Annotated in this window: 46 protein-coding genes, 1 tRNA gene and 1 rRNA gene; 43 read left to right on the plus strand and 5 right to left on the minus strand. The window is 41.4% G+C overall.

The features are described from left to right. The 12 genes from rrf to rsmI all read left to right on the plus strand — a co-directional run. A 5S ribosomal RNA gene (gene rrf, locus QMF37_RS18320) occupies positions 1–73 on the plus strand; the annotation flags it as partial. Between the two features lie 148 nt (positions 74–221). Beyond that, positions 222–1664, plus strand: coding sequence for an aminotransferase class I/II-fold pyridoxal phosphate-dependent enzyme (locus QMF37_RS16205; protein WP_283478874.1), 1443 nt, complete (start codon positions 222–224; stop codon positions 1662–1664). 50 nt (positions 1665–1714) lie between these two features. Further along, positions 1715–3241, plus strand: coding sequence for an exopolyphosphatase (ppx, locus tag QMF37_RS16210; RefSeq protein ID WP_071153219.1), 1527 nt, complete (start codon positions 1715–1717; stop codon positions 3239–3241). A gap of 78 nt (positions 3242–3319) precedes the next feature. Further along, the gene (locus QMF37_RS16215) at positions 3320–5431 is read left to right on the plus strand and encodes an RNA degradosome polyphosphate kinase (protein WP_078079992.1); all 2112 of its coding nucleotides are present in this window, start codon (positions 3320–3322) and stop codon (positions 5429–5431) included. 121 nt (positions 5432–5552) lie between these two features. After that, positions 5553–6203, plus strand: a complete 651-nt coding sequence (gene tmk, locus QMF37_RS16220) for a dTMP kinase (RefSeq protein ID WP_078079993.1) — start codon at positions 5553–5555, stop codon at positions 6201–6203. Between the two features lie 101 nt (positions 6204–6304). Then, complete coding sequence (locus QMF37_RS16225) at positions 6305–6634, plus strand: cyclic-di-AMP receptor (RefSeq protein WP_058386800.1); 330 nt, start codon at positions 6305–6307, stop codon at positions 6632–6634. Positions 6635–6728: 94 nt separating this feature from the next. Continuing rightward, a complete protein-coding gene (gene holB / locus QMF37_RS16230; RefSeq protein ID WP_078079995.1) occupies positions 6729–7721 on the plus strand; it encodes a DNA polymerase III subunit delta' in 993 nt (330 codons plus the stop codon). Between the two features lie 3 nt (positions 7722–7724). Then, a complete protein-coding gene (locus tag QMF37_RS16235) occupies positions 7725–8537 on the plus strand; it encodes a PSP1 domain-containing protein (RefSeq protein WP_071153220.1) in 813 nt (270 codons plus the stop codon). Positions 8538–8547: 10 nt separating this feature from the next. Then, positions 8548–8907: a DNA replication initiation control protein YabA gene (gene yabA, locus QMF37_RS16240; RefSeq protein WP_008433090.1), complete on the plus strand. Its 360-nt coding sequence runs from the start codon at positions 8548–8550 to the stop codon at positions 8905–8907. Positions 8908–8993: 86 nt separating this feature from the next. Next, positions 8994–9731, plus strand: coding sequence for a tRNA1(Val) (adenine(37)-N6)-methyltransferase (locus tag QMF37_RS16245; protein WP_071153221.1), 738 nt, complete (start codon positions 8994–8996; stop codon positions 9729–9731). Next, positions 9718–9987, plus strand: coding sequence for a GIY-YIG nuclease family protein (locus QMF37_RS16250; RefSeq protein WP_071153222.1), 270 nt, complete (start codon positions 9718–9720; stop codon positions 9985–9987). The genes QMF37_RS16245 and QMF37_RS16250 overlap by 14 nt, the downstream gene beginning before the upstream one ends. After that, positions 9984–10853, plus strand: coding sequence for a 16S rRNA (cytidine(1402)-2'-O)-methyltransferase (rsmI, locus tag QMF37_RS16255; RefSeq protein ID WP_071153223.1), 870 nt, complete (start codon positions 9984–9986; stop codon positions 10851–10853). Before QMF37_RS16250 ends, rsmI begins: the two co-directional genes overlap by 4 nt. A gap of 236 nt (positions 10854–11089) precedes the next feature. Here the strand turns inward: rsmI and QMF37_RS16260 are convergent, their stop codons facing one another. Next, the gene (locus tag QMF37_RS16260; protein ID WP_269465414.1) at positions 11090–11374 is read right to left on the minus strand and encodes an AbrB/MazE/SpoVT family DNA-binding domain-containing protein; all 285 of its coding nucleotides are present in this window, start codon (positions 11372–11374) and stop codon (positions 11090–11092) included. Between the two features lie 328 nt (positions 11375–11702). Here QMF37_RS16260 and metG point away from each other — a divergent pair, with 328 nt between their 5' ends. The 18 genes from metG to QMF37_RS16350 all read left to right on the plus strand — a co-directional run bounded on the left by metG (position 11703) and on the right by QMF37_RS16350 (position 31979). Next, positions 11703–13658 (plus strand): methionine--tRNA ligase, encoded by a 1956-nt coding sequence (gene metG / locus QMF37_RS16265; RefSeq protein WP_071153224.1) that lies wholly within the window; start codon positions 11703–11705, stop codon positions 13656–13658. Positions 13659–13859: 201 nt separating this feature from the next. Continuing rightward, positions 13860–14627 carry a TatD family hydrolase gene (locus tag QMF37_RS16270; protein WP_058386792.1) on the plus strand — a complete coding sequence of 256 codons (768 nt, stop codon included), beginning with the start codon at positions 13860–13862 and terminating at the stop codon, positions 14625–14627. A gap of 86 nt (positions 14628–14713) precedes the next feature. Further along, positions 14714–16042, plus strand: coding sequence for a G5 and 3D domain-containing protein (locus tag QMF37_RS16275; protein ID WP_071153225.1), 1329 nt, complete (start codon positions 14714–14716; stop codon positions 16040–16042). A 114-nt stretch (positions 16043–16156) separates the two neighbouring features. Continuing rightward, positions 16157–16714: a ribonuclease M5 gene (rnmV, locus tag QMF37_RS16280; protein WP_071153226.1), complete on the plus strand. Its 558-nt coding sequence runs from the start codon at positions 16157–16159 to the stop codon at positions 16712–16714. Beyond that, a complete protein-coding gene (gene rsmA / locus QMF37_RS16285; protein WP_058386789.1) occupies positions 16714–17592 on the plus strand; it encodes a 16S rRNA (adenine(1518)-N(6)/adenine(1519)-N(6))-dimethyltransferase RsmA in 879 nt (292 codons plus the stop codon). Before rnmV ends, rsmA begins: the two co-directional genes overlap by 1 nt. Before the next feature lie 163 nt (positions 17593–17755). After that, positions 17756–18019, plus strand: a complete 264-nt coding sequence (gene veg, locus QMF37_RS16290) for a biofilm formation stimulator Veg (RefSeq protein WP_006830753.1) — start codon at positions 17756–17758, stop codon at positions 18017–18019. Between the two features lie 148 nt (positions 18020–18167). After that, positions 18168–19031, plus strand: a complete 864-nt coding sequence (gene ispE, locus QMF37_RS16295; protein WP_078079997.1) for a 4-(cytidine 5'-diphospho)-2-C-methyl-D-erythritol kinase — start codon at positions 18168–18170, stop codon at positions 19029–19031. Positions 19032–19088: 57 nt separating this feature from the next. Continuing rightward, on the plus strand, positions 19089–19916 hold the full coding sequence (purR, locus tag QMF37_RS16300) for a pur operon repressor (RefSeq protein ID WP_058386787.1): 828 nt from the start codon (positions 19089–19091) through the stop codon (positions 19914–19916). After that, entirely contained in the window at positions 19917–20294 is a 378-nt protein-coding gene (locus QMF37_RS16305) for a RidA family protein (RefSeq protein WP_071153227.1), read from the plus strand. A 235-nt stretch (positions 20295–20529) separates the two neighbouring features. Further along, entirely contained in the window at positions 20530–20814 is a 285-nt protein-coding gene (gene spoVG, locus QMF37_RS16310) for a septation regulator SpoVG (protein ID WP_058386785.1), read from the plus strand. Between the two features lie 244 nt (positions 20815–21058). Continuing rightward, positions 21059–22432, plus strand: coding sequence for a bifunctional UDP-N-acetylglucosamine diphosphorylase/glucosamine-1-phosphate N-acetyltransferase GlmU (gene glmU, locus QMF37_RS16315; protein WP_071153228.1), 1374 nt, complete (start codon positions 21059–21061; stop codon positions 22430–22432). A 15-nt stretch (positions 22433–22447) separates the two neighbouring features. Then, entirely contained in the window at positions 22448–23410 is a 963-nt protein-coding gene (locus QMF37_RS16320) for a ribose-phosphate diphosphokinase (protein WP_058386783.1), read from the plus strand. A gap of 112 nt (positions 23411–23522) precedes the next feature. Beyond that, complete coding sequence (locus QMF37_RS16325; protein ID WP_071153229.1) at positions 23523–24167, plus strand: 50S ribosomal protein L25/general stress protein Ctc; 645 nt, start codon at positions 23523–23525, stop codon at positions 24165–24167. A gap of 166 nt (positions 24168–24333) precedes the next feature. Further along, on the plus strand, positions 24334–24897 hold the full coding sequence (gene pth, locus QMF37_RS16330) for an aminoacyl-tRNA hydrolase (RefSeq protein ID WP_058386781.1): 564 nt from the start codon (positions 24334–24336) through the stop codon (positions 24895–24897). A 69-nt stretch (positions 24898–24966) separates the two neighbouring features. Next, positions 24967–28500: a transcription-repair coupling factor gene (gene mfd, locus QMF37_RS16335; RefSeq protein WP_071153230.1), complete on the plus strand. Its 3534-nt coding sequence runs from the start codon at positions 24967–24969 to the stop codon at positions 28498–28500. A gap of 122 nt (positions 28501–28622) precedes the next feature. Further along, complete coding sequence (locus tag QMF37_RS16340) at positions 28623–30227, plus strand: putative polysaccharide biosynthesis protein (RefSeq protein ID WP_078079999.1); 1605 nt, start codon at positions 28623–28625, stop codon at positions 30225–30227. Continuing rightward, on the plus strand, positions 30224–31687 hold the full coding sequence (gene yabN / locus QMF37_RS16345) for a bifunctional methyltransferase/pyrophosphohydrolase YabN (protein WP_078080001.1): 1464 nt from the start codon (positions 30224–30226) through the stop codon (positions 31685–31687). The genes QMF37_RS16340 and yabN overlap by 4 nt, the downstream gene beginning before the upstream one ends. Position 31688: 1 nt before the next feature. Next, entirely contained in the window at positions 31689–31979 is a 291-nt protein-coding gene (locus QMF37_RS16350) for an RNA-binding S4 domain-containing protein (RefSeq protein ID WP_058386778.1), read from the plus strand. Positions 31980–32028: 49 nt separating this feature from the next. Here QMF37_RS16350 and argF read toward each other — a convergent pair whose 3' ends face one another. The 3 genes from argF to QMF37_RS16365 are packed head-to-tail and all read right to left on the minus strand — an operon-like array spanning position 32029 to position 37140. Next, on the minus strand, positions 32029–32982 hold the full coding sequence (gene argF, locus QMF37_RS16355) for an ornithine carbamoyltransferase (protein ID WP_078080003.1): 954 nt from the start codon (positions 32980–32982) through the stop codon (positions 32029–32031). After that, positions 32979–36077, minus strand: coding sequence for a carbamoyl phosphate synthase large subunit (locus QMF37_RS16360; protein WP_078080005.1), 3099 nt, complete (start codon positions 36075–36077; stop codon positions 32979–32981). The genes argF and QMF37_RS16360 overlap by 4 nt, the downstream gene beginning before the upstream one ends. Then, entirely contained in the window at positions 36070–37140 is a 1071-nt protein-coding gene (locus tag QMF37_RS16365; protein ID WP_071153231.1) for a carbamoyl phosphate synthase small subunit, read from the minus strand. Before QMF37_RS16365 ends, QMF37_RS16360 begins: the two co-directional genes overlap by 8 nt. Positions 37141–37421: 281 nt before the next feature. Here QMF37_RS16365 and QMF37_RS16370 point away from each other — a divergent pair, with 281 nt between their 5' ends. Both QMF37_RS16370 and QMF37_RS16375 read left to right on the plus strand, forming a co-directional pair. Continuing rightward, positions 37422–37844, plus strand: a complete 423-nt coding sequence (locus QMF37_RS16370) for an FtsB family cell division protein (RefSeq protein WP_071153232.1) — start codon at positions 37422–37424, stop codon at positions 37842–37844. 116 nt (positions 37845–37960) lie between these two features. Then, positions 37961–38383, plus strand: coding sequence for a S1 domain-containing RNA-binding protein (locus QMF37_RS16375; protein WP_058386773.1), 423 nt, complete (start codon positions 37961–37963; stop codon positions 38381–38383). Positions 38384–38548: 165 nt separating this feature from the next. Here QMF37_RS16375 and QMF37_RS16380 read toward each other — a convergent pair. After that, a tRNA-Met gene (locus QMF37_RS16380) sits at positions 38549–38622 on the minus strand. Between the two features lie 126 nt (positions 38623–38748). On the opposite strand from QMF37_RS16380, the gene tilS reads away from it, so the two are divergent. The 11 genes from tilS to lysS all read left to right on the plus strand — a co-directional run bounded on the left by tilS (position 38749) and on the right by lysS (position 50097). Next, positions 38749–40146, plus strand: a complete 1398-nt coding sequence (tilS, locus tag QMF37_RS16385) for a tRNA lysidine(34) synthetase TilS (RefSeq protein ID WP_071153233.1) — start codon at positions 38749–38751, stop codon at positions 40144–40146. A gap of 25 nt (positions 40147–40171) precedes the next feature. Continuing rightward, a complete protein-coding gene (gene hpt, locus QMF37_RS16390) occupies positions 40172–40723 on the plus strand; it encodes a hypoxanthine phosphoribosyltransferase (RefSeq protein ID WP_071153234.1) in 552 nt (183 codons plus the stop codon). 121 nt (positions 40724–40844) lie between these two features. Then, complete coding sequence (gene ftsH, locus QMF37_RS16395) at positions 40845–42863, plus strand: ATP-dependent zinc metalloprotease FtsH (RefSeq protein ID WP_071153235.1); 2019 nt, start codon at positions 40845–40847, stop codon at positions 42861–42863. Positions 42864–42978: 115 nt separating this feature from the next. Then, on the plus strand, positions 42979–43746 hold the full coding sequence (locus tag QMF37_RS16400; protein WP_071153236.1) for a type III pantothenate kinase: 768 nt from the start codon (positions 42979–42981) through the stop codon (positions 43744–43746). Between the two features lie 17 nt (positions 43747–43763). Further along, positions 43764–44645: an Hsp33 family molecular chaperone HslO gene (gene hslO / locus QMF37_RS16405; protein ID WP_058386768.1), complete on the plus strand. Its 882-nt coding sequence runs from the start codon at positions 43764–43766 to the stop codon at positions 44643–44645. Continuing rightward, positions 44629–45570 (plus strand): peptidyl-prolyl cis-trans isomerase, encoded by a 942-nt coding sequence (locus tag QMF37_RS16410; RefSeq protein ID WP_071153237.1) that lies wholly within the window; start codon positions 44629–44631, stop codon positions 45568–45570. The genes hslO and QMF37_RS16410 overlap by 17 nt, the downstream gene beginning before the upstream one ends. 131 nt (positions 45571–45701) lie before the next feature. Beyond that, positions 45702–46643 (plus strand): cysteine synthase A, encoded by a 942-nt coding sequence (cysK, locus tag QMF37_RS16415; RefSeq protein ID WP_071153238.1) that lies wholly within the window; start codon positions 45702–45704, stop codon positions 46641–46643. A 126-nt stretch (positions 46644–46769) separates the two neighbouring features. After that, on the plus strand, positions 46770–47582 hold the full coding sequence (folP, locus tag QMF37_RS16420) for a dihydropteroate synthase (protein WP_058386765.1): 813 nt from the start codon (positions 46770–46772) through the stop codon (positions 47580–47582). Continuing rightward, a complete protein-coding gene (gene folB / locus QMF37_RS16425; RefSeq protein WP_058386764.1) occupies positions 47582–47947 on the plus strand; it encodes a dihydroneopterin aldolase in 366 nt (121 codons plus the stop codon). The genes folP and folB overlap by 1 nt, the downstream gene beginning before the upstream one ends. Then, on the plus strand, positions 47944–48444 hold the full coding sequence (gene folK / locus QMF37_RS16430; RefSeq protein WP_058386763.1) for a 2-amino-4-hydroxy-6-hydroxymethyldihydropteridine diphosphokinase: 501 nt from the start codon (positions 47944–47946) through the stop codon (positions 48442–48444). The genes folB and folK overlap by 4 nt, the downstream gene beginning before the upstream one ends. A 168-nt stretch (positions 48445–48612) precedes the next feature. Continuing rightward, positions 48613–50097, plus strand: a complete 1485-nt coding sequence (lysS, locus tag QMF37_RS16435; protein ID WP_078080008.1) for a lysine--tRNA ligase — start codon at positions 48613–48615, stop codon at positions 50095–50097. Positions 50098–50509 lie beyond the last annotated feature (412 nt).

A 50509-nucleotide genomic window follows, 5' to 3' on the forward strand; every position in this document is an offset into this window, starting at 1 on the left:
ACACGGCAGTTAAGCTCTTTTGCGCTGATGGTAGTTGGGGGTTTCCCCCTGTGAGAGTAAGACGTCGCTGGGCACATGAAAAAAAGTCGTTACCGATTCCGGTAACGGCTTTTTTGTATGGAAAAATTAATAACATAGTTAGGCTATTCAGGCTCCGACTCACCGTTCTTGGCTGGAGTTGCTATAATGAAAGTAATTAATCAATGTGAGGATGAAAATTTATGACGCAACGACGCCCAATCGTAGATGCATTAATCCAATTTCAAAAAAGACAGCCTGTTTCTTTTCATGTACCCGGCCATAAGCATGGGATTTTATCAGGATTACCAGAAGAAATCCAATCAGCACTGTCCTACGACTTGACGGAACTGTCAGATTTGGATGATCTGCATTATCCACAAGGCATCATTCAAGAAGCGCAGCTTTTATTGGCGGAGGCTTATGGAGCGAAAAGGAGCTTCTTGTTGGTAAACGGCTCGACTGTAGGAAATTTGGCCATGGTTCATGCAGCGTGTGAAGAAGGGGATGTCGTTATTGTTCAGCGCAATTCGCATAAGTCCATTTTTCATGCACTGGAGCTTGCGTGCGTGCGTCCAGTTTACGTTTCACCACAATGGGACGAAGAGTCTATGACGGCCGCTGCGGTCTCTCTTAACGCAATAGAATCAGCGCTAGAGGAATATCCGGAAGCAAAGGCAGTCGTGCTGACCTATCCCAATTACTACGGAATTGTATCCCGAGAGCTTGCTGCTATTATTTCTCTGTGCCACGAGAAAAACATTGCGGTTTTAGTAGACGAAGCGCACGGTGCTCATTTTCAAGTAGGATCACCGTTCCCGACTTCAGCTTTAGAATTAGGTGCAGATGTAGTAGTTCAGTCAGCGCATAAAACCTTGCCAGCGATGACAATGGGATCATTTTTGCATATGGGTAGTGACCGTATAAATGTAAAAAAAATTCAAAAATATTTGCGAATGTATCAATCAAGCAGTCCGTCTTATTTGATCCTGGCTTCTTTGGATGATGCACGCTCATATCTTCAAAACTATTCGCAACCGGATATTCGAATGTTTAATGAAAAGCGCGATCGCTTTCTTAGCAGCTTACGTATGATTCCACATCTAACAGTGGTGGAGTCCGATGACCCATTGAAAATTATGATGCGAGTAGATCATCATAGTGGCTATCAATTAAAACAAAAACTAGAGCAAGTTGGAATCGAAGTGGAATTGGCTGATCTTTTTCAAGTGCTCCTAATTTTGCCATTGTTAAAGCAGTGGCATACTTACCCGTTTGCAGAAATTCGTAGTCGTTTAAAAGAAGCTATATCAATGCTTGAAGATGAAGAAAGGGAAGAAACAAAATTAGGACTAACAAAATTCGTCGATGTAACGGTTCCGGAATTGTCTTTTGAAGAAATTGATGTGGCGGACCAAGAGTGGGTTTCGTATACACAAGTGATTGGTCGAATTGCTGCAGGTATGGTGATTCCATATCCACCCGGAATTCCACTCATAGTCGCTGGTGAAAAGTGGACATTGGCCAAAGTGGAAGAGTTGATGAATCATCTGGCTTCAAATGCGCAAATTCAAGGAGATCATCGTTTAGAGTCTAAGCAATTATCGGTACTTCAACAAGGAGATCCAGTAATAAGTAAGGGATAGAGGGTATACTGTACTATCGTTTTAAATAGAGTAGGATGAGGGGGATTTTCATGGCTCAAGAAAAATACGCAATTATTGATATTGGTTCAAATACCATCCGACTTGTTATCTATACACGAGACAAAAGTGGTCGTTTTACTGAAAGTGAGAACGTGAAGGCCGTGGCTCGTCTCCGCAGCTACTTGAACGAAGAAAATATTTTAGAACAAGAAGGAATCGATATACTAATCAAGACCCTAAAAAGTTTTCAAGGAGTTACGCGCCATCATCAACTTGAAGCTATCAAATGTGTGGCTACAGCAGCAGTTCGTCAAGCAGTAAATCAAGATGACATTATAAAGGCAGTACAGAGCGAAACAGACTTTTCAATCCGTATCCTTTCTGAATTTGAAGAAGCGAATTATGGATACCTAGCAGTCGTCAACTCGACACCATTTACTAGTGGCATCACGGTAGATATCGGTGGAGGTAGTACAGAGATTACGTACTTTAAGAATCGCCAGCTGATTTACTTTTATAGTTTTCCATTTGGTGTGTTGTCCTTGAAAGAGCAATTCATTGAAGGGGATATGCCGACAAAAGAGGAATTGCGTGAGTTACGATCGTTTTTAAAAGAACAGTTTGATCAGTTAGAATGGCTAAATGACAAACGCTTACCGCTGATTGGAATTGGAGGAAGTGCTCGAAATTTAGCCCAAATCCATCAGGAGCACATTGAATACCCATTTTCTGGCGTTCATCAATATGTCATGAGTAAAGACGATGTTGAGGACATTAACGAGTTGTTCAATTCTCTTGAGTTTTCGGAATTACAGCGACTAGAGGGATTATCAAAGGATCGTGCGGATATTATCATTCCAGCTGTAGAAGTATTTCGTTACTTAATGGAATTGATTGATACAAAGCAGTTTGCTCTTAGTAGAAAAGGGTTGCGAGATGGTGTTTTCTATGAAGAGACGACCAAGGGCTTCGATTTATCCGTATTCCCAAATGTCGTGGAAGAAAGCTTCCATGAGCTGGCTGTCGATTATGACATTAATTTAACACATGCATTTCATGTCAGCACGAGTGCACTGCTAATTTCAAAAGAGCTAGAGAAATTGGGCTTGTTATCGTTGGACGAGCAGGATGACAAACGCTTAAAGTTAAGCAGCGCCTTATACAATTTGGGCAGTTACATCGATTCAGAATCGAGCCACCAGCATACATTTTATCTATTGAGTAACAGGACCATTGATGGCTTGCTTCATAAAGAGCGAGTCATTATCGCATTGATGGCTTCGTTTAAAAATCGAAATGTCTTTAAGCGCAATGTGGCTCTTTATGAAGAGTGGTTTACCAAAGATGAATTAGCCAAATACACGCTGCTCGGAGCTATTATTAAAGTGGCTTATAGTTTAAATGCGACGAAACGAGACATTGTGGAGACGATCACAGTAGAAGAAAAAGATGACGTGCTTGTTTTTTCTGTTCACTGTCGTGAAGACTGGAAACCGGAGCAATACCAAGTAGAAAAACAGAAAAAGCATTTGGAAAAACAACTAAAAAAATCAGTAGAATTTAAATTTGATAGCTAATCAATCGTTTAAAAGGTGAATCTCATTTTAGTACAAGGGATAGTCTGAATAAAATATAAGTAAAAAGGAGATTCAAAATTGGAGACGCAGAAAAAAAAGAACGTCGAACTCAAAAATCCGGCTTATTATAATAATCGTGAGTTGAGCTGGCTTGCTTTTAATGAACGTGTTCTACAAGAAGCATTCGATAAAAAAAATCCTTTACTCGAACGGTTTAAATTTTTGGCGATTTTCAGCTCTAATTTAGATGAATTTTTTATGGTTCGTGTAGCAGGTTTGCAGGATCAAGTGAAAGTTGGATTTACGAAGCCTGAAAATAAAGCTGGAATGACCCCAAAGCAACAACTAAATGAAATCGCAAAAAAGACTCATCAGCTTGTCGAGTTACAATATGAAGCTTTACAAAACACGTTATTGCCAAAGCTTCAAAAAGAGCATGTGGAATTTGTGAAAACAGCAGACTTAGACACCAATCAGTTAGACGAATTAGAACGATACTTTGAAGAATATATTTTTCCAGTACTAACGCCTATGGCCATCGATGCTTATCGAACTTTTCCAATGCTGTTGAACAAAAGCATCAACTTAGCGGTGAGGTTGGAAGACGAGGAAAAAAGAGACGAAGAAGGACAGAAAATTGCCATCGTTCAAGTTCCTGCTGTATTAGAACGATTTGTCCGTTTACAGTCAGAGAAAGGCAGTTTGAAATTTGTTTTGTTAGAAGACGTTATTAGTTTCTTTATTCGCAAGCTTTTTCATGGCTTTAAAGTAGTCTCGGTATCGGTGTTTCGGATTACCCGTAATGCCGATATGACCATTCACGAAGAAGGCGCGCGCGACTTGCTGAAGGAAATTGAAGAGGAACTCCGTAAACGAAAATGGGGAGCGGCTGTCCGTCTGGAAATTCAACAACCTGGATTTGATGACGTTATTTTAGACTACTTGACAGACGAGCTAGAGGTCGATAAAAAAGATGTCTACTTCATTGAAGGTTTTTTAGATGCAACGGTTTTTTTCAACTTTTATAAACAGATGGCCCCTACTTGGGAGCAGTTGGTTTTTGAAGGAAAGGTATCGCAGCTGCCGGTAGGAATGGAAACTGGCAAACAAATTTTTCAAAAAATTAGCGAGCAAGACGTTTTTCTTCATCACCCATACGAATCCTTTGAGCCCGTCGTTCAATTTATTTCAGAAGCTGCAGATGATCCGAACGTACTAGCGATCAAACAAACTTTATACCGTGTTAGCGGAGATTCACCAGTTATCAAAGCATTAAAAAGAGCTGCAGAAAATGGCAAGCAAGTAACGGTGCTAGTCGAATTAAAAGCACGTTTTGATGAGGAAAACAATGTGCAATGGGCAAAAGAGCTGGAGAAAGCAGGGTGTCATGTTATTTACGGCATGACTCACTTGAAAACCCACAGTAAAATCACGCTAGTAGTCCGAAAAAAAGAAGATAAAATTGAACGCTTTGTTCATTTAGGTACGGGGAATTACAATGACCAAACGGCTAAAATCTATACTGATATGAGTTTGTTCACGTCGAAAAGACAGTTCGGAATTGATGCGACTAATTTTTTCAACTATTTGAGCGGTTATACGGAAAAACCTGAGTTCCATTATTTATCGGTAGCGCCTTTTACAATTCGTACAGACATTATTGACTTGATTGATGCTGAAATCCGCTTTCAAAAAAAGCATGGAACCGGTCGGATTATAGCGAAGATGAACTCATTGACAGACAAACTCATTATTATGAAACTGTATGAAGCATCGAATGCTGGAGTGAAGGTCGAGTTAATCGTCAGAGGAATTTGCTGTTTACGACCAGGTATTTCAGATGTCAGCGAAAATATTCAAGTACGAAGCATTGTAGGGAGCTTATTGGAACATAGCCGCATCTATTTTTTCAATCACAACGGCAAAGAAAAGACGTTTTTATCCTCAGCTGATATGATGACGCGGAATTTGAACAACCGTATCGAAATTTTGTTTCCAATAGTTGATGAAACGATTAAAAAACAAGTTAAAACCATACTTGAATTGGGACTTGCGGACAATGTTAAGGCGAGAAGGCAGGATGCGACTGGTGTATATCATTACGTATCACGAAAAAATGATGAGCCGGCAATAGATAGCCAAAAAGAGTTGTTCCGAAGAGCTTATCAAGTAGCAGAAGATGAAGAATAAAGCTGTTGTTTAGTTATATCGTCATTACTGGTCACTATAAAAGAAGTACTTTTTCGTGTATAGTATAAAGAGCTCAAAACAGCAACTGAAGATTAATTTCATGAAATAAGGTGAATAGGAAATGAGTTATTTGATCAATCTGGAAGGCGGAGAGGGATCAGGCAAGTCGACGGTCTTAAAAATGCTAGCAGATGCACTAATAGAAAAAGGATTTTCCGTTGTCTGCACAAGAGAACCAGGAGGCATTGATATTGCCGAACAAATCCGTGAGGTCATTTTAAACCGACAAAACACTGCGATGGATGCGCGAACAGAAGCTTTGCTATATGCTGCAGCGAGAAGACAGCATTTAGTGGAAAAAATTATTCCCGCACTTGAAGCAGGAAGCATCGTTTTATGTGATCGTTACATCGATTCAAGTCTCGCGTACCAAGGCTATGCACGAGGAATCGGGATGGAAGAAATTTTTGCTATCAACAAATTCGCCATTGATGCGTACATGCCAGATTTAACTCTTTACTTTGACGTTAATCCGAAAGTAGGAATGGCCCGTATTGAAAAGGATGTACACCGGGAAATAAATCGACTAGATGTAGAGTCGATGAAGTTCCATTATAAAGTAAGAGAAGGTTACCTTTTGCTATTGAGTCAAAATCCAGAGCGCATCCGCTTGATCAATGCGGAAAATGAGCTAGAGAACGTTTTTTCAGATGCATTAGAAACCGCTATACGATTTATAGAAGAACGGCAAACGGCAGTTGATCCTTCTTGAGGAGCAGCTGTTTTTTTGTCAAACGGCTGTAAAGATGTACAGCGCGTAGCTTTGTTCATGTTATACTTATATAGAAGAAAGATAAAAAGGAGTGGATACTGATGAAACTCGTAGTAGCAGTTGTACAGGATCAAGACAGTAACCGATTATCCAATGCGTTAACAAAAAATGATTTCCGGGCTACAAAGCTTGCCAGTACAGGAGGGTTTTTGCGCTCAGGGAACACGACCTTTTTAATCGGTGTAGAAGATGATCTCATACCGAAGTTATTAGACTTGATTCGTGAAAATTGCCGATCACGCGAACAGATGGTAGCACCAGTGTCACCAATGGGCGGAAATGCTGACTCATATATTCCTTATCCAGTGGAAGTTGAAGTTGGAGGCGCAACTATTTTTGTCTTGCCGATCGAACAATTCCATCATTTTTAATCGATAAAAGACACGTGAATTTCCTAGCACCATAAATAATACCCGTGCTCCAATCGGAACACGGGATTTTTTACAAAGTCTGAAGGTGAAATTGATGCAAAAAACAACCGATGAATTTTTGGAAATGCAACCGGTAGTTATGAAACGACTACAAGGTGCTTATTCAAAAGAACGTCTAGCACATGCTTATCTATTCGAAGGGCCTGCAGGTTCAGGTAAAAAAGAGATTACTCATTTTTTCGTTAAGCTGCTGTTGTGCGAAATCCCTATTCAAAATGTTCCATGTGAAACATGTCGAAGTTGCCAACTTTATAATTCAGGCAATCATACGAATGTTGTTTTCATCGAACCAGATGGTCAAAACATTAAAATTGATCAAATTCGAGAATTGATTTTTAGATTGAATAAAACGGGCTTGAATACAGGTCGTAAAATATACGTAATTGAGCAGGCAGATCGGATGAATAATTCTTCTGCCAATGCTTTGCTGAAATTCTTGGAAGAACCAGAGTTTAACGTCACGGCAATTTTGTTGACGGAGCGACTGAATGCACTGATGAGTACAATCCGTTCTCGTTGTCAGTTAGTCTCGTTTCGTCCGTTGTCGCGACCAAAGTTAATAGAGAAGTTAATGGCTGAAGGAATGACTGAATCGATGGCTGCAACTGTCAGTATGCTAACACAAAGCGAAGAAGAAGCATTTACTTTAAGTCAGGATGAACAATTTGCACAAGCTAGAAAAACAGTGTTGAAACTAGTAGAAGTCGCTAGTATCAACGTTCATGAAGCTCTTTTAATGCTTCAGTCTGACTGGTTGCCATTATTTAAAGAAAAAGAAGATGCCGAAAGAGGTCTAGACATGTTATTATTTGCATATCGGGACATTGCTTCGGTAAAAGCAGGTCTTGAGACTGCACGCACATATCCAGACATGGAAGAAACTTGGAAGCAGATGGCTCTCCAACGCTCCTTTACGGTATTGTCCAGGCAGTTGCAGGCTATATTACAAGCCAAACAACAATTGCCGCGCAATATGAACCGGACGCTGTTGATGGAGCAGTTAATGCTGAATCTGCAGGAGGGGTAGCAATTGTATAATGTCATAGGTGTCCGCTTTAAGAAAGCGGGTAAAATATATTATTTCGATCCAGCTGAATTAGGGATTGAAAAAGACGATTACGTTATTGTCGAAACAGCACGAGGTGTAGAATACGGCAAAGTAGTAGTGCCAACGAAAACTGTTGGAGAAAACGATGTGGTTCTACCTTTAAAGCAAGTAGTAAGAGTAGCGACTGAACGCGACCGCCAACAGGTGGAAGAAAATCGATTAGAAGCAAGTCGTGCTTTTGAACTGGGTACGGACAAAATCGAAGAGCATCGTTTAGACATGAAGCTAGTAGATGTCGAATATACCTTTGACCGCAATAAAGTCATTTTTTACTTTACAGCAGAGGGACGCGTGGATTTCCGGAACTTGGTCAAAGACTTGGCTTCCATTTTCCGTACACGCATCGAACTTCGCCAAATCGGCGTTCGTGATGAAGCGAAAATGCTTGGTGGTATCGGTCCTTGTGGTCGTATGCTTTGTTGTTCGACGTTCTTAGGTGATTTTGAACCAGTATCCATTAAAATGGCGAAAGATCAAAATCTATCGTTGAACCCTTCTAAAATCTCAGGCTTATGTGGCCGTTTGATGTGCTGCTTAAAATATGAGAACGATGAATACGAAACAGCGAAAAAAGAAATGCCAGACGTTGGTACACGAGTAACCACACCAGATGGCGATGGTCGTGTTGTTGGCATGAATATTTTAGAACGAGTGTTAAAAGTTCGTTTAACTGAGCAGGAACAAACACTTGAATATACATTAGATGAGATAATGGGCCAAGGAACGAGAGCGTGAGGTGGTTTAAGTGAAGGAAAAGAATTTTTTGGATACGGTTATGGAGTTTGAACAACAACTTCAATCCATGCAAGAGCAATTCAGCGAATTAAAAGCAGTCGTAGCTCGGACGATGGAAGAACATCATGCCCTGCAATTGGAAAATCATCATTTGCGTTCACGCTTAGATGAATTTCATAAAGCAGTACCTGAAGTAGCAGCTGTAGATCCTGTAAAATTAAAAAAAGCTGTTATGGACATCGGTGAAGGTTACGATAACTTAGCGCGTTTGTATCATGAAGGCTATCATGTCTGTAATGTACATTTCGGCAGTTCCCGAAAAGGTGACGATTGCCTGTTTTGTTTGTCATTCTTGAACAAGCAAAACTAAAAAGAACGTATTATCCAAATTTTAAAGAGAAAGGCTTCCGACACTCCGTGTGGCGGCAGCCTTTTGTTATGCTAGGAGTTGAATAAATGTTAGTGGATGATGAACGACTTGATTATTTATTAGCGGAAGACTTACGGATTATTCAAAGTCCATCGGTGTTTTCGTTTTCGTTAGACGCTGTTTTATTGGCGCGATTTGCTTATGTTCCGTTAAAACGAGGCACAATTGTAGATTTGTGTACAGGCAATGGGGCAATTCCTTTGTTTCTGAGTGCCCGTACAGAATCTCGGATTATTGGCGTGGAACTGCAAGAGCGCCTCGTTCATATGGCACGCCGCAGTGTCGCTTACAACGAGTTAGAAAGTCAGATTGATATTATTGAAGGCGACGTTAAAGATATGCCAAAACAATTAGGGTTTGAAAAATACGATGTCGTGACGTGTAACCCTCCTTATTTTCCGGCACACGAAATGAGTGATAAAAACATCAGTGAGCATATGGCAATTGCACGGCACGAACTGTATCTAACATTAGATGAAGCCGTTTTATCAGCGAGCCAATTGCTCAAGCAAGGCGGAAAAGCAGCATTTGTTCACCGTTCAGGCAGATTGATTGATTTGATTTCGGTAATGCGGGCAAATCGCTTAGAACCAAAACGGATTCGACTGGTCTATCCAAAAGCCGGTAAAGAAGCCAATACCCTCTTAATTGAAGGAATCAAAGATGGCAAGCCGGATTTGAAAATCTTGCCACCGCTTATTGTTTACGGAGAAGACGGAGAATACACTGAAGAAGTGCGTGAGTTATTGTATGGCGACAAATAAGCATTTTTTTTACGTTTTAGAATGTGCAGATCAATCGTACTATGCAGGTTATACTAATGATCTTGAAAAGCGAATAGCTGCACACAATGCTGGAAAAGGTGCAAAATACACACGTGCTAAAGGACCGTCGAAGCTGATTTATCATGAATGCTTTGAGACAAAACAAGAAGCAATGAAAGCAGAATATGCCTTTAAGCAATTAACTAAAGGTAAAAAAATTCGTTATATTGCTGAAGAGAAGGAGAGCGGCAAATGAAATCTCAAAAAAGTTTTCAGCACAAACAAGCAACACTGTATCTAGTAGCAACGCCTATTGGCAATCTAGAAGACATGACAATGCGCGCATTACGTATTTTAAAAGAAGTCGATATTATTGCAGCAGAAGATACACGTAACACCAAAAACCTCTGCAATTACTTTGACATCCAAACAAAATTAGTTAGTTACCACGAGCATAATCAAGAAAGTGGCGGTTTTAAAATATTGTCTTATTTAGAACAAGGCAAATCTGTGGCGTTGGTTAGTGATGCAGGTATGCCCTGTATATCGGACCCAGGCGAAGACATTGTGAAACGAGCAGTTGCAGATGGCTTCCCTGTAGTGCCAATCCCAGGAGCTAATGCAGCACTCAGTGCGTTAATCGCTTCTGGAATAGCACCACAGCCGTTTTTATTTTACGGGTTCTTGTCACGCAATAAAAAGGATCGGCTAACTGAGCTGGAAGTACTAAGTCAAAAAGAAGAAACGCTTATTTTTTACGAAGCGCCGCACCGATTAAAAGAAAGCTTGAAAAGCATGCAAAAAGCAGTAGGTAACGAACGAAAAATTGTCTTGGCACGAGAAGTAACCAAGAAATTCGAAGAGTTTATAAGAGGCACAGTTGGAGAAGCTATTACATGGGCAGAAGAAAACGAAATTCGTGGTGAATTTTGTTTAGTCCTTGAAGGGAATGCCGACCCGGATCCTGTAGAAAACGTCAAATGGTGGGAAAACTTGTCCATTGAAGAACATGTTGATCAGTTGATGGAAACCAAAAGCCTGACATCGAAAGAAGCAATCAAAGAAGCAGCCATCGAGCGCCAATTATCAAAAAGAGAAGTATATCAGGCCTATCATACTTAGAAAAGCGCAAGCACCCATGTAGCTCTGCCGGGCGTAAGCCAGTCTGGCGAAGTGGCGTATTTTCAGCCGCACAGTCAGAATGGCTTACGACCCAAAGAGCTGGGTGCTGGAGTCTGGACAAAGAAAAGCGCAAGCACCCATGTAGCTCTGCCGGGCGTAACCAGTCTGGCGAAGTGCAAATACCTTCTATTTAGCAAATAAAAAACCGGATGCGCGGGCATCCGGTTTTTTGAATATTACTTGTTTAAGTTGTTTTGAATTTCTTTTACTAACATTTCAGCGCCTTCAGAGCTTAAGATCAATTTACCGCCAACTAATTTCATGTTTTCGTCTGATACTTCGCCTGTCACTGCACACGTCATGTTTGGTAAATACTTTTTCAAGATAATCTTGTCGTCATCTACATATATTTCCAATGCGTCTTTCTCAGCGATTCCTAGAGTACGACGCAATTCGATTGGAATTACCACACGTCCTAACTCATCTACTTTACGAACAATACCTGTTGATTTCATAATAATAGTCCTCCTTTTAGTTTATCAGTTAGATTCGTCAAAATTCGACATTTTCCACTTCTTGTAATAAATCATACCAACTACTGTCAATTAGGTCAATAAAAAACTATCGAAAAGATAATAAAAATTTATATTTAGTATTAACTTCATCTAGATTAGTAGAAAAAACGCTATTAATTAGACAAAGTAGCCCCAAAAGTAAAAAATTCCATTATAGACATGTTTAGTAACATGAAAACTTTACTTAAAAATGACTTTGTCGAATTGAAAGATTGTACAAAATTAGGGACTTGGTTAAAATAAGAACTATACAAAAAAACTGGAGGAATTTTTCGTGACTGCTAACAACACATTTTATTTGACTACACCGATTTATTACCCAAGCGGAAAATTTCACATTGGAACGGCGTATACGACAGTCGCTTCTGATGCCATGGCTCGCTATAAGCGATTGCGTGGATTTGATGTTCGATTTTTAACTGGAATGGACGAGCATGGTCAAAAAATCGAAGAAAAAGCGATAGAAGCAGGCAAAGCACCACAAGAGTTTGTGGATGAGATGGCAGAAGCTGCGAAACACGTTTGGTCGGTTATGGATATCACATACGATGATTTTATTCGTACGACAGAAAATCGCCATAAAGAAGGCGTGGAACGAATTTTTAAAACATTCCTCGACAACGGCGATATTTATAAAGGTCAGTATGAAGGCTGGTATTGTACACCTTGTGAATCGTTCTTCACGGAAAATCAGTTAGAAAACGGCAATTGTCCAGACTGTGGACGTCCGGTTCACAAAGTAAAAGAAGAATCGTATTTCTTTAATATGAAAAAATACGCTGCACGTCTTCTTGACTACTATGAAAACAATGTTGAATTTATTGAACCAGAATCGCGTAAAAACGAAATGATCAATAACTTCATCAAACCGGGATTAGAAGATTTATCGGTTTCACGAACTTCTTTTGACTGGGGCATTCCGGTTCCTGGGGATCCGAAGCACGTTATTTATGTGTGGGTCGATGCTTTGTCGAATTACATTACGTCGCTTGGCTATGGTTCAAAAGACGATAGCTTATTTAATAAGTATTGGCCAGCTGATGTTCATGTAGTAGGGAAAGATATTGTTCGTTTCCACACGATTTATTGGCCGATTTTCTTAATGGCTTTAGATTTGCCATTGCCGAAAAAAGTTTTCGCACACGGTTTTATTATGATGAAAGACGGTAAAATGTCGAAATCTAAAGGTAATGTCGTGTATCCAGAAATGCTTGTTGAGCGCTATGGATTAGACGCCACACGTTATTTCCTTTTACGTGAATTGCCATTCGGTTCTGATGGTGTCTTTTCACCAGAATCCTTTATTGAACGAACCAATTATGATTTGGCGAATGACCTCGGGAATTTATTGAATCGTACCGTATCCATGATCAATAAATACTGCGATGGTGCTGTGCCACAAATCAATGGTTTGCAGACGGAATTTGATGCACCGTTACAACAAGTAGCTGAGCAGACGGTAAAAGTCTATGAGCAGCATATGGAAAGAATGCAGTTTAGTATTGTGTTGAGCGAAGTATGGACATTGATTTCGAGAACCAATAAGTATATTGATGAAACACAGCCGTGGGTATTGGCAAAAGATGAAAGCGCAAAAGAACAATTGGATTCAGTTATGGCTCATTTAGCAGAAAGTCTTCGCATGACTGCGGTTATGTTACAGCCGTTCTTGCCAAATGCACCTAAACAAATTATTGAACAGTTAGGCTTAACGGAAGACTATTTGACGTGGGATAGCTTACAAGGCTTTGGTAAAATTCCAGCTGGCATTCAAGTAGTGTCAAAAGGAACGCCAATCTTTCCCCGTCTTGAAGTAGAACCAGAAGTAGCTTATATTCGTGAACAAATGCGCGGTTCAGTAGTACCTGTTGCAGAAGAGCCGGCAATCGTGGAAGTTCCAGATGTACCAGAAATTGCGATTGAGGATTTTGCAAAAGTCGATTTACGTGTAGCGACTGTTACAAATTGTGAAGCTGTACCAAAAACTTCTAAGTTATTAAAGTTGCAGCTAGATATGGGTTACGAGCAGAGACAAGTAGTTTCAGGAATTGCAGAGCACTATAAACCAACAGATTTAATCGGAAAAAAAGTGGTCGTCGTAGCAAACTTAAAACCTGTAAAATTACGTGGTGAACTGTCCCAAGGAATGATTCTTGCTGGCGAGAAAGATGGATATTTAACTTTGGCATCGGTTGCAGAGCAGCTTCCAAACGGCTCAAAAATCAAATAAGACTACTAAAAAAGACCTGTTTTGACCCACTTTCACCGGTGGGTCTTTTTTTTGTTTTGTAGTGTTTTTTACCTAATATTACAGAGAAATAAATGATTTTGACACTAAACTAACATGTTTTGTTACTCAATTGTAATGTTGTTGTGAAGAAAGACACGGGAAGAACCATTAGAATAAAGCTTAATGTGAGGAGAATGATTGATGTTTATCGATACCCATGTACATTTAAATGCAGATCAATATGATGAGGACCTGGTACAAGTCATTGAGCGCGCACAAGAAAACCATGTGGAGAAAATGGTAGTCATCGGCTTCGACCGAAAAACGATCGAACGAGCCATAGAATTGGCCGAAACCTATGAATTCATCTTCGCAGTAGTTGGTTGGCACCCCGTTGATGCCATCGACTGTACTGAGGAAGACTTGGAATGGATTGAAGAGCTTGCAGCTCACCCGAAAGTAGTGGGAATCGGGGAAACCGGATTGGATTACTACTGGGATAAATCACCGAAAGAAGTACAACAGGAAGTTTTTCGTAAGCAGATTCGGTTGGCTAAAAAAGTAGAGCTACCAATTATTATTCATAACCGAGAAGCAACTGAAGACGTTTTGAGAATTCTCAGAGAAGAAAATGCAAAAGAAATTGGCGGTGTCATGCATTGTTTTAGTGGCAGTGTAGAAACAGCCCGTGAAAGTATAGAAATGAACTTTATGATTTCTCTTGGAGGGCCAGTAACATTCAAAAATGCTAAAAAACCAAAAGAAGTCGCTGAATTAATTTCACTTGATCATTTAATGATTGAAACAGACGCCCCGTATTTGGCCCCACATCCACATCGTGGAAAACGAAATGAACCTTCTTATGTGCCGCTAGTGGCAGGAGAAATTGCACGATTAAAAGGAATTTCAATAGAAGAAGTAGCAAAAGCTACAACTGAGAACGCTAAAAGGTTCTACAAGTTTTCTTAAAAAAAGATAAATGATGAAATTAGTATCTGTTGATAGCTTAAACATGAATCTATATAATCACTCAGGTGAAGAAGGAGGAGTTATTTTTGTCAAACAAAACAAGTAATACCTATTCAACACAACTATTCAAAGGTAAATCATTGGCGATAACAATTGCAACTGTGTTGTTGTTCGCGGCGGTTTTAACTTTTGCTATATACGAAGGAACAAAAAATACAGTAACGGTAACAGCAAACGGTGAAAAAGAAGAAGTAAGAACACATGCAGAAACAGTAGGTGCCTTTTTAAAAGAACAAGACATCAAAACCGGAGAACATGATTTCGTTAGTCATTCAGCGGAAACAGTTATTAACAAAGACATGGCTGTTGAATGGGATGCAGCAGAACAATATGCTGTGACAGTTGATGGGAAATCAACTTCAGCTTGGACGACTAAAAACACGGTATCAGAAATTTTGGAAACAGCTAAAATTGAACTAACTAAACACGATAAAGTAACACCAGCGTTAGATGAACAAGTAAATGAGGATACAAAAATCTCAGTTGAAAAAGCATATGAAGTTACGATTCAAGACGGTGTTGAAGAAAAGAAAGTATGGTCAACTTCAACAACAGTGGCTAACCTCTTAAAAGAAAATCAAGTTACTTTAGGTAAACTAGATCGTGTTGAAAGCGAAATGGACGAATTGGTTTTACCGAATTCTGAAGTCAAAGTAGTCCGTGTTGAAAAACTAACTGACGTAGTCGAAGGTTCTGTAAAATATGCAGTCGAAACTAAAAAAGACGAAACACTTCTTAAAGGCAGTGAAAAAATCGTTCAAAAAGGTAAAAATGGCGTAGTCAAAAAAACGTATGAAGTAGTAAAAGAAAATGGTAAAGAAGTAAAGCGCGACCTTAAAACAGAAAAAGTTGTTACAGAGCCAACGAAACAAGTAACAGCTGTTGGAACAAAAACGATGGTTGCTAGCGTTTCACGTGGTACTCAACAAAAAGCAACACCTGTACAGCAAAAACAGCAAGTAACGCCTCAAAAAGCGGTGGCTAAAACAGCTTCAACAGAAAAAGCAGCGCCTACTAAAACAGTAGCTGAAAAAGCAACACCTGTTCAAGCAGAGCCAGCTGGCGGAAAAGAATTTTATGTATCTGCGACAGCCTACACAGCTAGCTGCACAGGATGTTCAGGAATTACTGCTACAGGCATAAACTTAAAAACGAATCCAGGCCTAAAAGTCATTGCAGTAGATCCTAGTGTGATTCCATTAGGTTCTAAAGTATGGGTTGAAGGATACGGTAATGCGATTGCAGGCGATACAGGCGGAGCAATCAAAGGAAATAAAATTGATTTATTTATGGCTAATAAATCTGATGCTTTGTCATTCGGACGCAAGCAAGTAAAGGTTAGAATTCTGAACTAATCGATTGTTAGTTTAACTGCAAGCTTTCTTGGGATATTTCCCGGGAAAGCTTTTTACATGTTTATAGGCAAACGTGTAGAATAAACAAGAAGCTTGAAAAGAGGAAAATTATAAATGAAGATAAATGAGATTATAGTAGTTGAAGGAAAAGATGATACGGTAGCAATCAAACGTGCAGTTGATGCAGATACGATTGAAACAAATGGTTCAGCAATTACAGCAGAAACACTCGTACGAATCGCTCATGCACAGCAGAAAAGAGGCATCATCGTTTTTACGGATCCGGATTATCCTGGAAGACGCATACGTGCTATTATTGAAGAACATGTGCCACTGGCTAAACACGCATTTTTGGCGAAAGAAAAAACCATTGCTAAAAACGGCAAAGGCCTAGGAATCGAACATGCCTGCGATGAAGATATTCGTGAAGCTTTGCACGCAGTTTATACGCCGCTACAGGAAGAGCGTGCAGTAGAAATTACGATGGAAGATTTAATTGATGCAGGTCTTGTGGCTCATCCAAAAGCAAAGCAGCGCCGTATTCAAATGGGCAATGACTTGCAGATTGGCTATACGAACGGCAAGCAGCTTCAAAAACGGCTCTATATGTTCGGTATATCCAAAGCTCAGTTTATTAAAGCGGTACAAGCGTTAACTCAGGAGGAAAACTAATGACTAAAGATATTGCCACACCTATTCGAACGCAAGAAATTATGGCGAAATATGGGTTGAAAGTAAAGAAAAGCTTAGGACAAAACTTTTTAATCGATCCGAATATTTTGCGTAAAATTGTTGGGCAAGCGAAATTGACCAAGAAGTCTGCAGCAATTGAAATCGGTCCAGGAATTGGTGCTTTAACAGAACATTTGGCAAGAGAAGCCGGAAAAGTATTAGCTTTTGAAATTGATCAACGATTATTACCGGTGCTCGAGGATACTTTATCGCCTTATGATAACATTGCCATTATTCATTCGGATATTTTAAAAGCAGATGTCCAAGCAGCGATTGATCGTGAACTGGAAGGGTACGATGACATCGTGGTCGTGGCCAACTTGCCCTATTACGTAACGACACCGATTATTTTAAAGTTATTACTCGAAAAGCTGCCAATTCGCGGCATGGTCGTTATGTTGCAAAAAGAGGTCGCTGAGCGCATTACAGCTAAACCAGGTACAAAAGCTTATGGGTCACTTTCTATCGCTATCCAGTACTACACACAGGCTGAAATGGCATTGACTGTTCCTAAGTCTGTATTTTTGCCACAACCTAATGTTGATTCGGCTGTTATCCGCATGACCAAACGCGACGTGCCAGAAGTCGTGGTAATTGATGAAGACTTCTTCTTTACCGTTACGAGAGGGTCGTTCGTACAACGCAGAAAAACCATTTTGAACAATCTTCAAGTTGCTATGCCTTTAGGCAAAGAGAAAAAAGAGTTGATTTTAACAGCATTAGCAGAAGCAGAAATTGATCCAACAAGACGTGGAGAAACGTTAACGATTAAGGAGTTTGGACTGTTGGCAGATAAATTGTATGCATATTTCGGATGAAATGGTTATTCTGTTACAAAATCGGCACAACTTCTTTCGGGTTAAAGAAATTTCGAATAAATAAATATTGACAGCGACTAAGGTTGGTTGATAAAATTATAAATTTGCTTGACAATTCCATCAAATTATGGTAGAATTATATCCATAGTGAGGTGTAGACAAAATGCCCAAAACTTTGGCGGATATTAAAAAATCGTTAGACCTACATTTAGGAAAACGATTGCTTTTGAAGGCAAACGGAGGTCGTAAGAAAACGGTAGAACGTGCCGGAATCCTACGCGAGACCTATCACTCCGTGTTCGTGATTGAGCTAGATCAAGAAGAGCATGCATTTGAACGCGTGTCTTACAGCTACGCAGACATCTTAACTGAAGCAGTAGAAATTACTGTGTACGAAGGAACTGAAGATGCACTTGTTGTGAAATAATTGAATTATATTTATAAGTTACTCCAAAACTTGCTACTGCTGATCTAAGCGGAAGGCGAGTTTTTTTGTTTCTATCGACACTTTACTTTCCATTATCTCGCGGTATGTTAAAATAGTGTTCATTAGAATATAAAAAGGAGGCAGTGGGATGCTCTACGTAAAAGCGCCTGCCAAGATCAATTTAACATTAGATGTTTTGCACAAACGTCCAGATAATTACCATGAAATTGAAATGATTATGACCACTGTGGATTTGTCGGATCGTATTGGACTGATGGGCACAGCCAAAGGCATACATATTCAATCAGCAGACCGGTTCGTGCCAGACGATTCCCGCAACCTCGCTTACCAGGCGGCGCAATTGATTAAAGATACCTTTAATATCAAAACTGGAGTTATCATTTCACTGGATAAAAAAATCCCGGTCGCTGCAGGCTTAGCTGGAGGCAGCAGTGACGCTGCAGCGACATTAAAAGGATTAAACAAACTTTGGCAGCTTAATCTGTCACTCGATGAACTGGCGGAACTGGGTGCTAAAATTGGTTCGGATGTTTCTTTCTGCGTTTATGGCGGTACAGCATTAGCCAAAGGTCGTGGAGAAATCATTCAACAATTACCAACGCCACCGAATTGCTGGGTCATTTTAGCAAAACCTACACTTGGCGTTTCTACAGCCGATGTTTATGGCGCATTCGATGTTCAAACCGCTCAACATCCAAATACAGGTGCCATGATTCAAGCACTTAACGACGGTAACTACGACGCTATGTGCGCTAACCTTGGTAATGCACTTGAAAGCGTTACGTTAAAGTTATATCCCGAAGTTGAACAAATTAAAGAGCAGATGAAGAAATTTGGAGCGGACGCTGTACTTATGAGTGGGAGTGGACCAACAGTGTTTGGTTTGGTGCACCAAGAAGCGCGTATTCCACGTATATATAATGGCTTGCGTGGCTTTTGCTCAGAAGTATACGCTGTGCGCTTGATTGGCGAACGGGAGCCACTTGCCTAAATACGGACATTTATGGTAAGTTTTCTATAAATCATTCGTGTTTAGGAGAGGGTAGTTTTGAAGTGGAAGCGCAGTGAACGGCTTGTTGATATGACGCATTTTTTATTGGAACATCCGCATAAATTGATTCCACTAACTTATTTTTCGGATCTGTACCAATCGGCCAAATCGTCTATTAGTGAGGATTTGGGGATTGTTAAAGAGACATTTGAAGAAAAAGGAATTGGCTTGTTGATGACAGTTCCTGGAGCAGCAGGTGGCGTGAAATATGTACCTAAGCTTCAAGAACGTGAAATCAGAGCAGTAATGGCTGATTTGATGGAAGAGCTAAGTCACTCAGACCGGCTATTGCCGGGTGGCTATTTGTACATGACCGACGTGTTAGGTAATCCGGAAATGATGAATCGTGTCGGTAAAGTGTTTGCTACAGCATTTGCTAAAGAAAAAATTGATGTCATCATGACGGTGGCTACAAAAGGCATTCCGATTGCCCATGCCATTGCGCGCCACTTAAATGTGCCCGTGGTAATTGTCCGTAGAGACAGTAAAGTTACTGAAGGATCTACAGTTAGCATCAATTATGTCTCGGGTTCTTCTCGTCGAATTCAAACGATGGTCTTGTCAAAGCGTAGTATGAAAAGCGGTCAACGCGTACTAATTACGGATGACTTTATGAAAGTCGGCGGCACGATGAATGGTATGAAAAATCTACTGGAAGAATTTGAATGCACATTAGCAGGTGTTGCTGTATTAGTAGAATCGGAACATTCGGATGAACGGCTCGTAGAAAAGTATTTATCTCTTGTTAAATTGCATGAAGTTAGCGAAAAAGAACGTACGATTGCATTAGAAGAAGGCAATTACTTTGAAAATGGGGGAATTTGAATGAATTACGTAGCGACAGATAAAGCGGCAGCCGCAATTGGACCATACTCACAAGGTGTGGTCTCGGGTGGAATTCTTTACAGTTCAGGTCAAATACCTTTAACAGCAGCAGGCGAATTGGTTGAAGGCACAATCTCTGAGCAGACGCATCAAGTATTTTCAAACTTGAAAGCGGTTCTTGCAGAAGCCGGTTCTTCTTTTGGAGATGTCATTAAAACAACTGTTTTTATCAAAGACATGAATGACTTTGCAGAACTAAACGAGATTTATGCAACTTATTTTGGCGATCATAAACCAGCACGTTCAACTGTTGAAGTAGCGCGGTTGCCAAAAGACGTAAAAGTAGAAATCGAAGTGATCGCAAAAGTTAACCAGTAAACTAGAATGAGTTATAGCAATGCAGATCGCCTCGTTAAATACGAGGCGATCTGCATTTTTTCATAGAGAGAATAAAAAATTATGTTCAAGCGTGAAGTGTATGTCGTTTCGGTCATTAGTTCCATTAAGTAAATTTTCTAATAAGTTTTGCAATTTATGAAGGATAATAGTCCCTTTTAGCGAATACCCATAATTAGGGTTGAAATACTGCGACTGAGAGGAGGGGGACGAGAGAATGGAAGTAACAGATGTAAGACTACGACGCGTACAAACCGATGGCCGAATGAGAGCAATCGCTTCCATCACGCTGGACGATGAGTTTGTTATTCATGATATTCGAGTAATCGATGGAAATGATGGCTTATTTGTCGCAATGCCAAGTAAAAGAACACCTGATGGAGAGTTTCGTGATATTGCACATCCGATCAACTCAAGCGCACGCACTAAGCTTCAAGAAGCTGTCTTAACTGCATATAAACAAAGCGAAAGTGAATCGGTATTGGAAAATGCCAACGTTTAACGGAGCTGAATCAAGAGCCTTCTACATTGAAATGGCTCTTTTTTTATTTGGCTTTTTTTTGTCATGGTATTGTCATGCTTTGGAACCTTGAAAAATCAAGGTTTTTCCGCTATAGTCAATAAGGAAAAGCAAATTTTTAATTGACATAGCCAGTGTGAGACTGGGTCTATCAATTGATAGAATAAATGAATGGATAGAACCAGTAACAAGAGTTCTTATCAAATCAAGAGTGGAGGGATAAGAAGTGGCAAATACATACGCAGTAATTTTAGCAGCAGGACAAGGCACACGGATGAAGTCAAAATTGTACAAAGTGCTTCATCCAGTCTGTGGCATGCCAATGGTGGAACATGTAACGGGCAATGTCGAGCAACTCGGAGTTGAAAAAATCGTTACTGTCGTTGGTCATGGTGCTGAAAAAGTTCAGCAGCAACTAGGTGACAAAAGTGAATATGCCTTGCAGGCAGAACAACTTGGAACAGCTCACGCCGTGCAACAAACAGCGTCATTGATTGAAGGTCTTAAAGGAACGACTTTGGTGGTTTGTGGAGACACGCCACTGATTCGACCAGAAACCATGCAGTCATTGCTTGATCAGCATGCCGAAACTGGTGCAAAAGCGACGATCTTGACGGCAATCGCTGATAATCCGACAGGTTATGGACGGATTCTCCGCAACGATGCGGGCATCGTCGAAAAGATTGTCGAGCAAAAAGACGCGTCTTTAGAAGAGCAACAAGTAAAGGAAATCAATACCGGTACTTATTGCTTTGATAACGAAGCGTTGTTTGAGGCGTTGAAATTAGTTTCAAATGATAACGTTCAAGGTGAATATTATTTGCCTGATGTGATTGAAATTCTGCAAAAGCAAGGCGAAATTGTAGCTGCCTATGCAACAGATAGCTTTGACGAAACGCTTGGTGTAAACGACCGTGTGGCATTGAGCCAGGCCGAAAACATTATGCGCAAGCGAATTGCTGAAAAACATATGAGAGCTGGCGTTTCGATTATCGATCCTGCTACTGCTTATATTAGTGCACAAGCCCGAATCGGAGCGGATACGATTATTCACCCGAACGTGACAATTGATGGTTTAACACAAATTGGGGAAGATTGCATTATTTCTTCGAACAGCCATATCGTCAATAGCGTCATTGGAGATCGTACAACAATTCGCAGTTCAGAAATTCATGACAGCAGCATTGGAACGGATACAGCTGTAGGACCGTTTGCGCACATTCGTCCTCAAACCGTTTTAGGCAACGATGTGAAAATCGGCAACTTTGTTGAAGTGAAAAAAGCAGAAATCGGCAACGATAGCAAGGTTTCTCATTTGAGCTATATTGGCGATGCTCACGTCGGCACAGGTGTTAATATCGGTTGCGGTACCATCACCGTGAACTATGATGGCAAAAACAAATTCCAGACTGTCATTGAAGATGATACGTTTATCGGCTGCAATTCAAATCTGATTGCACCTGTCACTGTAGGAAAAGGATCTTACATCGCTGCAGGATCTACTATTTCAAAAAATGTACCTGAGGATTCATTGGCAATCGCACGCGCGCGCCAGGAAAATAAAGAAGGCTATGCAAGTAGATTAAACGGAAGAAAATAGGAGGGTTCACACCTAATGGGCTATCAAAATGCAAACTCGAAATTGAAAATCTTTTCATTAAATTCGAACCAAGAGCTAGCTGAGGAAATTTCAGAACACGCGGGTATTCCGCTTGGAAAAAGTTCGGTGACACATTTTAGTGATGGTGAAATCCAAATTAATATTGAAGAAAGTATTCGTGGCTATGATGTGTTTATCGTCCAATCGACTTCTCAGCCAGTAAATGAGAACTTGATGGAGTTATTGATCATGATTGATGCAGTTAAACGTGCTTCTGCTCGTACAGTTAACGTCGTAATGCCTTATTACGGTTATGCGCGTCAAGATCGCAAAGCTCGTTCACGTGAGCCGATTACAGCGAAATTAGTAGCGAATTTATTGGAAACTGCTGGTGCAACGCGTGTAATCGTACTGGATTTGCATGCTCCTCAAATCCAAGGATTCTTTGATATTTTGATTGATCACTTAGTAGCTGTACCTTTACTTTCTGATTACTTCCTAAATGAAAGTGGCATTGATCTTGAAAATGTCATTATTGTTTCGCCGGATCACGGCGGGGTTACACGTGCACGTAAAATGGCAGATCGCTTGAAAGCGCCGATTGCCATCATCGACAAGCGTCGTCCGCGTCCAAACGTAGCGGAAGTTATGAATATCGTCGGTAATGTAGAAGGGAAAACGGCGATTATCATTGATGACATCATTGATACTGCTGGAACAATTTCAATTGCTGCTAGTGCGTTGATTGAAAGTGGCGCAAAAGAAGTTTACGCGTGCTGTACACACCCTGTTCTTTCAGGTCCTGCCGTACAACGTATTAACGACTCAGTAATCAAAGAATTGATTATCACTAATTCGATTGCATTGCCTGAAGAAAAGAAATCTCCTAAAATCAAACAATTGTCTGTAGCACGTCTATTGGCTGAGACAATTGTCCGTGTTCACGAACAAAAATCTGTCAGCACTCTTTTTGATTGATCAGCAGCAACAACTTTTCATGCTCTAGGTTTCATTAAGACAAGACATGGGTATATATAGATTATGTACTTATCGTGACTACGTACTTTAATATAACTGGAGGCTGAAAGCAATGACTGTAAAAATGACAGCACAAAAAAGAGAAAGCAACAATAAGAATTCGGCGTTAACTGAACTTCGTGCAAAAGGCGATGTGCCAGGAGTAGTTTATGGCTTTAAAACGGAAACTACACCGGTGACTGTATCTGAAATTGAATTGATTAAAACTTTACGTGAATCTGGACGTAACGGTGTAATCAGCCTTGAAATCGATGGCACAGCTAAAAATGTTGTGTTAAGTGATTATCAAATGGATGCTTTAAAAGGTAGCTTTAAGCATGTTGACTTTTTAGCAATTAATATGTCAGATGAGCTTGAAGTGGCTGTAGCAGTTCACTTGACAGGCGAATCAGCAGGCGAAAAAGAAGGCGGATTCATCACTCAGCCAAACCGTGAAGTGAATGTTCGTGTAAAACCTTCTGACATACCTGATGCACTAGAAGTAGATACTACTGAACTGGCGATTGGCGAAACAATCACAGTCGGCGATATCCGCGGAACGGTATCTTATGAAATTTTAGATGAAGACGACTTTATCCTTGTATCTGCAACAGCTCCGCGTACTCAAGATGAGTTGGATGAGCTGGAGACTGTATCTGATGAAGATGCAGAACCAGAAGTGGTTGGCAGCGAAGATTCTAAAGAAGAAGAAAAATAAAGTTAAATACAAAGAACGAGCAAGAGGTTGTCGAGAGACAGTCTCTTGTTTTTTTGTTTTTAAATTGTAAATTGGTTGTCCATCAAATCAAGGAGATCGCTTATGTTCTTCTTATCAAATGATTATGGTAAAATAGAAGTCACTGAAAAAGCAAAGGAAGATGGGTATGAAATTGATTATCGGCCTGGGAAATCCGGGGAAAGCATACGAAGATACGCGCCATAATATTGGTTTCAAGGTAATCGATTATTTAGCAAGTCAATGGAATACACCCTTGACGCAGTCTAAATTTAGAGGCATGTATTCTATTAGTCATCGACCTGAAGGCAAAGTGATGCTATTAAAGCCACTGACTTATATGAATTTATCTGGCGAGAGTGTAGGTGCGCTGATGGAATACTACGATATTGATATAAAAGACATTATTGTTATATACGACGACCTTGATTTACCAGCAGGTCAACTACGATTGCGGCAAAAAGGGAGTGCAGGTGGTCACAACGGCATTAAATCACTGATTCAGCATTTAGGAACACAAGAATTCAATCGTTTGCGTATTGGCATTAGTCGCCCACCAGCAGGGATGAAAGTGCCAGATTACGTACTGCAGCGTTTTTCAAAAGAGGAAAGGCCTGAGGTAGATGACGCCATCAAAAAAAGTGCAGCAGCTTGTGAAAACTGGTTATCTAAACCGTATCTCGAAGTCATGAATCAATTTAATGGAGCATAACCGCTTTGACGCATTCGGCGTTCAGAGCTTTTTTCTGTTTCTTGTATTTTGTTGAAAGGAGGAAGTTGAATGAACCATATTTTAAAGATTTTTTCGGAGGATACCCACACACAAAAATTTATCGCTGATTTGAAGAAAGGGCAGGACCATCAGTTGATTTCTGGTTTGTCTGGTAGCGCGCGGCCTATTTTTTACCAAACCATTTGGTCTGAAATGGAAACACCGCTATTGATTGTGACGCCTAATTTATTGCATGCACAGCGCGTCTATGATGACTTGGTTCGTTTGATGGGTGAACAGCAGGTCCACCTTTACCCAGCGGAAGAGTTAATCGCAGCAGAGGTGTCTTTTTCAGGGCCTGAACTGCGAGCTCATCGCATTGATACGCTTGATCACATGAAGAGTGTAGGCAAAGGAATCTACATTACACCAGTTGCGGGAATGCGTAAATTATTGCCAACGAAAGAACAATGGGATTATGCTACCTTGCGGATTGCTGAAGGGGAAGAACTCGATACGGACGAATGGCTGTTAAAGTTGGTGGCGATGGGCTATTCTCGTACGCCAATGGTAACGACCCCGGGCGAGTTTGCGCTTCGTGGAGGCATACTGGATGTTTATCCACTGAACTTTGAACATCCGGTGCGTATCGAGCTATTTGATACGGAAGTGGATTCGCTACGGCTATTCTCTGCAGAAGACCAGCGTTCACTCGAAAAAGTTCATTCACTGTGCATATTGCCTGCTAGCGAATTAGTGTTATCAAAAGACCAACGGGTCCAACTAGCTGGAAAATTGGAAACGAACCTGGCAGCTAGCTTAAAGAAATTAAAAGCTGACGATACGAAAGCTTTGATGCACCAGCATATTCAGCATGATATCAATCAATTAAAACAAGGCGAAACACCAGAACAGCTAGCTAAATATGCTTCGTTGATTGATACGCAATCAGCTTTTCTAGGCGATTATTTCCCGGGAAATGGACTGGTTTTTTTCGACGAACTCGGACGAATTCAAGAAATGACAGATACATTAGAACGCGAAGAAGGCGACTGGATTGTGTCATTGCTTGAAGAAGGGAAGTTTCTTCACGATGTTTCTTTAACGTATACGTTCCGTGAAATGATGACGAAATTGGAGCAGAAAGTAACGTTTCTGTCTTTATTCGTTCGGACATTTCCAATGGTATCGGTCAAAAAATCATTGGCCTTTTCTTGTAAGCCGATGCAGTCATTCCATGGTCAGATGCATTTGCTAAAAGCGGAAATGGAGCGCTGGGTTTTAGGGAAGTCGCAGATTTTTATCGTAGCGCAAGGCGAGGAGCGTTTAGAGAAAGTACGTTCGGTCCTTGCCGACTACGATATGAAAGCTGAAATCGCAGTTCCTTCGACAGAAATCCAAGGTGGTAACATTTATTTGGTAGATGGTGAGCTAGCGACTGGTTTTGAAATGCCGCTGCAACGATTAACTGTTATTACGGATTCTGAATTATTTAAGCAACAACCGAAAAAGAAAACGCGGTCTCAAAAGCTGACGAATGCAGAACGTATTAAGAGTTATTCCGAAATCAAACCGGGTGATTATATTGTTCATATCCATCACGGGATTGGTCGTTTTATCGGTATTGAAACTTTAGAAACCGGTGGGGTTCATAAAGATTACCTCCATATCGTTTACAAAGCCGACGATAAATTATTTGTACCGGTCGATAAAATTGACTTGATTCAAAAATACGTGGCTTCTGAAGAAAAAGAACCAAAGCTGCATAAAATGGGCGGCGCAGAATGGAAAAAGACACGTACAAAAGTGTCGGCTGCTGTTCAAGACATTGCGGATGATTTGATCAAGCTTTATGCAGAAAGAGAAGCGTTACGAGGCTTTGCCTTTTCTGAAGAGCAGGATATGCAGCGTCAATTTGAGGCGGAGTTTCCATACGAAGAAACTGTCGATCAATTGCGTTCAATCAATGAAGTCAAACGGGACATGGAAAACGAGCGACCGATGGACCGTTTGATTTGCGGGGACGTAGGTTATGGTAAAACGGAAGTGGCAATCCGAGCCGCGTTTAAGGCGGTACTCGATGGCAAGCAAGTGGCGTTTTTAGTGCCGACAACGATATTGGCACAACAGCATTTTGAAACAATGAGCGAGCGGTTCAAAGATTACCCAATTACAGTCGGCTTGATGAGTCGTTTCCGTTCTAAAAAACAGCAAACGGAAACCGTTAAAGGACTGAAAAATGGATCAGTTGATGTTGTCGTTGGCACGCACCGAATTTTGTCGAAGGATATGCAATACAAGGATCTGGGCTTACTGATTATTGATGAAGAACAACGTTTTGGTGTTACTCATAAAGAAAAAATCAAACAAATGAAGACAAACGTTGATGTTTTAACGCTGACAGCGACACCAATCCCACGTACGCTTCATATGTCGATGATTGGCGTTCGAGATTTATCTGTTATCGAAACACCACCAGCAAACCGCTTTCCTGTACAAAGCTATGTAATGGAGCACAATGGCGGTCTCGTACGCGAAGCGATCGAACGCGAAATGGCGCGCGGTGGGCAAGTGTTTTATTTGTATAACCGTGTCGATGATATGACGCGAAAAGTGGAAGAAATTCAACAACTAGTACCAGAAGCTCGCGTCGGTTATGCTCATGGACAAATGAGTGAAACCGAACTAGAATCAGTCATTTTAGGTTTCCTAGATGGCGATTACGATGTCTTGGTGACGACCACTATTATCGAAACCGGCATTGATATTCCAAACGTTAATACCTTGATTGTTTACAATGCTGACCGAATGGGCTTGTCACAGCTGTATCAATTGCGTGGACGCGTTGGACGTTCGAGTCGTGTCGCTTATGCTTATTTTATGTATCAGCGTGACAAAGTGTTAACTGACGTTGCAGAAAAACGCTTGATGGCAATAAAAGAATTTACGGAACTTGGATCGGGGTTTAAAATCGCCATGCGTGATTTGACGATTCGCGGAGCAGGAAATCTGCTCGGTTCACAGCAGCACGGCTTTATTGATTCTGTCGGTTTTGATCTTTATTCGCAAATGCTGCAAGAGGCAATTGATGAACGTCAGACCGGTATCAAAAAAGAAGTAGTGCCTGAAATCGAGATTTCACTCGATATTGATGCGTACATTCCAGATTCCTATGTCAGTGATGGCTACCAGAAAATCCAAATGTACAAACGTGTCAAAGGTGTCGATACGGTAGAGGAAATGACTGAGCTGCAGGATGAGTTAATCGACCGTTTTGGTGACATGCCGAATGAAACGAACAGCTTGTTGCGCATTGCCCGCATGAAAGTATGGGCGCGCCAAATAGGTGTCGAATCCATCAAACAAACGGGTAAAATTGTGACAGTTCGACTTAGTGAAAAAGGGACCGCTAGTATCAATGGCGGCAAAGTCGTAGAGGAATCTGCTGTCTATGGGCGTGCCGTTGGTTTTAGTATGGCCGGTCAACAGTTAATGATGTCTATTGATGAAAATAAAACGAAAAAACAACATCCATTTGATGTGTTAGAAGGCATGATGAAATTATTACCAGAATCACTTCGAGAAGAAAAAGTGGTTTTGTAACTTCAGGCAATAAATTTTAGAGCGGATATTCCACCATATGGCTTCGTACTTCGCAACTGTCACCGGACTTATCGGCCGAATAATTAGAGTTAGTTCATATCAGTAAGAGGTGAGTGAGTCCTTTGAACAATGAAGGCACAATGAAATCATTTATGAAAGGTGCGGTCTTGCTGACGATTGCAGGATTTATCGTTAAGTTGCTGAGTGCAATTTACCGAGTACCTTTTCAAAATCTTGTAGGAGACCAAGGCTTTTACATTTACCAGCAAGTGTATCCGTTTGTTGCGATTTTTGGCATTTGGACTTCTTACGGTTTTGCCATTGCTATTTCCAAATTATTAGCAGACTATAATTCGCAATCACACAGAGCGATTCTTCGCATCGCTGCCATTTATGTAGCAGGCATTTCTGTCGTGATCTTCGTTGTCATGTTTTCAGGTGCCGAATTATTGGCAGGTTGGATGGGGGATCTGCAGTTAAATCCATTACTAAAAGTCGGTGCGTTTTCGGTACTATTGATGGCGCCACTGGCAGTGCTGAAAGGTTATTTTCAGTCCGCCAACAACATGGCGCCAGTTGCATATGCTCAAGTATTGGAACAAGGAATACGTGTCACCGTTATTTTGGCTGGTGCTTGGCTGGTTGTCTCGAATGGGTTTTCCTTATACGTTGCTGGACAACTGGCAATGCTTGGCGCGGCCATTGGTGGACTTGGTGCAGTTATTTTACTACTGGTTTACTTTAACAGAGGTTTAAAAACGCAGAATCAGATGTTACCGGTTCGTGCTTGGCCCATTATTAAGGAAATGACGGCAGTGAGTTTGAGCGTCAGCATGAGCTCGTTAATTTTGGTACTGTTTCAGCTAGTGGATTCGTTTACGGTTTTTCGTCTGCTCGAGGAAAGCGGCATGGGACGGTTTGTTGCGATGGAGCAAAAAGGGATTTACGATCGAGGGCAACCGCTTGTACAATTCGGTATTTTAATCGCTACTTCACTGACGTTAGCGATTGTTCCCCTAGTCGCAAGAACTTCTAAAAAAGACAGTGGTCGACCAGCTGAAATGTACGCACGTTTAGCTTTTCGTGTCTCGTTTTTATTTGCGTTTGCAGCGGCAGTTGGGCTGACGTTCGTTATGCCATACGTTAACGAAACCTTATTTCAAACGCGTGAACGGTCTGGAGCGTTAATTATTTTCAGTTGGCAAATCGTCTGGATGTCACTCCTACTCATTATGACAGCGATGCTTCACGGACTCGGTAAGGTCAGAGTTCCAGCTTTATTGCTAGTGACGGGAATGGTTGTGAAAGTTATCGGCAATTGGTTACTATTGCCTGTCTGGGGAGTAACTGGCGCGGCTGTTGCTGGAAACATTGGTTTGATGGTCGTAGTAATGGGCTTATTGCTTTATTTTAAGCGGGTATGGCCAATAACATTTGCGCCACTTTCCTATTATGGCTGGCTTTTCGGTGCTGCGCTGGCAATGTCTGTCGTAGTATTCGGCTGGTCAATTTTAGCTGATAACTATTTGTTTGATCACTTATCTAGTCGTTTCGGTGCTTTTCTAACAACGGCTACCGCCATTCCACTTGGTGCTTTAATCTTTATGGCAATCATCGGTAAAAGTCGAATCATCACAGAAAAGGAATGGTACATTATTCCGTTCGGCCGCAAACTAGCCAAATTACAATTAGCAATAAATTCAAAGAAAAAAGGTGAAAAGCGATGAATACAATTCACATTATTGGCCTCGGTGCGGGAGATTTAGACCAATTGCCGCTCGGTGTCTATAAAAAATTAAAAGCGGCAGTTAACTTATATGTACGAACCGAGGATCACCCTGTATTGACAGAACTTGTCCAAGAAGGCGTAGCGTTCACAAGTTTCGATGCGGTTTATGAAAAACACGATAGCTTTAGTCCGGTATATGCAGAAATTGCAGAAACCTTGATCGACTTGTCTGAAAAAAAATCAGTCATTTATGCAGTACCAGGTCATCCATTGGTTGCCGAGCAAACAGTGCAAAATTTGATTGAGGCAGAAAAAGCGGGACGTTGCCAATTGGTTATTGAAGGCGGGCATAGTTTCTTAGATTCTTTGTTTGGTGCGCTTCGTATTGACCCAATCGAAGGTTTTCAATTGATGGATGGCACCGAAATGACCAGCGACCAAGTAAATATGACGCAGCATTTATTGATCGCACAAGTATACGACAGCTTTAGCGCCTCTGAAGTAAAGTTAACGCTGATGGAAAAATACCCGGATGAGTATCCGGTAACGATTGTGACGGCTGCCGGTTCTAAAGATGAAGTGCTACAGACCGTACCGCTTCATGAATTAGACCGCGTAGCAGAAGTGACGAATTTGACGACTGTCTACGTACCGCCAGCTGCACAACAAACGCAGCGCTTAAAAGAATGGCAAACTTTCCGTAGTATTGTTGCGAAACTGAGAAGCCCTGAAGGCTGTCCGTGGGACCGCGAGCAGACGCATGAGTCCTTAAGTCCATATTTGATCGAAGAAGCGCATGAGCTGCTTCAGGCAATTCAAGAAGGTGATGATGAAGCGATTGCTGATGAATTGGGCGATGTATTGCTGCAAGTGTTCTTGCATGCTCAAATCGGTCAAGATAACGGCTATTTCCAATTAGAAGATGTACTTGAAGCGGTTAGTGCGAAAATGATTCGTCGTCACCCGCACGTTTTTGGTGATGTTTCGGTTGACGATTCTGAGCAAGTTATCGCTAATTGGCAAGAAATCAAAGCACAGGAAAAACCGGCAGCAGATTCTGTATTAGAAGGCCAAGAACGATTTAGTTCTTCTTTAACAACGTCATTTAATTATCAAAAAAAAGCAGCGAAGGTCGGATTCAGTTGGCCGGATGCAGCAGCAGCTTGGGATAAATTTCAAGAAGAATTGAAGGAGTTCCAGCAAGAAATAGCGAATGGTTCCAAAGCTCGTCAATTAGATGAATTGGGTGATTTACTGTTTACCTTAGTGAATCTTGCACGATTCTTTGATTTGTCACCGGAAGAAGCGATGATGCAAGCGAATCAGAAGTTCAAAAGTCGTTTCCATTATGTTGAACAGCAAGTAACACAAGGAACCGGTGATTTTAGTGATTATTCGCTAGAGCAGTTAGATGTATTTTGGAACCAAGCCAAATTATTGGCAAGAAAGGAAGACTGAAATGAGATTAGATAAATTTCTAAAAGTATCCCGGTTGATCAAACGCCGTACGTTAGCCAAGCAAGTAGCTGACCAAGGTCGCATACTAGTAAATGGCAATAAAGCGAAAGCCAGCTCAGTTATTAAAGAAAATGATGAACTGCAAATTCGTTTTGGTCAAAAAATCGTAACGGTACGTATTGATCGGCTGAAAGAAATAGCGAAAAAAGAAGAAGCTGTTACGATGTACACCATCTTAAAAGAAGAAAAGCTAGAAAAAGTTGAGCCTGAATTTATTGATGACGAAGCGTAAAAACAGAAAAAGCCTTAGGGGTCCAATGATTCCTAAGGCTTTTTTCTGCTTATTTATCAGCCATCAATGCAACGAGAATTGCTTTTTGTGCATGCAACCGATTTTCAGATTGCTGGAAAATGACGGACTGCGAACCTTCTAAAATAGCAGTGGTCACTTCTTCCTCACGGTGAGCGGGCAAACAATGCATGAAGATGTAATCGGTCTTAGCGTGTTTGACGAGGTTTTCGTTTACTTGAAAGCCTTGGAAATGTTGGAAACGTTCAATGGTTTCCTGCTCTTGTCCCATACTTGCCCAGACATCCGTATAAATGGCGTCACTTCCACTAACCGCTTGTTCTGGGTTGTCTGTAATTTCAATGGTTGAACCGGTATATTGTGCGATCTGTTTTGCTAAAGCGATCATTTCTGGTTTTGGAGCATAGGCGATTGGAGAAGCAATGCTTATATCCATGCCGACTTTAGCGGCACCGATCATTAACGAGTTAGCTACATTATTGCCGTCTCCGATATAGGCCATTTTTTTGCCTTTTAAGGTACCGAAATGCTCAAGTATCGTCATCAAATCAGCCATCACTTGGCACGGATGATAGTCATCGGTTAATCCGTTAATGACAGGAATTGAACTAAAATCTGCTAGTTCTTGAACGCTAGATTGATGAAACGTACGAATCATTAGTCCGTCTAAATAACCTGACAAAACACGTCCGGTATCAGCAATGGTTTCTCCACGTCCAAGTTGTGTGTCTTGTGAACTCAAGAACATAGCGTTGCCACCAAGTTGAAGCATACCAGCTTCAAATGAAACACGCGTACGCGTCGAAGATTTTTCGAAAATCATGCCCAGCACTTTGCCTTGTAACAGCGGTAAATATTTGTTTTCAGGTTTTTTTAATTCAATAGCGAGATTTAGTAAATCCATAATTTCATCTGTGCTGTAATCTTTCAAAGACAAGAAATTTTCCTGGATAATCGATGGTGCAAATGGGGTGGTCATTGTCATTTTGCAAGCACTCCTTTTGATAGTGAGAGAATGGATGAATAGGTTCCGTTAAAGGCAGCCACTGTTTCAGGACGTGTCCACACGTGAAGACGGTGAATGGCTGCTTGCTTCGCATTCGTGCTTTCCGGATCAGGGGCAAAGTCGATATAAGCTTTTTTCGATTCCGTTTTCAACCAGTCCTCAAAAGGCATAACGGTCTCGGTGACAATACGAAAGCCCAGTGCTTGCCAGGGAGCGAGATCTACGTAATCGACTGACTGTTCTGCAACAAAAATCGTCCCACCGGAAGAGAGCTCCGCCAATTGAACGGAAGCGCCGTTTAAGGCTTTTGCTAAGGCGGTATCTAAATTCGGGCTTGTTCCAATCACTTCACCTGTCGACATCATTTCAGGTGACAAGATAGGAGAGAGACCAGGCAATTTAATATGAGAAAAGACTGGTGCTTTAACCGTATACTCAGGCTGTCCGTTATAGGTTTTTCCGATAGCTAGTTTTTCAAAAGGCACTCCGAGCAATAAAGCCGTGGCGTGTTGAACGAGTGGCACATCGGTCACTTTGGAGCTAATGGGAGCTGTACGAGAGGCCCGTGGGTTAATTTCCATGACAAATAATTGTTCGTTTTCGTAAACGAATTGAATATTGAATAAGCCGGTATAATTCATATTTCTAGCGACATGCGTCGCAGTGTCAGAAAGTTCTTGTAGTGCCTTTTCCGATAACGATACAGGTGGCGTTATCGCGATGCTATCGCCCGAGTGAACGCCGGTTCCTTCAACATGTTCAAACAAGGCAGAAATCCAGACATGCTCGCCATCGGTTAAGATGTCGGCTTCGACTTCTTTACCGGTAATAAAATGATCTACTAGTACAGGGAATGTCATCGTTGTTTGTTGCAACCATTTGGTAAGTTCGGTTTCGTTGTGCAAAACAATCATGCCGCGTCCACCGATAACATAGGATGGTCGCAGTAGCACTGGGAAGCCGAGGGCGCGAGCAGCTGGAATGACAGCAGCAGCATCAAGTGCTGTTTTACCAGGGATTGTCGGTAAGTCGATCGATTCTAGGAAGGCATAAAAACGATCACGGTCTTCCATTTGATCTAACAAATCAACTGTCGATCCAAGAACTGTAATGCCTGCTTCTTGCAAGGCCGCCGCAACGTTTAGTGAAGTTTGCCCACCGAACTGAAGAATTACTTGAGTAATGCCTTCAAAATCCAAGACATTGAGAATATCTTCGGGTGTGATGGGCTCAAAATAAAGAGCGTCTGCCACTTCGTAATCAGTGCTAACCGTTTCCGGATTGTTGTTAATCATAATGGCTTCGTAGCCTAGCTTTTGTGCAGCCAGAACACTATGCACACAGCAATAGTCAAACTCAATGCCTTGTCCGATTCGGATGGGTCCAGAACCCACAACTGCTACTTTTTTCTTGTGATGAGCCCGTGTAACGTCTGAAACGCCTTGCCATGTCGAATAAAAATAATTTGTATCCGATTGGAACTCAGCGGCACACGTATCGATCATTCGATAAGTGGGTGTTACTTGCCAAAGTCGGCGTTGTCCCCAAATCTCTGAACAAGGAATCGTCCATAAGTCAGCCAATTGCTGATCACTGAAACCGAGCTTTTTGGCCTTCAAAAGACGAGTGCGCGTCATGCTGTTCCAGTCCAATTGCTGAAGCTCTTGCCATTCTGTGACGATAGTAGCCATTACAAACAAGAAGTATGGTGTGATGCCTGTAAGGTTATGAAGCGAGTCGGTGGACTTGCCGCGTAGTAGCAATTCGAAGAGTACGAACAAACGACGATCATCGGCTTTATTTGCTAATTCGCATAAATATTCTGTAGAAAATTCCGAAAGTGCTACCAGGCGAAAGCCATCAATTGGCAATTCAAGTGAACGAATCGCTTTTTGCAGGGCCGCTTCCATGGACCTTTCGATTGCCATTACTTCGCCAGTCGCTTTCATTTGAGTGCCGAGTACGCGATCCGCTTGTGGAAATTGATCGAAAGGCCAGCGCGGGATTTTGACCGCCACATAATCCAATGCGGGTTCGAAACTGGCGAATGTCGTGCCGGTTACTGGGTTTTTCAATTCGGCCAATGTATAGCCAATTGCTAATTTCGCAGCGATTCGAGCGATTGGGTAACCGGTTGCTTTTGAAGCGAGAGCAGAAGAACGGCTGACCCGCGGATTGACTTCGATTAAATAATAAGCCGAAGTTTCCGGGTGTAGCGCAAACTGCACATTGCAAGCGCCGATAATACCGAGGGCTTCAATAATGTGAATAGACGCGCTACGCAGCATATGGAAATCTTTGTCGTTCAAAGTTTGACTGGGTGCTACTACAATTGAGTCACCGGTATGCACACCAACAGGATCTAGATTTTCCATATTGCAGATAGTGATGCATGTGCCATCTACGTCGCGCATTACTTCATATTCGATTTCTTTATAACCGGCAATGCTGATTTCTACTAAACATTGTTTAATAGGACTGGCACTTAATCCTTGCTTGACCAGCTTGATATAGGTTTTTTCATCTTCGGCAATTCCACCACCAAAGCCGCCGAGCGTATAAGCAGGCCGCACGATGAGAGGGTAACCGGCTGAAGTCGCAAATGCTAATGCCCCTTCAACTGAATAAATGATGTCACTGTCTGGAACAGGTTCACCTAACTGCTGCATTAACGAGCGAAACTGCTCACGGTCTTCGGCTTGCTTGATGGCTTTCATGTCAGTGCCAAGCAAAGTGACGCCATATTGAGTCAGGATGCCCGAATCAGATAAAGTCATCGCCAAGTTTAAACCGGTTTGACCGCCAACTGTTGCAAGCAATCCATCGGGACGTTCTTTTTCAATAATGGCAGTAATGCTATCCAAAGTCAGTGGCTCAAAGTAGACACGATCGGCAATGGATTTGTCGGTCATAATCGTTGCGGGATTATTGTTGATTAAAATGACAGAGATGCCTTCTTCTTTTAAAGCAACACAAGCCTGTGTACCCGAATAATCGAACTCTGCTGCCTGGCCGATAACGATAGCACCAGACCCAATGACTAACACTTTTTTGATTTGTTGCTGTTTAGGCATACAGTTTCGCTCCTTCTTGCTGGTGAATCACCGCCAAAAATTGCTGGAACAATTCAAGATGATCAGTGGGACCAGGTGCTGCTTCTGGATGAAATTGAACAGTAGTTATGGGCAAAGTATCGTGAATGAGCCCTTCAATGCTGTCGTCGTTGACGTTCTTATAAAGTACAGAAAAAGGGATATTGGTTAAACTATCGTTTTCGACCACATAGCTATGGTTTTGTGAACTCATGCTGACACGTTTTGTCTGCATGTTCATAACCGGATGATTGGCTCCACGATGACCATAGACAAGCTTAGTTGTTTTCGCGCCAAATGCCGAAGCAAGTACTTGATGACCGAGGCAAATACCGAGACTTGGATAGCGCTCAGCCCAGTCACGATAGATAGGCAACAACTGTTGAAGAGCGGCTGGGTCTCCAGGACCATTGGAGAAAAGTAAGCCATCAAGCTCTAGTGAATCAAGCTTTTCTGTCGGCGTTGCGTAAGGCACAATGGTTACTTTACAATCCAACTTCAGCAGCTCTTTTAAAATGGAGGATTTGTAATGAAAATCAATCAATCCTATGTGGATAGAGCCACAGCCGATCGTTTGAATTTCTTCAGTTTCTTCAATAGGTGAAAAAAAGTGGGTTTTTATAGCTTGCCACTCTAGCTCAGACGAGGAATCGTGAATTAATTGCGACTGCATGGTTCCGGAGTCGCGAACATGTTGAATAAGGGTACGTGTATCGACGTCGCTGAAAATCGGAACTTCATGACTATTAGCAAACTCTGCAAGTGAAATCGCCCCATCAGGGAGTGGTCCTTCGTACAATCCTGAAACAATGATGCCAGCTACTTGAATAACGTCAGACTGTGCATACAGAGATTGAATTCCGTATTGACCAATAAGTGGAAAGGAAAATACAATGATTTGGTCTTTATAAGACGGATCTGTTAAAACTTCTTCGTAGCCAGTCATGCCTGTGAAAAAGACGATTTCTCCTTGAATAGCAGAAGCTTTACCGTACCAACGTCCTTTAAATGCTGTCCCATTCGATAATGTCAATAAACCTGTCATTTATTCCCCTCCAAATTTTATTCATTAATTATGTATATTTATAAAATAAGAATTAAAATTTAAACTAAAAATCATCCGTTAGCATAGATAAAAAGATAATGATTAGTATTATATGTCTGTATAAAAATTAAGTCAACTGTATTTTTATGATATTAAAAAATTGTATTTCGCCGATTAATGGAGGAAAGAAGTGAAAATAGGGAAAATTATTGAAAAAGCTTATCATATCAAGGGATTTCATGTATAATAATGACAAAGTTAGTATGGAAGGAGAGCGGGTCATGAGTTTGAAGAGAGACAACAAGGCGGAAAAGCGCGAAGTCACCTCAATTCGCAATGACTATGTCCGTTCGGTAGAAGTAGAGGAAGCACGCAAATCGGCTCACAGAGTACGATTATTTAGAAGACTGTCAGTTTTTGGATTAATGATTCTGGTGGCTACGATTTGGATTGGTTCGACTATTTATGCACAAACACAAACAATCTCTGAAAAAGCACAACTTCGTGAGGAAGCACTGATAGAACTTAAAGAAGTTGAAAAGCAGCAAGATCAGCTACAAGAACAAATTTTGTTATTAAATGATGAAGAGTATTTAGCTAAGCTGGCACGTAAGGATTACTTTCTTTCAGAAGAAGGAGAGATCATTTTTACCACGCCACATGATGAAAATAAAGATGAAGAAAAACCAGCAGAAAAAGAGTAGTCAGTTGACACTCTTTTTTTGATGGTTATAATAAAAAGTGGGACAAGTCCCGCAAAATGACAGCGTGACCCAGAATTTTGGAGTCACCTTAATTTTTAAGGAGGAGCATTTTTTTTATGTCGATTGAAGTAGGCAGCAAGTTAGAAGGTAAAGTCACAGGTATTACAAACTTTGGAGCATTTGTTCAGCTTCCAACTGGTGCAACAGGCCTCGTGCATATAAGTGAAGTCGCTGACAACTATGTAAAAGATATTAACGATCATCTTAAAGTTGGCGAAATGGTAGAAGTGAAAGTCATGAATGTAGAAGCAGACGGTAAGATCGGCCTTTCCATTCGTAAAGCGAAGCCACAACCAGCCGGCGGCACAGAACGACCACAACGCCCACGCCCAAGCAATAATCGTTCATTTGAACGCGCTCCAAAAGAGAACTTTGAAACGAAAATGGCAAAGTTCTTGAAAGACAGCGAAGAAAATATGACGACTTTGAAGCGCGCTACTGAATCTAAGCGCGGCGGCAGAGGGGCAAAAAGAGGCTAACTTGCTAGCTGTTTTAATAGTATAGGGAAATGCTTCAACACAGCTAGAAATTGATATTGAAACGCTTCTCACCATGGGGAGCGTTTTTTTTTATGTCTGGGTATTGATTTTTTGAAACAAAAAAAGCAGCACCCTTGAAGGGTACTGCTTTAAAGTAAACTATGATGGCGGCAGAGGGGATCGAACCCCCGACCTCACGGGTATGAACCGTACGCTCTAGCCAGCTGAGCTACGCCGCCTTGTTTAAACGAACATTTAATAGCATACTATTGAATGTTCGGTCTGTCAATTACTAATTCAAAACAATTTAGTCCACCTTCTCAATAAATGTATTAAAAGTGGAGATAGGCAGGTGAAATGAAGAAATGAAAAACTTTCAAGAGTTACTGATGCACTATAGTAAAAAGCATAAGTTATTTCAAGAAGGAGACAAGGTGCTTGTCGGTTGTTCAGGTGGAATCGATTCCATGGTGTTACTTCATTTTTTGAATGCACAAAAAGAGGAACTGGGTATTTCAGTTGTGGCAGTCCATGTAGACCATATGCTAAGAGGCGAAGAATCGCATCAAGATCATCTGTTTACACAAGCAACAGCTATGCGGTGGGGAGTTGAATGCTTTAGTCGAGCTATTCCGATTCTAAAAATTTTAGAAGAACAAGGCGGCAATAAGCAGCAATTGTGCCGATCCGAACGCTATGCCTATTTCTTGAAAATCATGAAGCAGACGGGCGCTAATAAGTTTGCTACAGCGCATCATGCAGACGATCAACTTGAGACAATCCTCATGTCAGGGTTGAGAGGCAGTCTTCAAGATGGTGCTTTTGGCATTCAAGCGAGCCGGCCTTTCGGAGACGGTTTTTTAATTCGTCCTCAATTGGCGGTAGATAAAGATCAAATTTCAGCTTACGCCAATTTTTATGAAATTCCGTACCGAGAAGATTCGAGTAATAGTGAAATAACATATGCACGGAATCGCTTGCGCAAGCGGATTTTACCACTTCTCAAAGAAGAGAATAAAGAAGTCTCTCAGAATTTCGTAGAACTCGCTGAAGACATGCAGCAAGATCAGCAATTTCTTCAGGAGTTGACTAAAGACAAACTGCAACGGTTGATTCAGAGAAGAGATGGAGCAATTATGTTGTCTGCCAAAAGTTTCAGAGTTGAGGCGCGTGCTTTACAAAAAAGAATGGTTCTACTACTATTAAACTATCTATATAATCCGAAGCGAGTTCCTGTGACGAGACAACTGGTCGAACAACTGCAGGAAATGATGCAAAGTTCATCTGGCACTGTCTTTTTGCATTTGCCGCAAAATTATATAGCAACACGTCAATACGATTTGGTTGTCTTCAAACAGCAATCGCTAAGGCAACAGGATACACTCGCACCTATTGCTATTGAAGCAGACTGGACACCCGTTTACAGTGGATGTCGTTACAAAATAATGCCTACTGCGCAATTTGAAAAAGTTGAAAACGCCGTAATTTGGTATTTTCAAGCACCAAAAGATTCTACATTCTTTTTGCGGAGCAGAGAACCGGGTGATCGGATTCAGCTAGCTGGGATGGATCAGCCAAAAAAACTGGCACGTTTAATGATTGATGAAAAAATCCCTATGCCTAGGAGAGAAAATTGGCCTGTCATTGCGACGGACACAAATGAACTGTTATTAGTGCCAGGCTTACGGTCATCTTCCGTAATTAGTCAGCATAAGCGCGGTGGAGATAATTGGGTACTAATTGAACAATTATATAGCATGTAAAACAAGGAATATTAGGAGGTCCACTATGTTACAGAACGATATTAAAGAAATATTGATTAGCGAAGAACAGCTACAGGACAAAGCACGTGAACTGGGAGCTATATTAACAGAGGATTACAAAGATAAATATCCATTAGCTATTGGGGTATTAAAAGGTGCAATGCCGTTCATGGGAGATTTGATGAAGCGCATTGATGGTTTTGTTGAAATGGATTTCATGGACGTCTCGAGTTATGGGAATGCCACTGTTTCTTCTGGGGAAGTTAAAATCGTTAAAGATTTGAACGCTAGTGTCGAAGGACGCGATCTGCTAATTATTGAAGACATCATCGATAGTGGAAAAACACTTAGCTATTTAGTGGACCTATTCAAATACCGCAAAGCAAAATCGATTAAAATCGTTACCTTGCTGGATAAACCAACTGGACGAAAAGTAGATTTGAAAGCTGATTACGTTGGGTTTGAAGTGCCGGATGCATTTGTTGTAGGTTATGGACTGGATTTTGCAGAAAGATACCGGAATCTGCCTTACATCGGTGTTTTAAAGCCATCGATTTACGCTGAACAAGAAGAATAGACAATGATCGTTCACAGTCTGGGGATTTAACGGCGAGAATAAGGGCTTTTCGTTGTATGCTGAAATGTTCCTATGGTAGTATTTAGTATAGTTTTAGGGAAACTTTATGAGGAGGCGCGGGATGAATCGGATATTTCGATACACCATATTTTATTTACTGATTTTCCTAGTTATTATCGGGATTCTGGGTACTTTCAACAATAGCAACCAGCCGACTGAAAATATAGGATATAACGAATTTTTGGAAGCACTTGAAGATGGCAAAATTGAAGAAGTCAAAATTCAGCCAGATGCAATGGTCTATGAAGTGACAGGGAAGATGACTGGATATGAAGACGGTCAGTCGTTTGTTACGAATATTCCGCTAGAAAATGAAGCGTTGACTGCTGAAATTGATGCGGTTGCAAAAACGCAAGACGGTGTTGAAGTTGAATATGTGAAAGCTCCACAAACCAGTGGTTGGGTTTCATTTTTCACAGGTATCATCCCGTTCATTATCATCTTTATTCTTTTCTTCTTCTTACTTAACCAATCACAAGGTGGCGGAGGCGGCCGTGTGATGAACTTTGGTAAAAGCAAAGCGAAGTTATATGATGATCAGAAACAAAAAGTTCGTTTTAATGATGTAGCAGGCGCAGATGAAGAAAAACAAGAACTTGTCGAAGTTGTTGACTTCTTGAAAGATCCGCGTAGATTTGCTGACATCGGCGCTCGCATTCCAAAAGGGATTTTGCTTGTTGGACCTCCGGGTACTGGTAAAACCTTGTTGGCACGTGCTGTTGCTGGAGAATCAGGTGTTCCTTTCTTCTCTATCAGTGGTTCAGATTTTGTTGAGATGTTCGTTGGTGTCGGAGCTTCTCGAGTTCGTGATTTATTTGAAAACGCGAAGAAAAATGCACCTTGTATTATTTTCATCGATGAAATTGACGCAGTTGGACGTCAACGTGGCGCTGGCCTCGGTGGTGGACATGATGAACGTGAACAAACATTGAACCAGTTATTGGTAGAGATGGATGGCTTTGGTGTAAACGAAGGCGTCATTATTGTTGCTGCAACGAACCGTCCAGACATTTTGGATCCGGCTCTACTTCGTCCAGGTCGTTTTGACCGTCAGATTACTGTAGGTCGTCCAGATGTTAAAGGTCGCGAAGAAGTTCTTAAAGTACATGCGCGCAACAAACCGCTTGAAGAAAACGTTGATTTAAAAGCAATCGCTCAACGTACTCCTGGATTCTCAGGTGCGGATTTAGAGAATTTATTGAACGAAGCAGCACTCGTTGCAGCTCGTCGCAATAAACTTAAAATTGATATGTCCGATCTTGACGAAGCATCTGACCGTGTTATTGCGGGTCCTGCTAAGAAAAATCGTGTCATTTCGAAAAAAGAACGCAATATCGTGGCATTCCACGAAGCAGGTCATACCGTTATCGGATTAACGCTTGATGATGCTGAAACAGTCCATAAAGTAACCATCGTTCCCCGTGGGCAAGCTGGCGGCTATGCGGTCATGCTACCAAAAGAAGATCGTTACTTTATGACAAAACCTGAACTGCTTGATAAGATTTCCGGTTTACTAGGCGGACGTGTAGCTGAAGACATCATGTTCGGTGAAGTATCTACCGGCGCTCATAACGATTTCCAACGTGCGACGGCAATTGCCCGCAGCATGGTAACGGAATACGGAATGAGTGACAAGATTGGTCCAGTTCAATTCGGTACAGCACAAGGCGGTAACGTATTCTTAGGGCGTGACTTTAACTCTGAACAAAATTATTCAGATGCCATTGCCTTTGAAATCGATCAGGAAATGCAACGAATCATCAAGGAGCAATATATTCGTACAAAAGAAATTCTGACTGAAAAGAAAGAACTTCTTGAATTGATTGCGACTACATTGCTTGAAGTGGAAACTTTAGATGCAGGTCAGATTTTGCATTTGAAAGATCACGGTACACTTCCTGAACGTGATTACGAAACATTAAACGGTGATTTCGGAGACGACAGCAAACCCGATTTGACTAAAGACAGTGACGTTTCGGAAGCTGTAGGTGCTCCGTCTGATCCTTCAGCAGGAGATTTACCATCTGCAGAAGGCGAAGCGGCTCCTGTAAGAGATTCGATTCAAGAAGAACGTAAATAACAAAAACAACAAGCTGGTTGCCCATTCCCTTTTGAGGGGACAGGCAATCAGCTTTTTGCTTTCTTTAAATTATGGTATGATGTTTTGGAAATTCGTCAACAAGTGAGGGTAAATGATGATACTCGTATTAGATGCTGGAAATACAACGATTGTTCTGGGCGTTTACGACCAGGATCAGCTATTGCACCATTGGCGTATGGCAACTCTTCGCCACAAAACAGAAGATGAATACGGAATGCAAATCAAAGCATTTCTAGATGAAGCAGGATTAACGTTTTCATCAATAAATGGTATTATTATGTCTTCTGTTGTGCCACCGATTATGTCTATGTTAGAGCGTATGTGTCAAAAATATTTTCGAGTAACGCCGATGATTGTTGGACCCGGTGTCAAAACAGGTCTCAATATTAAGTATGACAATCCTCGTGAAGTCGGTGCCGACCGGATTGTCAACGCGGTAGCCGCCATTCACGAATACGGTGGTCCGTTAATTGTTGTGGACTTTGGTACGGCCAACACCTTCTGTTATATTGATGAAAAGCAGCAGTATATGGGAGGTGCCATTGCACCTGGCATTAACATTTCAACAGAGGCGCTATATGCTCGTGCCTCTAAATTGCCGCGGATTGAAATCGCTACTCCAGATCATGTAGTAGGCAGAAATACCATTTCCGCTATGCAAGCTGGTATTGTCTACGGTTACGTAGGTCAAGTAGAAGGAATCGTGACGCGAATGAAAAAGCACAGCAAAGAAAAGCCGATAGTGATTGCGACGGGTGGTATGGCTTCTTTAATTGCTAACGAAACAACAGTCATCGACTATGTAGATCCTTTTTTAACAGTAAGAGGACTGTATTTAATTTACAAACGCAACCAAGCGTAAAGAAAGGGACGATAAATGTGTCAGATTATTTAGTTCGCGGCCTCGGTTTTAATGGGAGCGTCCGTGCATTTGCGGTAGATAGTACGAAAACAGTAGGAGAAGCGCAGCGTCGTCACATGATGTGGCCAACCGCGTCAGCGGCATTAGGACGTGCCATGACAGGTGGCGTTATGCTAGGGGCTATGTTGAAAGGTGACGATAAAGTAACCATCAAAATTGAAGGTGGCGGACCAGTTGGCGCGTTGCTAGTCGATAGCAATGCCAAAGGTGGCGTTCGTGGATATGTCTCTAACCCGCAAACTCATTTCGATTTAAACGCACAAGGGAAATTGGATGTTAGTCGTGCAGTTGGTACAACCGGCATGATGTCAGTCGTGAAAGATTTGGGAATGCGCGATAATTTTACAGGTCAAACGCCAATTGTTTCGGGAGAAATTGCAGAAGATTTCACTTATTATTTTGCTACATCTGAACAAGTACCTTCGTCAGTTGGGCTGGGTGTATTGGTAGATACAGACAACTCAATTTTGGCGGCGGGTGGATTTGTTATTCAATTGATGCCAAATGTTGACGATGAAACAATCACGCAAATCGAAGAACACTTGGCCGGTATCGAGCCTGTGTCGCATATGATTCAGCGCGGCTTATCACCAGAAGAAATTCTTGAAGCGGTTCTTGGAGAAGGAAATGTTCAAATTCTTGATAAAATGCCGGTACATTTCGACTGCAATTGTTCCAAAGATCGTTTCGCAACAGCTATTCTAGGGCTTGGGAAAAAGGAAATCCAAGACATGATCGATGAAGACGGAATGGCAGAAGCACAATGCCATTTCTGTTTAGAAACGTATCATTATTCCAAAGAGGAACTTGAGTCGTTTATTAATGAGCTCCAATTATAATAACCGTCGACCTGTATCACCGGCAGATACAGCGAAGCCGAAAAGACATTTAAAAACCAAGCCGGTACTGATGATCATAGGGATCTTGCTATTAGCCAATTTTTTGTGGTTTATTGCTTGGTTAATTCCAAATGGTACCGGAAAGGTCGAAGAAGTCGCTTCAGTTAACGGACAAGCTGTTACACGTGAGCAATGGCTGGCTTCTATGGAAGAACAGCATGGTCGCGAAGCGTTACTCGAGTTGGTCAATGAAAAAGTCATGGCAACAGCAGCTAAGGATTATGGAATTGAAGTAAGTGATAAAGAAATTGACTTGGAATTGGCGCTTCTTCGATCATCACAAGACGGTACAGAAACAGCGTTGTATGCAACAGACGAAACGCGTCAACGCGAAAAAATAAAAGCGCAATTGATTTTAGAAAAAGTGCTGACAAAAGACGTCGTTATTGAAGATGATGAAATCAAGGCGTTTTACGACGATAATCAATCACTTTATGATGTTAAAAATTCATACCGTACGCAAATGATTGTCTTAAATTCATCAGCAGAGGCGGAAGAAACCATTGCAGAGCTCGAAAAAGGCTCTTCATTTGAAGCGACTGCTCGTGAACGTTCCATCGACAGTGCGACTGGAAACCTTGGTGGCGACATTGGTTATATTTCTAATGGCGAACCGGGGATAGATGCCAATATTGCCAAAGCGGTTACAAAAGTAGAGGTAGGTGGATGGTCATCTCCGCTGGCGCTTGAAAATGGCAAAACAGCCATTATTTCTGTTACAGAAAAAGTAGATGGCCAAACGTTTTCTTATGAGGATGTGGCAGGTCATATTAGCCGTGAGCTAGCGCTTGAGCAATTGCCGCAATCAGTATCACCAGAAGCTTTTTGGCAAGAGTTTGATGCTACTTGGTTTTACGGAGAATAGATTTTCACTAGACGTTTCGTGATGAAACGTCTTTTTTTATGAATTCACGAAGTTTGACAAAGTGTCTACAGTATTGCTAACATTAACTTTATTAAAGTCGACAAATTTACTAGGGATTAGGAGTGTTGGAGATGGCGAGAGTGGGAAATTCAATTACCGACTTGATTGGGCAAACACCAATCGTAAAATTAAATCGCTTAACGGGTCCTGAAGATGCTGATGTTTATTTGAAATTAGAATACTTCAATCCTGGTAGCAGTGTTAAAGATCGTATAGCGCTTGCAATGATTGAAGCGGCTGAGAAGTCCGGTGAGTTAAAAGAAGGTGATACCATCATTGAACCGACAAGTGGCAACACCGGAATTGGCTTAGCGATGATCGCGGCAGCGAAAGGTTATAAATCTGTGTTAGTGATGCCGGAGACAATGAGTATGGAGCGCCGTAATTTATTGCGTGCCTACGGAGCAGACTTGATTTTAACACCAGGTCCAGATGGTATGAACGGTCCAAATGGTGCGATTAAAACAGCTGAAAAAAATGCAGCTGAACACGGATGGTATATGCCGCAACAATTCAATAATGAAGCAAATCCGGAAGTGCACCGGTTAACGACGGGTCCTGAAATCGTTGAAACGATGGGCGATCAATTGGATGCTTTCATTGCAGGGATTGGGACAGGTGGTACGATTACGGGCGCAGGCCAAGTGTTAAAAGAAAAATATCCTAAAATAAGTATAGTGGCAGTAGAACCTACGGATTCTGCAGTTTTGTCAGGTGGTAAGCCAGGACCACATAAAATTCAAGGTATTGGAGCTGGCTTCATACCATCTGTGCTAAACACCAAAGTCTATGATGAAATTATCCAAGTAACCAACGATCAATCATATGCAACAGCTCGTCAAGCAGCGCGTGAAGAAGGCATTCTCGGAGGGGTATCTTCGGGTGCTGCCATCTACGCTGCACTTCAAGTTGCTAAGCGATTGGGTAAAGGCAAAAAAGTGTTGGCGATTATTCCGTCTAATGGAGAACGCTACTTAAGTACACCGCTGTATCAATTCGACGAATCAAATTAAAAGATAAAAAGAGCAGGCCTATGCTGCTCTTTTTTTATGGGAAAAAACTGATCAATTGAGGTAAAATGAAGGCGTGCTTGCATTTTCAAGAAGCAATACATCTTCCAAGTTTGGACGTGAACGTTTATGGAAATCAATTTTACGAATAAAACGCTCGTCATGGGTATATTAAATGTCACACCAGATTCTTTTTCTGATGGTGGTAAGTACGCGGGTGTCGAACAGGCATTGAGTCACGCTAAACAGATGGTAGAAGAGGGTGTGGATATTATTGATGTAGGGGGTGAATCTACACGCCCGGGCCATGTCCGGATTTCAGATCAAGAAGAAATTGAGCGGATTGTGCCAGTCATCAAAGCTTTACGAGAACATTTTGATGTATTGATCTCTGTCGATACGTATAAATCGCGTGTAGCGGATGCGGCTATTGCTGCTGGAGCCCATATTATAAATGATATTTGGGGGGCGAAGTTTGATCCGTTAATTGCGAGTGTGGCTGCTAAATGGAACGTCCCTATGATCCTTATGCATAACCGACATCATGCGTCCTATTCGAATTTCCGAGAAGACATGATGCAGGATTTAAGTGAAAGTATTGAAATTGCTTTAGCTGCCGGCGTGCGTAAAGAGCATATTTGGCTCGATCCAGGTGTTGGTTTTGCTAAAACAGTAACGCAAAACCTCCAAGCGATTCAGTTGGTTGAGCAAATGGTGGAATTGGGTTATCCCATTCTTCTGGGTACCTCAAGAAAGTCATTCATTGGAAAAATTCTAGACACCACTGTTGAAGAACGCTTAGAAGGTTCGCTCGCAACGATTTGTTGTGGCATAAGTCACGGATGTCACGTGGTTCGTGTGCACGATGTAAAAGAAACGGTGCGCACAGTTCGAATGATGGACGCGTTAACGGGCAAGCGCCCATATAAGGAGGAGAAATAATGGATTTTATTCACGTAAACGATATGGAATTTTATGGTTACCACGGTGTATTTCCTGAAGAAACAAAATTAGGTCAACGATTTCGTATGACGGTTTCATTGGCAGTGGACCTTCAGCAAGCTGGAGAGACTGACGCTCTAGAACATACAGTGCATTACGGAGAAGTCTATGAAGCTTGCCGTTCAATTGTCGAAGGAGAGCCCAAGAAATTGGTGGAAGCTGTAGCGGAAAGTGTAGCTAGCCGAATTCTAACAGATTTTCCTTTAGTGCAAGGCGTTCGTGTACAACTAATCAAACCAGATCCACCGATTCCCGGTCACTATAAATCCGTGGCCATTGACTTAACGCGAGGAAAGTTCGCATGAACCAAAGTTATTTATCACTCGGCTCAAATATGGGTGACCGTTTCGAAATGTTAAGGCAAGCTGTCTTGCAACTTTCAACATTCCCGTCCATTACAGTTACGCGCATTTCTTCTCTGTATGAAACAGATCCTGTGGGATATAAAGAGCAAGAGCCTTTCTTAAATATGGTCGTCCAACTCGAAACGGAATTAAATGCAGTCAAATTATTGGATGTTTGCCAGAAGATTGAACAAAATTTAAATCGTAAGCGCCTTATTAGGTGGGGGCCACGGACAATAGATCTTGATATTTTATTGTATAATCAAGATAATATAAAAAATGACAGACTTATTGTTCCACATCCACGAATGGATGAACGGGCTTTCGTTATCGTGCCACTACTCGAAATAAACCAGGAATTTAAAGTGGAAGATAATTTCGAAGTAGACGGTGTTCGTTTATGGAAGTCCTATAAAGACATTGAAATGTTTTTGCAAGACGTACGAATGGAGTTGTAACAGAAATTCCGTTCGGAAGAATTGGTGGACTCAAAAGCTTTTCGCAACACAGTATAGAAGTTGCCACAAATTCGTGGCAGCTTTTTTATGTAGTATGGTAAGAAATTGTGTACAATAGAGAAATACATGAATGAGATTTAGTGTTAAACAGATAAAGGAGTGTAGGGCATGTCAGAAGAATTAAACGATCAATTGGTAGTTAGACGTCAAAAAATGCAGAACTTCCGAGACAACGGAATGGATCCATTCGGTGGACGATTCGAACGGACGCACTTGTCGCAAGAAATCATTGAGCAATATGGAGAGCTTTCTAAAGAAGAGTTAGAAGAAGCATCGTACGAAGTAGTTATTGCCGGACGAGTTATGACCAAGCGTGGAAAAGGGAAAGCTGGATTTGCCCATATTCAAGACTTAAAAGGCCAAATTCAAATTTACGTTCGTAAAGATGCTATTGGCGAAGAAGCTTACGAGTTTTACAATACAGTTGATCTAGGAGATATCCTAGGGATTAAAGGGGTTGTATTTAAAACAAATGTAGGAGAACTCTCTATTAAAGCAAAAGAAGTGGAATTCCTTACAAAGGCATTACGTCCTTTACCTGAAAAATTCCATGGCTTAAAAGATATAGAGCAACGTTACCGTCAACGTTATTTGGATTTGCTGACAAGCGAATCTAGCAAAGAGACCTTTATCCTTCGTAGCCGCATCATTCAATCTATGCGCCGCTATTTAGATAACGCAGGATTTTTAGAAGTGGAAACGCCTATGCTTCATTCAATCGCAGGAGGAGCGGCTGCAAAACCATTCGTAACTCATCACAATGCGTTGGATATGGAATTGTATATCCGCATTGCAATTGAACTTCATCTAAAGCGATTAATTGTTGGTGGTTTAGAGAAAGTATATGAAATTGGTCGTGTTTTCCGTAACGAAGGAATATCAACTCGTCATAACCCGGAATTTACGATGCTGGAACTATATGAAGCTTATGCAGATTATAATGACATTATGGCTCTTACTGAAAATTTAGTTGCGCATATTGCCCAAGAAGTGCTTGGAACAACTACGGTACAATATGGAGAAGATGAAATTGACTTAGCGGTGGGCTGGAAACGACTACACATGGCTGATGCAGTGAAAGAATACACAGGTGTTGATTTCTGGAAACAGATGACGAAAGAAGAAGCTCAATCTTTAGCGAAAGAACATAGCATTGATGTTAAACCTACAATGGAAGTAGGGCATATCTTAAATGAGTTTTTTGAGCAAAAAGTAGAAGAGCAATTGGTTCAACCAACCTTTGTTTACGGACATCCTGTTGAAATTTCGCCTTTAGCTAAAAAGAATCCTGAAGATGAACGTTTCACTGATCGCTTTGAATTGTTCATCGTACGACGTGAGCACGCGAATGCTTTTACAGAATTGAATGATCCTATCGATCAACGTCAACGTTTTGAGGCGCAATTGATTGAGAAGTCAGAAGGAAACGATGAAGCTCATGAAATGGATGAGGATTTTATTGAGGCACTAGAATACGGATTGCCGCCAACTGGTGGATTGGGAATTGGTATTGACCGTTTAATCATGTTGTTGACGAATTCTTCATCTATTCGAGACGTGTTATTATTCCCTCAAATGCGACCTAAAGAATAAGAGGGTGTTTCAAAAAAGCCGGTTTAAAGGGGTTTAACCTTTAGATCGGTGATTTTTTAAAAAAGTACTTGTATCTATTCTGAAACGATGCTATACTATTTTTTGTCGCGTTTTTCATAATAAAAGATGCGAAGAAAACATTAACAAAAAAGTTGTTGACTTCTGAATGAGAAGTTGGTAATATTGAAAAGTCGCCATTACAGAAACGGCGAACAACTTGAACCTTGAAAACTGAACAGCAAAACGTCAACAAATAGCAACGGTCGCGCAAAACGGCCCGCGCAAAACTTACTGATCAGCATTGCGCAGATCAAAGCGAATCGTGCGTCTTCGGACGGCGATACGCCAGCAGTATTGAGCAATCAACACTACTCTATAATGGAGAGTTTGATCCTGGCTCAGGACGAACGCT

Source organism: Planococcus sp. S3-L1 (assembly GCF_030063085.1).
GTDB classification, from domain to species: Bacteria; Bacillota; Bacilli; order Bacillales_A; family Planococcaceae; genus Planococcus; species Planococcus kocurii.

Coding starts and splice junctions, on each gene's coding strand:
- QMF37_RS16225 (WP_058386800.1), top strand. CDS start 6,305: ATGAAACTCGTAGTAGCAGTTGTACAGGATCAAGACAGTAACCGATTA.
- pth (WP_058386781.1), top strand. CDS start 24,334: ATGAAATTGATTATCGGCCTGGGAAATCCGGGGAAAGCATACGAAGAT.
- cysK (WP_071153238.1), top strand. CDS start 45,702: ATGGCGAGAGTGGGAAATTCAATTACCGACTTGATTGGGCAAACACCA.
- QMF37_RS16205 (WP_283478874.1), top strand. CDS start 222: ATGACGCAACGACGCCCAATCGTAGATGCATTAATCCAATTTCAAAAA.
- tmk (WP_078079993.1), top strand. CDS start 5,553: ATGAGTTATTTGATCAATCTGGAAGGCGGAGAGGGATCAGGCAAGTCG.
- QMF37_RS16320 (WP_058386783.1), top strand. CDS start 22,448: ATGGGCTATCAAAATGCAAACTCGAAATTGAAAATCTTTTCATTAAAT.
- folP (WP_058386765.1), top strand. CDS start 46,770: ATGGAAATCAATTTTACGAATAAAACGCTCGTCATGGGTATATTAAAT.
- tilS (WP_071153233.1), top strand. CDS start 38,749: ATGAAAAACTTTCAAGAGTTACTGATGCACTATAGTAAAAAGCATAAG.
- ftsH (WP_071153235.1), top strand. CDS start 40,845: ATGAATCGGATATTTCGATACACCATATTTTATTTACTGATTTTCCTA.
- QMF37_RS16305 (WP_071153227.1), top strand. CDS start 19,917: ATGAATTACGTAGCGACAGATAAAGCGGCAGCCGCAATTGGACCATAC.
- veg (WP_006830753.1), top strand. CDS start 17,756: ATGCCCAAAACTTTGGCGGATATTAAAAAATCGTTAGACCTACATTTA.
- spoVG (WP_058386785.1), top strand. CDS start 20,530: ATGGAAGTAACAGATGTAAGACTACGACGCGTACAAACCGATGGCCGA.
- rsmI (WP_071153223.1), top strand. CDS start 9,984: ATGAAATCTCAAAAAAGTTTTCAGCACAAACAAGCAACACTGTATCTA.
- QMF37_RS16350 (WP_058386778.1), top strand. CDS start 31,689: ATGAGATTAGATAAATTTCTAAAAGTATCCCGGTTGATCAAACGCCGT.
- QMF37_RS16400 (WP_071153236.1), top strand. CDS start 42,979: ATGATACTCGTATTAGATGCTGGAAATACAACGATTGTTCTGGGCGTT.
- yabN (WP_078080001.1), top strand. CDS start 30,224: ATGAATACAATTCACATTATTGGCCTCGGTGCGGGAGATTTAGACCAA.
- QMF37_RS16375 (WP_058386773.1), top strand. CDS start 37,961: ATGTCGATTGAAGTAGGCAGCAAGTTAGAAGGTAAAGTCACAGGTATT.
- argF (WP_078080003.1), bottom strand. CDS start 32,982: ATGACAATGACCACCCCATTTGCACCATCGATTATCCAGGAAAATTTC.
- holB (WP_078079995.1), top strand. CDS start 6,729: ATGCAAAAAACAACCGATGAATTTTTGGAAATGCAACCGGTAGTTATG.
- QMF37_RS16250 (WP_071153222.1), top strand. CDS start 9,718: ATGGCGACAAATAAGCATTTTTTTTACGTTTTAGAATGTGCAGATCAA.
- hpt (WP_071153234.1), top strand. CDS start 40,172: ATGTTACAGAACGATATTAAAGAAATATTGATTAGCGAAGAACAGCTA.
- QMF37_RS16245 (WP_071153221.1), top strand. CDS start 8,994: ATGTTAGTGGATGATGAACGACTTGATTATTTATTAGCGGAAGACTTA.
- lysS (WP_078080008.1), top strand. CDS start 48,613: ATGTCAGAAGAATTAAACGATCAATTGGTAGTTAGACGTCAAAAAATG.
- ispE (WP_078079997.1), top strand. CDS start 18,168: ATGCTCTACGTAAAAGCGCCTGCCAAGATCAATTTAACATTAGATGTT.
- QMF37_RS16410 (WP_071153237.1), top strand. CDS start 44,629: ATGAGCTCCAATTATAATAACCGTCGACCTGTATCACCGGCAGATACA.
- mfd (WP_071153230.1), top strand. CDS start 24,967: ATGAACCATATTTTAAAGATTTTTTCGGAGGATACCCACACACAAAAA.
- rsmA (WP_058386789.1), top strand. CDS start 16,714: ATGACTAAAGATATTGCCACACCTATTCGAACGCAAGAAATTATGGCG.
- QMF37_RS16325 (WP_071153229.1), top strand. CDS start 23,523: ATGACTGTAAAAATGACAGCACAAAAAAGAGAAAGCAACAATAAGAAT.
- folK (WP_058386763.1), top strand. CDS start 47,944: ATGAACCAAAGTTATTTATCACTCGGCTCAAATATGGGTGACCGTTTC.
- rnmV (WP_071153226.1), top strand. CDS start 16,157: ATGAAGATAAATGAGATTATAGTAGTTGAAGGAAAAGATGATACGGTA.
- ppx (WP_071153219.1), top strand. CDS start 1,715: ATGGCTCAAGAAAAATACGCAATTATTGATATTGGTTCAAATACCATC.
- QMF37_RS16370 (WP_071153232.1), top strand. CDS start 37,422: ATGAGTTTGAAGAGAGACAACAAGGCGGAAAAGCGCGAAGTCACCTCA.
- QMF37_RS16270 (WP_058386792.1), top strand. CDS start 13,860: ATGTTTATCGATACCCATGTACATTTAAATGCAGATCAATATGATGAG.
- QMF37_RS16360 (WP_078080005.1), bottom strand. CDS start 36,077: ATGCCTAAACAGCAACAAATCAAAAAAGTGTTAGTCATTGGGTCTGGT.
- QMF37_RS16365 (WP_071153231.1), bottom strand. CDS start 37,140: ATGACAGGTTTATTGACATTATCGAATGGGACAGCATTTAAAGGACGT.
- folB (WP_058386764.1), top strand. CDS start 47,582: ATGGATTTTATTCACGTAAACGATATGGAATTTTATGGTTACCACGGT.